Raw genomic sequence first — 54810 nt, 5'->3', positions numbered from 1 at the left:
AAACGGCGTCAACCGAAACCTGCAGCGCCACGGAGATCTCGCCCTGTCCGAGGACCTTGACGAGGTGGTTGTTGCGCACAGCGCCCTTGGCGACCAGATCGGCCACCGTGACCTCTCCACCCTCGGGGTAGAGCGTCGCGAGCTTGTCCAGGTTCACGACCTGGTACTCCGTGCGGAACGGGTTCTTGAAGCCCTTGAGCTTCGGGAGACGCATGTGGAGGGGCATCTGGCCACCCTCGAAGCGCTCCGGAACCTGGTAACGAGCCTTCGTACCCTTGGTACCACGGCCTGCGGTCTTACCCTTGGACGCCTCACCACGACCCACACGGGTCTTGGCGGTCTTGGCGCCCGGGGCAGGCCGGAGGTTGTGGGCCTTCAGCGGGCTGTTCTCCGCCATGTCAGTCAACCTCCTCAACCGTCACGAGGTGGCGGACGGTGTGAACCATTCCGCGGAACTCGGGGCGGTCCTCCTTGACAACCGAGTCGTTCAGGCGCTTGAGCCCGAGCGAACGCAGTGTGTCGCGGTGGTTCTGCTTGCTGCCGATGTACGACTTCGTCTGCGTGATCTTGAGGCGAGCCATTACGCACCCGCTCCCGCACGTGCACGAAGCAGAGCCGCGGGGGCGACGTCCTCGAGGGGCAGACCACGGCGAGCCGCGATCTCCTCGGGACGCTGCAGGCCCTGAAGGGCCGCCACGGTCGCATGCACGATGTTGATCGGGTTCGAAGAACCGAGCGACTTCGACAGGATGTCGTGAACGCCGGCGCACTCCAGAACGGCGCGCACCGGGCCACCCGCGATCACACCGGTACCGGGGGAAGCAGGCTTGAGCAGAACGACGCCCGCAGCCTTCTCGCCCTGGATCGGGTGAGGGATGGTGCCCTGGATACGCGGAACCTTGAAGAAGCTCTTCTTGGCCTCTTCAACGCCCTTGGCGATGGCCGCGGGAACTTCCTTGGCCTTGCCGTATCCGACACCGACGGTGCCGTCACCATCGCCCACCACGACCAGCGCGGTGAAGCTGAAGCGACGACCACCCTTCACAACCTTGGCGACGCGGTTGATCGCGACGACGCGCTCGACGTACGCGGTCTTCTCGGCGGCGCTTGCGCCACCGTCGCGGCCCTTCCGGTCCCGCCGCTCGCCGCCACCGGCACCGCTTCCGCGGCGCTGGGGTCCAGCCATTGGAATTACCTCTCTCTGTTACGTCCGCTGTGCGTAGGAACCGGGGCTTAGAACTTCAGCCCGGCTTCACGGGCGGCGTCAGCCAGAGCGGCAATCCGCCCGGCGTACTGGTTACCACCGCGGTCAAACACGACGGCCTCGACGCCTGCGGCCTTGGCGCGCTCGGCGACCAGGGCCCCGACCTGCTTGGCCAGGGCGCTCTTGTCACCCTCGCCACCACGGATGGAAGCGTCCAGGGTCGATGCCGAAGCGAGCGTGTGGCCCGCGACGTCGTCGATGACCTGAGCCACCATGTGGCGGTTGGAACGCGTCACAACCAGGCGCGGCCGCTCCGGCGAACCGGAGATGTGCTTGCGGACGCGGATGTGGCGGCGCTTGAGGGCGGCACGCTTGTAGGCGTCACCCTTGGCGATCTTTACACCGTATGCCATGGCTTACTTACCCGCCTTTCCGACCTTGCGGCGGATAACCTCGCCGGCGTACTTGACGCCCTTGGCCTTGTACGGGTCGGGCTTCCGCAGCTTGCGGATCTTCGCGGAGACCTCGCCGACCTTCTGCTTGTCGATGCCCTCGACACTGAACTTCGTGGGCGACTCGACCTTGAAGGTGATGCCTTCCGGAGCCTCGATGAGGATCGGGTGGCTGTAGCCCAGGGCGAACTCCAGGTTGGAGCCCTTCGCCTGAACTCGGTAACCGACACCGCTGATCTCGAGCGCCTTGCTGTATCCCGAGGTCACGCCGGTGATCATGTTCGCCACCAGCGTGCGGGACAGGCCGTGAAGGGCCTTGTTCTGACGCTCGTCGTTAGGGCGGACGACGTTGAGCACGCCGTCCTCACCCTTGGTGACCTCGATCGGCGCTGCAACGGTGTGCGAGAGGGTGCCCTTGGGGCCCTTCACTGCGACCGTGCGGCCATCGATGGTGACGTCCACACCGGCGGGAACCTGGATGGGGAGCTTGCCGATTCGCGACATGAGCTGTTCCTCCGTTCCCGACTACCAGACGTAGGCGAGGACTTCCCCACCTACGCCCTTCTTGCTGGCCTGCTGGCCGGTCAGGAGACCGTGGGACGTGGAGATGATCGCCACGCCCAGGCCGCCGAGAACCTTCGGCAGGTTGGTGGACTTTGCGTATACACGCAGACCCGGCTTCGAGATTCGCTTGATGCCGGCGATCGAGCGCTCGCGGTTCGGCCCGAACTTCAGCTCGAGGACAAGGTTCTTTCCAACCTCGGCGTCCTCGACCTTCCAGCCGGTGATGAAGCCCTCCTGCTGGAGGATCTCCGCGATGTGCGACTTGATCTTGCTGTGCGGCATCGCGACGTCGTCGTGATACGCCGAGTTCGCGTTGCGCAGACGCGTGAGCATGTCTGCGATGGGATCAGTCATGGTCATGAGTTGGCCTTCGGCCTCTCTCGCCGGGGTTTCCTGTATGCGCCATCCCTCTCCCCACTCAGTGGCGGGACGGGTGCGGTGCGGGGACCTACGGCGTAGTAAGTCGGTCTTGGGCGGCAGGCGCCCAACCCCACAAGCCTACGGCATGTGGAGCCGGGCTCCTGCCGACCAGATGCTTACCGAGAGTCTCCGGGTATTCCCAACGCCCAAGGGGCGAAGGAGAATTACCAGGAGCTCTTGGTCACGCCCGGCAGCTCGCCACGGTGAGCCATCTCACGAAGGCACACGCGGCACAGGCCGAACTTGCGGTAGACGGAGTGGGGCCGGCCGCAGCGCTGGCAGCGGGTGTACCCGCGCACGCCGAACTTCGGCTTGCGGGCGGCCTTAGCGATCAGAGCCTTCTTCGCCACGGTCAGTTCTCCTTGAACGGGAAGCCGAGGTGACGAAGGAGGGCACGACCCTCGTCGTCGTTGGTCGCCGTGGTGACCACGGTGATGTCCATGCCCCGGACCCGGTCGATCTTGTCCTGGTCGATCTCGTGGAACATGACCTGCTCCGTGAGACCGAAGGTGTAGTTGCCACGGCCGTCGAACTGCTTCGGCGACAGGCCGCGGAAGTCACGGATACGCGGAAGCGCGAGCGACAGCGTACGGTCCAGGAACTCCCACATGCGGTCACCACGGAGGGTGACGTGGCAGCCGATCGGCTGCCCCTCGCGCAGCTTGAACTGCGCGATCGACTTGCGGGCCTTGGTGACGGCCGGCTTCTGACCAGTGATCGTGGTGAGGTCCTTGACGGCCCCGTCGATCAGCTTGGAGTCGCGGGCGGCGTCGCCCACACCCATGTTGACCACGATCTTGACCAGACCGGGAACCTGCATGACGTTCTCGTAGGAGAACTCCTCACGCAGCTTGCCGGCGATTTCCTCGCGGTAGCGCGTCTTGAGACGCGGCGCTGTGGTGGTAGTCATCAGATGTCCTCACCGGTGCGCTTGGCAACGCGGATCTTGTTGCCCTCGTCGTCAAAGCGGTAGCCGACGCGAGTAACGACCTTGTTGCCGTCCTTCTCAACAACCAGCTGCACGTTGCTGACGTGGACGGGAGCCTCGGTCGTCACAATGCCACCGGTCTGCGAACCGCGAGCGGTCTGACCGGCCTTCGTGTGCTTCTTGACCCGGTTGACACCCTCGACGAGGACGCGGTCCTGAGCAGGGTAGGCAACGATGACCTTGCCCTGCTTGCCCTTGTCCTTACCGGTGATGACCTGAACCAGGTCGCCCTTCTTGATCTTCATGCTTACAGCACCTCCGGCGCGAGCGAGATGATCTTCATGAACTTCTTCTCGCGCAGCTCTCGGCCCACCGGGCCGAAGATACGGGTGCCGCGGGGGTCGCCGTCGTTCTTCAGAATGACGGCAGCGTTCTCGTCGAAGCGGATGTACGAGCCATCCTGACGACGACGCTCCTTGACGGTGCGAACGATGACGGCCTTGACGACGTCACCCTTCTTCACGTTGCCACCGGGGATTGCGTCCTTGACGGTGGCGACGATGACGTCACCGATGCCCGCGTAGCGGCGACCCGAGCCACCGAGAACACGGATGGTGAGAATTTCCTTCGCACCCGTGTTGTCGGCGACACGAAGTCGCGACTCCTGCTGGATCACGTCTATCTCCTGATCGTCTGCCGGTTCCCGGCGGGGGCCACTCCGTTACGGAGCGGACCCCCACCGAGCCTGGCGGAACTGTCCTGAGGGGAAACCCCCTCAGGGATTACTTGGCCTTCTCGAGGATCTCGACGATGCGCCAGCGCTTCGTCGCAGACAGCGGCCGCGTCTCCATGATGACAACACGGTCGCCGACGCCGGCAGAGTTCTGCTCGTCGTGGGCCTTGAGCTTGTTCGTACGGCGGATGACCTTGCCGTACAGCGCGTGCTTGACGCGGTCCTCGACAGCGACGACGACGGTCTTGTCCATCTTGTCGCTGACGACGAGACCCTCACGGGTCTTGCGGAAACCGCGCTGCTCAGTCGTCTCAGTCACATTCTTCTCGCTCATCAGACGCTCTCCACCGTCTCGATGCCGAGCTCGCGCTCGCGCATCAGGGTGTAGATCCGGGCGATGTCCTTACGGACGGACTTGAGCCGACCGTGGTTCTCAAGCTGGCCCGTCGCCGCCTGGAAGCGGAGGTTGAACAGCTCTTCCTTGGCCTCGCGGAGCTTGTTGAGGAGCTCCTCGTTGCCCAGTTCGCGCAGCTCGGACGCCTTGGTACCGGCCGACATCACGACTCACCTGCCTCGCGCCGAACGATCCGGCACTTCATCGGAAGCTTGTGAGCAGCGCGGGTAAGCGCCTCACGAGCAATCTTCTCGTTCGGGTAGGACAGCTCGAACATCACCCGACCCGGCTTGACGTTCGCGATCCACCACTCGGGAGAACCCTTACCGGAACCCATGCGGGTCTCGGCAGGCTTCTTCGTCAGGGGACGGTCCGGATAAATGTTGATCCAGACCTTTCCGCCACGCTTGATGTGGCGGGTCATCGCGATACGAGCGGCCTCGATCTGGCGGTTCGTCACGTACGCCGGGGACAGCGCCTGGATGCCGTACTCGCCGAACGCAACCTGCGTGCCACCCTTGGACATACCGCTGCGCTTCGGGTGGTGCTGCTTGCGGTGCTTGACCCTACGGGGGATCAGCATTTCGGTCAGGCCTCCGTTCCGGTGCTCTCAGCCGGAGCAGCGGCGACGGGAGCGTCGGCCTTGGGGGCCTCGGCTGCCGGCGCGGACTGCTGCGGCTTGCGGCCGCGGCCGCCACGCTCGCCACCACGGGCGCCACCACGGCCACCCGCCGGACGGTCGTTGCCGCCACCACGGGCCGGGCGGTTACCCGCACGGGCCGCGGCGTTCTCGGCGCGGACCTCGGCGATGTTCTTGACGTCGCCCTTGTAGATCCAGACCTTCACGCCGATACGGCCGAAGGTCGTCTTGGCCTCGAAGAAGCCGTAGTCGACGTTCGCGCGCAGCGTGTGCAGCGGCACACGACCCTCGCGGTAGAACTCCGACCGGGACATCTCGGCGCCGCCGAGGCGACCGCCGCACTGGATCTTGATGCCCTTGGCGCCGGCCTTCATCGTGCTCTGCATGCTCTTGCGCATCGCACGACGGAAGGAGACGCGGGAGGAGAGCTGCTCGGCGACGGCCTGGGCCACCAGCTGAGCGTCCACCTCGGGGTTCTTGACCTCGAGGATGTTCAGCTGGACCTGCTTGCCGGTCAGCTTCTCCAGCTCGCCACGGATGCGGTCGGCCTCGGCGCCACGGCGACCGATGACGATGCCCGGGCGGGCGGTGTGAATGTCTACACGGACGCGGTCGCGGGTGCGCTCGATCTCAACCTTCGAGATACCGGCGCGCTCCATGCCCTTCGTCATCATGCGACGAATGGCGACGTCTTCCTTGACGTAGTCCGCGTACAGCTTGTCGGCGTACCAACGGGACTTGAAGTCCGTGGTAATGCCGAGCCGGAACCCATGCGGGTTAACCTTCTGGCCCATTACCGGGTTCCTTCCTTGCTGCTGACGACCACGGTGATGTGGCTGGTCCGCTTACGGATCCGGTAGGCACGGCCCTGAGCACGCGGTCGGAACCGCTTCAGGGTCGGGCCCTCGTCCACGTACGCCTCGCTGATGACCAGCGAAGAGGCGTCGGTGTGGTCGTAGTTGTGTGCAGCGTTGGCAATGGCGCTGTCAAGCACCTTGCCAACCGGCACGCTCGCGGCCTGCGGGGCGAAACGCAGGACCGCCTGAGCCTCCGTGGCATCCATGCCACGGATGAGGTCCACCACTCGGCGGGCCTTCATGGGCGTGACGCGGATGTACCGCGCCTGGGCCCTGGCTTCCATGGTTGTCCCTTCGGTGTAAGTCATAGTCGTTTCCACCCCGCGCTTAGCGGCGCTTCGACTTCCGGTCGTCCTTGACGTGGCCGCGGAAGGTGCGAGTCGGCGAGAACTCGCCGAGCTTGTGGCCGACCATCGACTCGGTGACGAACACCGGGACATGGATCTTGCCGTTGTGCACCGCGATGGTGTGACCCAGCATGGCCGGGACGATCATCGAGCGACGGGACCAGGTCTTGATGACGTTCTTGGTGCCTGCCTCGTTCTGTACGTCCACCTTCTTGATGAGGTGGCCGTCGACGAAGGGCCCCTTCTTGAGACTGCGCGGCATCTAAACCCGCTCCTAGCGCTTCTTGTTCGTCTTGCGGCGGCGGACGATGTACTTGCTCGATGCCTTCTTCGGCGAGCGAGTACGACCCTCCTTCTGACCCCACGGCGAGACCGGGTGACGTCCACCGGAGGTCTTGCCTTCACCACCACCGTGCGGGTGGTCAACCGGGTTCATCGCGACACCGCGGACGGTCGGGCGAACGCCCTTCCAGCGCATACGGCCGGCCTTGCCCCAGTTGATGTTCGACTGCTCGGCGTTGCCGACCTCACCAATGGTGGCGCGGCAGCGGGCGTCGACCAGCCGGATCTCTCCGGACGGCATACGAAGGTGGGCCATGGTGCCCTCCTTCGCCAGCAGCTGCACGGAAGTACCCGCGGAACGGGCGAACTTCGCGCCGCCGCCGGGCCGGAGCTCGATGGCGTGGATGGTCGTACCGACCGGGATGTTGCGCAGCGCCAGGTTGTTACCGGGCTTGATGTCTGCGGTCGGACCGTTCTCGACACGGTCACCCTGCGACAGGCCACGGGGAGCGACGATGTAACGCTTCTCGCCGTCCGCGTAGTGCAGCAGCGCGATGCGCGCGGTGCGGTTCGGGTCGTACTCGATGTGCGCGACCTTGGCCGGCACGCCGTCCTTGTCGTGACGACGGAAGTCGATCACTCGGTAGGCGCGCTTGTGGCCACCGCCCTGGTGGCGAACGGTCACACGACCGGCGTTGTTACGGCCGCCCTTGCTGTGCAGGGGGCGGACCAGCGACTTCTCCGGCGTGGACCGCGTGATCTCGACAAAGTCGGCGACGCTGGAGCCACGACGGCCCGGGGTCGTCGGCTTGTACTTGCGGATACCCATTTCTCAGTCCTCGTCCGATTCCGGACGACTCGACCTCCGTCAGGAGGTCGGGCCGCCGAAGATGTCGATACGGTCGCCCTCGGCGAGGGTCACGATGGCGCGCTTGGTGTCAGCGCGCTTGCCGAAGCCGGTCTTGGTCCGCTTGCGCTTGCCCGTCCGGTTGATCGTGTTGACCCCGGTGACCTTGACCGAGAAGACCGCTTCCACGGCCTGCTTGATCTGGGTCTTGTTGGAGCCGGGCGCGACGATGAACGTGTACTTGTTCTCGTCGAGCAGCGCGTAGCTCTTCTCGGAGACAACCGGCTTGACGAGAACGTCACGCGGGTCCGAGTAGGTCTTGCTCGTGATGGTCGAGCTGGTAACGGTCGCCTCGCTCATCAGGCGTCGCTCCCTTCGGTCTCAGCGGTCTGGGGGCCAGACACGAAGGACTCGAAAGCGGCCTGGGTGAAGACCACGTCGTCAGAGACGATCACGTCGTACGTGTTCAGCTGGCCCGGCTCCAGGATGTGCACCTGGGGCAGGTTGCGTGCGGACAGCCACGCGGCCTCGTCGGCGCGGTCGACGACCAGGAGCAGGTTGGAACGCTCCGAGATCTTGCCGAACAGCGTCTTGGCGGCCTTCGTGGAAACTCCACCCTCGACCACGCCGGTGACGACGTGGATGCGGGAGTGACGCGCCCGGTCGGAGAGGGCACCGCGCAGGGCGGCGGCCTTCATCTTCTTCGGGGTGCGCTGCGAGTAGTCGCGCGGCTGCGGGCCGTGGACGACGCCACCGCCGGCGAACTGCGGCGCACGGGTCGAACCCTGGCGCGCGCGGCCGGTGCCCTTCTGGCGGTAAGGCTTGCGGCCACCACCACGGACTTCGCCGCGACGCTTGGTCTTGTGCGTGCCCTGACGGGCAGCTGCCAGCTGTGCGACAACGACCTGGTGGATCAGCGGAACGCTGGTCTTCGCGTCGAAGATCTCCGCAGGGAGCTCGACGGTACCGGCCTTGTCGCCTGCCGGCGAAAGGATGTCAATGGTGCTCATTACCTCAAGCCCCCTTGGCCGCGGTACGGACCAGGACGAGGCCGCCGTTCGGACCGGGGACTGCGCCCTTGATGAGCAGCAGACCCTTCTCCGCGTCAACCGCGTGGATGGTCAGGTTCTGGGTGGTGACGCGCTCGTTACCCATCCGGCCGGCCATGCGCATGCCCTTGAAGACACGCCCAGGGGTGGCGCAGCCACCGATCGAACCGGGGGAACGGTGCTTGCGCTGGACGCCGTGACCGGCGCCGAGGCCCTTGAAGTTGTGACGCTTCATGACACCGGCGAAGCCCTTGCCCTTGCTCTTGCCCGTGACGTCAACCTTGACGCCGGACTCGAACACCTCGGCAGTGATCTCCTGGCCCAGCGTGTACTCGCTGGAGTCAGGGGTGCGGAGCTCCACCAGGTGGCGGCGCGGGGTCACGTCGGCCTTGGCGAAGTGACCCTTGAGGGGCTTGTTCACCTTGCGCGGGTCAATCTCGCCGAAGGCGATCTGGACCGACTCGTAGCCGTCGCTGTCGTTGGTGCGGACCTGGGTCACGACACACGGCCCGGCCTTGACGACGGTCACCGGGACAACCCGGTTGTTCTCGTCCCAGACCTGGGTCATGCCGAGCTTCTCGCCCAGGACGCCCTTAATGTTCTTAGCCATCTCGCGCGTCACCTCAGAGCTTGATCTCGATGTCGACGCCCGCCGGCAGGTCGAGGCGCATGAGCGAGTCAACCGTCTTCGGCGTGGGGTCGAGAATGTCGATGAGGCGCTTGTGCGTGCGCATCTCGAAGTGCTCGCGCGAGTCCTTGTACTTGTGCGGCGACTTGATGACGCAGTACACGTTCTTCTCAGTGGGCAGCGGCACCGGGCCCGCGACCGACGCACCAGTGCGGGTCACCGTCTCGACGATCTTCTTCGCCGAGGAGTCGATGACCTCGTGGTCGTAGGCCTTGAGCCGGATGCGGATCTTCTGTCCCGCCATGGCTACTAGTAGTCCTGTCTCTCATAACGCTCTGGAACCCGGGGGTTCTCGTAACTCCGTCTCCGACCCACGCGGTCGGGCGTGTCGCATCCCCTCTACGAAAATCTCCCGAAGGAAATCCCAACCAAGGGGGTGCGGGCCTGAGACCTCGCGGCCGGGGGCGGAACACCCACCGGGTGCCTGGTCAGCGCCCTGCTGAACTTCCCGAAAGATTCCCGTACGTCCGACCCGCATGGGGTCGACGAGTACCGTGGGACTCGCTTCCGGTCCTCCCGGCGGGAGGCGCGCAGCATTGACACTCAACCGAGCAACCTGGTCAGTGTGCCATACGGGGCACGAGCCTGGCCAATCGGGCGGAGGATCTTACCCCCCGTGGTCGGATGTTCAAACGCGAGCGCGTTCCGGCCTCCGGAAAGGACGCCCGGCCCCCGTGCGCCCTTCGTTCCGACTCCACTCCACCATGCGCCGCATTTCCCCCTTCAAGCCGCCCGGTGGGGTTTGGGGACAAGAGCGGGAGTGCGATCAATGACGGACGGTGCCGTAGACACAGAGACCGGAACCGCTTCCGACGAGGACACCGTCGTTCCGGTTCCGGCCGGCTCGTCACCGTACGGAATCGCCCCCGGATGGTCACCGAGGTCACGCGCTCCGCGGTCGCCTCCGAAGACCCCGCACGGACCGCCGGGGGTACGCACTGCTCTCCCCCGCCGACAGCATCGACGACCCTGAGCGGCTGGACGCCTTTCAAGGAGGAACAGGCGGCCGGCCTGCACGCACCGGGAGCGATGAGGAAGACCGCTACGAAACGGAAGCCGAAGGCTGAACCGGCACCCGCACCGGACGAGGGATTCCAGGACGGACTGTTCGCGCCTTCCGGCGGGTTCTTCTGACAGCAGCCCGCCCCGAGCCCAGATCAACCGGGCTCGAGGCGCGAATGCCGGGAGTCAGTTCTCCGACGCGTACGCCACGAAGGCTGACCACGCGGTCGGACTGAAGCCGAGCTGCGGGCCGGGCACGCCCTTGGAGTCGCGAACATGCACCGCGCAGGGGACAGCCGCAACCTCAACGCAGTCGTTGCCATCGCTGCTGTCGCTGAAGCTGCTCTTGAACCACTCCAGCCCAGATGTGTCCTCGGCAGCGGTCTTGCGGGTCATGTCTCTCCCAGCACTTGCTCGATGAAGGCCAGCGACTCTCCGGGCGAAAGAGCCCGAGCCCGGATGATGCCATACCGCAGTTCGAGGATCCGGAGCTGCTTCGGGTCGGAGACAGGGCGGCCGGCAAACTCATTGTCGGTGCGCCCTACGGCCGAGCCATCGCCGAACTTCAGCACCTGGATCCGTCCGCCCGTCCCGGGGTGGTCCCCACGGCACGTCGGCATCACCTGGATCTCGACGTTCCGCAACTGCCCCACCTCCAGCAGGCGTTCGAGCTGTTGTCGCATCACCATTGTCCCTCCGATCGGACGGCGCAGCGTCACCTCTTCCTGGACAAAGCTGAACTCCGGAGCAGGTTTCCGCTCGAAGACAGATCGCCGGGCCATGCGTGCACCCACCATCCGCTGAAGCTCTTCCTGGGAGTACGCGGGCCGACGCGTAGCGAGTAGCGCCGCCATGTATGCCTCCGTCTGCAAGAGGCCATGGATGTTGTGGTTGCCGTATGCCGCAAGCTCGACAGCCTTGGCCTCCAGCTTCGCCAGATCCCGCACCTTCTTCGGGTACCGGACCTCCGCGGCATCCTTCTTCATCGCGGCGAGCTTCCCGCCCGCGCCCAGGACTTCGTCCGCCCTGTCCAGGAACTCCGGCCGAGGGATGCGCCGGCCGCCCTCCACCTTGTAGACCAGGTCCTCGCCGTACCCGATCAACGTCCCGAACTCCGCCGCCCGCAGGCCCGCCGCCTCCCGCCACGCCTTGACCTGGCGGCCCACCGCCGCGACCACCGCCACCCCCGACTCGTCATCGGGATCGACATCCCAACCGGGCTCGTCCGCCCCGCCGTCCCCGCGCTCCGTACCGTCGCCGTCCACGCTCATTCGTGCCCCACTTCCGCCCTGCGTGCCGTTCGTCCTCAACCGCCTCTGTTCCCCGCACGTCACGCCGGACAGCCGGGACAGCACAGGACAAACCCGGGACGATTACCGTACGCAACGACTTCGTCACTGCTCACGGTATGCAGGCGCGGCCAAGCCGAGTTGCGTGCCTCAGCAAGCACTCGCCCAGCATCGCGCCGGCAGCCGGGCGTGCACCGCGCCGCCCCACCCGCCAGGGCTTCCGCCTGACCCGTCCCCCGCAGGGTCAAACGGGCTGAATTCACCCTCGTACCCTGACCGCCGCCACCGGGTCGCGGTCGGCCACGACCCGGTGCCCCGCGACATCAAAGACTTAAAAGAACCAGGGAAATCACCCCACCCAACCCAACTCGCCTCCCCCGGAGGCGCCGTCACCCACACGGGTGAGGTTCATCAACTCAGCTGGATTTCGGACCGGTTGGCGGGCATATGCTCACGCTCACAACCCCAGACATACGTCGGCCCCCGGCCGGGACTGCAATCCCGATCGAGGGCCTGACCAACGAGGAAGAAAGCCCTTCCCGATGGATACCCAGCAGATTAGCGCGCTCACGCGCGCCATGGCGGAGGTTCCCGGACCTCCGCCACCCTCCGGCGTGATCCACATCGTGGTCCCGCACACCCGACGCTTCACCGTCGTCGGCAACCACCTCGCCCAGCACAAGGGCCTCTCCCTGGTCGCCATTGGCCTGGCCGTGCACATCCAGTCACTGCCCACCGGGGCCAAAGTCGGCATCAAGGTCCTCGTCGAGCGCTTCCCGGAGAGCGAGGCCCGCATCGCCTCCGGTCTGCGCGAGCTGGAATCTCACGACTATCTACGACGCACCCGCTGCCGCCTGGCCAACGGCCGCCTCGTCACCCGCACGTTCTTCCACAACCAGCCCGGCGCAGTCCCGCAACAACCAGCGGCCACACCACCACCCCCGGCACCCAAGCCCTGCCCCGGGTTACCCCCCTCCCCACCGGAACCACCCACACCCACGGCCGCCCCGGACGCCCCCGCACCGGCGGCACCGGTACATCCGCCGGCCCCGCTCCAGGCGCCTCCCCCGCCGGCCCCCACCCCCGTACCGCTGCCCGCTCCGCCCCTCGTGCCACCCCCCACCGCCCCCAAGCCCCCGCCGCCGCCGCTCCCCCGCCCCCACACACCCACCCCGGAACTGCACCGCGCGGCCGCCACCCTCCTCGCCGACCTGCGCCGCCACGAACCCCAGCTCCTCCTCACCGAAAACGACATCCACAGCCTGGCCCCCGGCGTCGCCACCTGGCTCGAACGCGACACCCACCCCGTCACCATCCGCCACAGCCTCACCAACGACCTCCCCCACCCCCTGAAGCACCCGGCGAAACTCATCAAGCACCGCCTCACCGCGCTCCTGCCACCACCCCTCCCCGGCACCCCCGACCTCGCCCCCGTACGCCACACCATCCCCCTCCAGAACTGCGACAGCTGCGACCGCGCCTTCCGCTCCGCCGAACCCGGACACTGCCGCGACTGCCGGACAGCAAGCGAGGCACGGTCCACCCACTACCTGGAGCACACGGCATGAGGACCGCCGGTATGCTGGCATACATGAAGCGGACGACGATCAAGATCGACGACTCGCTGGACGCCCGGATGCGCCACGAGGCCTCCCGGCGCGGCATGACACTCTCCGAATGGACACGCGAGGCCATCGCCGCGCATCTGCCCGGCGGGGATCAGGAGAGCACCACTGTCCGGCGCACGTTCCACTCCACCGGAGCCGGCGACAGCGGTCGCAGCGACATCTCCGAGCGCATCGAGGAACTGCTGGCCGGGCTGGACGAAGGCACCGCACAACGGCGGCTGAGCACGTGAGCGCTCTGATCATCGACGCCGGACCCCTCTACGCCCTGCTGGACCGAAGCGATGCCTGGCACTCCGCATCCCTACGCCTGCTAGAAACGCATCTGGGACCACTCCTCGTCCCGGCTCTCGTCATCGCGGAGGTCGCTCACCTCGTGGGGCGCCGGCTCGGCACGCGCGCGGAGCTCCTCCTGGCCCAGGACTTCGCGGAGGGCCTGTTCACGGTGGAGCCGGTGCACCCGGGCGACTGGCTGAGGATCGCCGAGCTGACCGCCCAGTACGCCGACTTCCCACTCGGCCTCGTTGACGCCTCCGTCATCGCCTGCGCCGAGCGCCTGGACATCGCAGAGGTGGCCACCGTCGACCGGAAACACTTCGGGGCCGTGCGCCCCCGGCACACACCCGCCCTCACCCTTCTCCCCTGAACCGGAGACCAGGCGCAGACCACCGGGCGCAGACCACGGGGCGCAGCCCCAGTACCGTACGCACGAAGGCGACCGCCTCGTCTCGCTGCTCCTGGTCAACGCCCCGTGGTCCGCGCACCCGGGGCCCGAGCAGGGCAACCCTCACGCCCCCGCGCCCGTCTACTTCCTCGCGGGAATGGCCCGACCGGCTGTGACCTGCGTCGAAGCAGTGGTACGCAGCCCAGGGCAGCCCGGACGCCCGCTGCGGGGGAAGCGGAATGCGAAGGGTGCGCGGCGTGACGGATCGACCTGCTCTGCCCACAGTCGGAGTAAGACGGCGGACGGCGGTGACGGCGGCCACCGGTCTGGTGGCGCTCGCCGCCTGTTCCGTGCCGGCCCCCCGGCGCCGGAACCCGATGCCGAATCCGGCTCCGGGCTTCCCGATCAGCACTTCCGGGCGGGCGCGGCTGATGCAGATCCTCGCCCACCCGGACGACGACCTGTACTTCATGAACCCGGACGCCCGGCAGACCCTCGACTCCGGCACACCCCTGGTCTGCGTCTACCTCACCGCGGGCGAGGCCGACGGAGTCAACAAGGTCCCCGGTGCAGCGCACCCGGCCCCGGACAGGTCCGCGTACTCCTCCTCGCGCCACCAGGGCCTCCGGCAGGCGTACGCCACCCTGCTCGGTCTCGACCGCTTCGCCCCCTGGCAGCGTTCCGTGGTGACCCTGCACGGCGGGCACCCGGCCGAGGCCGACGTCCTGGTCAACGGCGCCCGCCGGGTCGAGCTGATCTTCCTCAACACCGCCATGCACACCTCGCACGGCCGCCTCGGCCTGCCGAGCCTCTGGCACGACCGGCACCGCGTCCTGCGAACCGTGGTCGCGGACAACTCCCCTCTGGGCAGGGCGGGTTCGTACACGTACGAGGGTCTCATCGACGTACTCGCAGGGCTGCTGGAGCAGTACCGGCCGACCGTCGTCCACACCCTGGACCCCGACCCGGACATCCAGCACAGCACCGAGGCGGTCCGCCGGCGGGACAGCGAGCAGCAGGGCTACTCCGACCATGCCGACCACACCGCGGCCGCCTGCTTCGCCTGGGCGGCGATGATCCGCTGGGCGGCCCGGTCGACCACGGCCGGCGGGACCGTACCCGCGTTCGTCGCGACCTCGTTCCGCGGCTACTACAACCGCCACTGGCCCAAGAACCTGCCGCCCGCAGTGCTCACCCGGAAGGCGGGCCACCTCGTCCCCTACGGGGGCTCCCCCGACTGGGAGTGCGGCAACCCGGCAGGCTGCGGGGACTACAACGTGGGCGGCGACCGGCCGCTGACCAACAAGAAGGGCTGGGTCCGCTCCACCCACCACCGCTACCCCGGAGCCAGGCCCGCCCTCGCCGCCGAGCCGGACGGCCGGCTGGTCGCGTACGGGGTGCTGGGCCTGCGGGCCGTCCGGTGGCGCGAGAGCGCACCCGGCAGCGGGACCTGGGACGAACCCGACGACCTCGGCGGCGGCCCGCTCGCCCCCGTACTCGGCTCGGCGACCCTCACCGACGGCAGACACCTGCTGTTCGGGCTGCGCTTCTCCGCGCTCGGCGGGCACGGCAGCGACAACGAGCGCGAGATCGTGCTGCTGGAGCAGCACTCCCCCGGCGGCGCGTTCAGTGCCTGGCGGGGCCTCGGCAATCCGGCCCCCGGACCCGGCCACGGGCGCCGGATCGGCGTCCCGGTCGCCGTCGCCGCCCCGGACGGACGGGTCCACCTCTTCGTGCGGAACGCCGAGGGCGGGCTCAGTACGCGGGTGCGGGCCGCGTCCGGGCCGTGGAGCGGGTGGCGGGACACCGGCGGCGGGCAGGTGCAGGACGGATTCGGGACCGCCGTCGACGGGGCCGGCCGGGTGCACGTCCTCGCGGCGGGCCATCACGCGGTGCACCACTGGACGCAGGACGCGCCCGGCGACCAGCTGACCGCCCGCACACAGCTCGACCGGGCACCAGTGCCCGGCGTGGCGCCGGCCGCGCTCGCCGCCGCCGACGGGTCCGTGGAGGTGTTCTACCGGACGGAGGCGGATTCCGGGCTCACCGTCGTGGGCACGGGCGGCTCGGGCGCCGTCGTGGAGCGGAACGACTTCCCGGGGTACGGGCCCGTCACCGCCGCGGCCGCCCCGCACGGCGTCGTACTGCTCGGCCGCACCGCGGAGGGCCTGATCCAGCTGCGTACGGACACCAGGCTCCACGTACGGTCCCAGGGGCCCGCGGCCCTCGACGGCACCGCGCTCCACCTCGACGCCGAAGGACGGCCGAGCGTGGTGGGCCTGGGGCCGGACGCCGCGCCCTGGATCTGGCGGCCCGCGTAAGCGGTTTCGGCCCCGGACACGCAGAAGGGCCCCGGTCCACCGCTTGCGCGGCGGGCCGGGGCCCTTCTTGGTGCTCTGTGCGGAGCAACCAGGTCAGACAGTCAGGTGATTACTTGACGATCTTGGTGACCTGGCCGGCGCCCACGGTCCGGCCACCCTCACGGATGGCGAACTTCAGGCCCTCTTCCATGGCGACGGGCTGGATCAGCGAGACGTTCATGAGGGTGTTGTCGCCCGGCATGACCATCTCGGTGCCCTCGGGAAGGGTCACAACGCCCGTTACGTCCGTGGTACGGAAGTAGAACTGCGGGCGGTAGTTGTTGAAGAACGGGGTGTGACGGCCACCCTCGTCCTTCGACAGGATGTAGGACTGCGCCTCGAACTCGGTGTGCGGCGTGACCGAACCCGGCTTGATGATGACCTGGCCGCGCTCGACGTCCTCGCGCTTGATGCCACGGAGGAGCAGACCGACGTTCTCACCGGCCTGGCCCTCGTCGAGCAGCTTGCGGAACATCTCGATACCGGTGACCGTGGTGGTGACCTTCTCGGTCTTGATACCGACGATGTCGACGGTCTCGTTGACCTTCAGGACACCACGCTCGATACGACCGGTGACGACGGTGCCACGACCGGTGATCGTGAAGACGTCCTCGATCGGCATGAGGAACGGCTTCTCGACGTCACGCTCGGGCTGCGGGATCGACTCGTCGACGGCCTTCATCAGGTCGAGGACGGTCTGGCCCCACTCCTTGTCACCCTCAAGAGCCTTGAGCGCCGAGACCTTGACGACCGGAAGGTCGTCGCCCGGGAACTCGTACTCGGAGAGCAGCTCGCGAACCTCGAGCTCGACGAGCTCCAGGATCTCCTCGTCGTCCACCATGTCGGCCTTGTTCAGCGCGACGACGATGTAGGGGACGCCGACCTGGCGGGCCAGGAGCACGTGCTCCTTGGTCTGCGGCATCGGGCCGTCGGTGGCGGCGACCACGAGGATGGCGCCGTCCATCTGCGCCGCACCCGTGATCATGTTCTTGATGTAGTCGGCGTGCCCGGGGCAGTCGACGTGCGCGTAGTGACGCGACTCCGTCTGGTACTCGACGTGCGCGATCGAGATCGTGATACCGCGCTGACGCTCTTCGGGAGCCTTGTCGATCTGGTCGAAGGCCGAGGCCTCGTTCAGGTCGGGGAACGCGTCGTGCAGCACCTTGGTAATGGCGGCCGTGAGGGTCGTCTTACCGTGGTCAATGTGACCGATGGTGCCGATGTTGACGTGCGGCTTAGTCCGCTCGAACTTTGCCTTCGCCACTGGGGTCCTCCTGAGTGGTTCTGTACGCCTTGCTTCATCGGCGCCAGGTGATCTTTGCTGGGATGCCGGGGCCCGGGGACATTCACCGCATCGCTCGCGCGTCGCGTCAAATGCCCCACCGGGCTCCGGTGATAAGCCTAAAGCGTCAACTCGGGGGAGTTACTCGCCCTTGGCCTTCGCGATGATCTCCTCGGCGACGTTCCGCGGAACCTCGGCGTAGGAGTCGAACTGCATCGAGTAGCTTGCGCGACCCGAGGTCTTGCTGCGGAGGTCTCCGACATAGCCGAACATCTCCGAGAGGGGCACGAGGCCCTTCACGACGCGAGCGCCGCTGCGCTCCTCCATGGCCTGAATCTGGCCACGGCGGGAGTTGAGGTCGCCGATCACGTCACCCATGTAGTCCTCGGGCGTGGTGACCTCGACGGCCATCATCGGCTCGAGAAGAACCGGGGACGCCTTGCGAGCACCCTCCTTGAACGCCTGCGAACCGGCGATCTTGAAGGCGAGCTCGGAGGAGTCGACCTCGTGGTAACCACCGTCGAGAAGGGTGACGCGGACGCCGACCATCTCGTAACCGGCCAGGATGCCGAACTGCATGGCTTCCTGAGCACCCGCGTCCACCGAGGGAATGTACTCACGGGGGATGCGGCCACCGGTGACCTTGTTGACGAACTCGTAGGACGAGTCGCCACCCTCGATGGGCTCGAGGGCGATCTGCACCTTCGCGAACTGGCCGGTACCACCAGTCTGCTTCTTGTGCGTGTAGTCAATGCGCTCGACGGTCTTGCGAATCGTCTCGCGGTAAGCGACCTGCGGCTTGCCGACATTCGCCTCGACGCGGAATTCACGCCTCATGCGGTCGACGAGCACCTCGAGGTGAAGCTCGCCCATACCACCGATGATGGTCTGGCCGGTCTCCTCGTCGGAGTGCACCTGGAAGGAGGGGTCCTCCTCCGAGAGGCGCTGGATGGCGACACCCAGCTTCTCCTGGTCGCCCTTGGACTTGGGCTCGATGGCGACCTGAATGACCGGTGCCGGGAAGTCCATGGACTCCAGGATGACCGGGCTCTTGTCGTCACACAGCGTCTCACCGGTGGTGGTCTGCTTCAGGCCCATGACGGCGACGATGTCACCGGCGCCCACCGAGGGGATCTCCTCACGCTTGTTCGCGTGCATACGGTAGATCTTCCCGATGCGCTCCTTCTTGCCCTTGACCGAGTTCAGCACCGCGGTGCCGGCCTCGAGGCGACCGGAGTAGATCCGGACGAAGGTGAGCTTGCCCAGGTGCGGGTCGCTCGCGATCTTGAACGCCAGGCCGGAGAACGGCTCGTCGTCCGACGGCAGACGCTTGACGACCTTCTCCGGGTCCTTGACGTCGTGGCCCTCAATGGCCTCGACGTCCAGGGGGGAAGGCAGGTAGCGGACGACCGCGTCGAGCAGGGGCTGGACGCCCTTGTTCTTGAACGCCGTGCCACAGAACACCGGAGTGACGGTGACGGAGTCGGCCGAACCCTTCGACGCGAGGGTGATACGGCGGATCGCCGCGTAGAGCTGGTCCACGGAGGGCTCGACGCCCTCGAGGTACAGCTCCATCATCTCGTCGTCGTTCTCGGAGACGGCCTCGAGCAGCTTGCCGCGCCACTCCTCGGCCGCCTCGACGTGGGTGTCCGGGATGTCGACGGTGTCGTACATCTCGCCCTTGGCGGCCTCTTCCGACCAGACAAAGGCCTTCATCGTCACGAGGTCGACGACGCCCTTGAAGTCGGCTTCGGCGCCGATGGGAAGCTGCATGACCAGCGGAACCGCACCGAGGCGGTCGATGATCATGTCGACGCAGCGGTGGAACTCCGCGCCGGTGCGGTCGAGCTTGTTGACGAAGCAGATACGCGGCACGCCGTAGCGGTCCGCCTGACGCCAGACAGTCTCGGACTGGGGCTCGACGCCCGCCACACCGTCGAACACGGTGACGGCACCGTCGAGGACGCGGAGCGAACGCTCCACCTCGACGGTGAAGTCGACGTGACCGGGGGTGTCAATGATGTTGATCGTGTGATCAACCTCATTGAGCGGCCAGTGACAGGTCGTCGCGGCAGACGTGATCGTGATGCCGCGCTCCTGCTCCTGCTCCATCCAGTCCATCGTGGCAGCGCCATCGTGGACTTCACCGATCTTGTAGCTCACACCGGTGTAGAAGAGGATCCGCTCGGTGGTGGTCGTCTTGCCCGCGTCGATGTGGGCCATGATCCCAATGTTGCGGACCTTGGCCAGGTCAAGCGAAGTGGTGGCCATAAGGCTCAATCTTCTCTCGGTCTCGATGGGGTAAGCGACTACCAGCGGTAGTGCGCGAAGGCCTTGTTCGACTCGGCCATCTTGTGCGTGTCCTCGCGCTTCTTGACGGCAGCGCCAAGACCGTTGGAGGCGTCGAGCAGCTCGTTCATGAGCCGCTCGGTCATCGTCTTCTCGCGACGGGCGCGGGAGTAACCCACGATCCAGCGCAGCGAGAGGGTAGCGGCGCGACCGGGCTTGACCTCGATCGGCACCTGGTAGGTGGCGCCACCGACACGGCGGGACTTGACCTCGAGCGAGGGCTTGACGTTCTCAAGCGCGCGCTTCAGCGTGATGACCGGGTCAGCGCCGGTCTTCTCGCGGAGGCCTTCCATGGCGCCGTACACGATCCGCTCGGCGGTGGAACGCTTACCGTCGAGGAGGATCTTGTTGATCAGCGAGGTGACAAGAGGAGAGCTGTAGACCGGGTCGATGATGACCGGGCGCTTCGGGGCGGGGCCCTTACGAGGCATTCTTACTTCTCCTTCTTGGCGCCGTAGCGGCTTCGGGCCTGCTTGCGGTTCTTGACACCCTGGGTGTCGAGCGAGCCGCGGATGATCTTGTAGCGAACACCCGGCAGGTCCTTCACACGGCCACCACGCACGAGCACGATGGAGTGCTCCTGCAGGTTGTGTCCCTCACCCGGGATGTAGGCCGTGACCTCGATACCGGAGGTCAGACGCACGCGCGCGACCTTACGGAGCGCCGAGTTCGGCTTCTTCGGGGTAGTCGTGAACACACGCGTGCAGACGCCACGACGCTGGGGCGAACCCTCGAGCGCGGGCGTCTTGTTCTTCTCGACCTTGTCCTGCCGGCCCTTCCGGACCAGCTGCTGGATCGTAGGCACTACTTCTCCGGTTTCTGTGTGCCGTTCGTTGAAACTAACCTGGAACACACCGACCCACGCGGTCGGGTGTGTCGAATACTGCAAGCTCCTGCCCGAGGGCAGGAGAGGCGCAGATTGCGGTGGCCACTTACGGACTCGCGATGCGGTTGAGGACACGCACCCGAGCCCAGGCACACCCCAGGCACAAGGCTTGAGCGTACCTACCTCACGGACTCCGGTCAAAACAAATGCTGTCCATCACAACGGGCCTCTTCCCGGCCGATCCCGTACGAGCGGCACAGCACCACTCCCCCACCCCCGGCGACCCCGTGCGGCCGAGCTCGCGCCGCGATCGCGCAGAGGACCGGCAGAGGGCCGTCACGACGGTACTCCGCCACGCGCCGGCCCCCGGGATACGCCGGAGGGCGGCCACCCCGCAACGGGGTGACCGCCCTCCGGTCGTCGAGCGACCCGCTTACTGGTTGTACGGACCGTAGTCGTAGTCCTCCAGCGGAACGGCCTGGCCGGAGCCCGTGCCGAACGGCGAGTAGTCGATGTCGTCGTAGCCGACGGCCGAGTACATCGCGGCCTTGGCTTCCTCGGTCGGCTCGACCCGGATGTTGCGGTAGCGGGACAGACCCGTACCGGCCGGGATGAGCTTACCGATGATGACGTTCTCCTTGAGGCCGATCAGGGAGTCCGACTTGGCGTTGATCGCCGCGTCGGTCAGGACCCTGGTGGTCTCCTGGAAGGACGCCGCCGACAGCCACGACTCGGTGGCGAGCGATGCCTTGGTGATACCCATCAGCTGCGGACGGCCGGAGGCGGGGTGACCGCCCTCGGTGACCACACGACGGTTCTCGACCTCGAACTTCGACCGCTCGACCAGCTCGCCCGGCAGCAGCTCCGCGTCGCCGGACTCGATGATCGTCACGCGGCGCAGCATCTGCCGGATGATGATCTCGATGTGCTTGTCGTGGATCGACACGCCCTGCGAGTTGTAGACCTTCTGGACTTCGCCGACCAGGTGGACCTGGACCGCGCGCTGACCGAGGATCCGCAGCACGTCGTGCGGGTTGGTCGCACCGACGGTGAGCTTCTGGCCCACCTCGACCGCGTCGCCCTCGCCGACCAGCAGACGGGCGCGCTTGGAGATCGGGAACGGCGTCTCCTCGCTTCCGTCGTCCGGGGTGACGACGAGCTTCTTCGTCTTCTCGGTCTCCTCGATCCGGACGCGGCCCTTGGCCTCCGAGATCGGGGCGACACCCTTGGGCGTACGCGCCTCGAAGAGCTCGACGACACGCGGCAGACCCTGCGTGATGTCGTCACCCGCCACACCACCGGTGTGGAAGGTACGCATCGTCAGCTGGGTACCGGGCTCACCGATGGACTGGGCGGCGATGATGCCGACCGCCTCACCGATGTCGACCAGCTTGCCGGTGGCGAGCGAGCGTCCGTAGCAGAAGGCACAGGTGCCGACCGCGGACTCACAGGTCAGGACCGAACGGGTCTTGACCTCCTCGACGCCGGCGCCCACCAGGGCGTCGATCAGGACGTCACCGAGGTCGACGTTGGCAGGCGCGATGACCTTGCCGTCGATGACGACGTCCTCGGCGAGCATGCGGGCGTAGACCGAGGTCTCGACGTCGTCCGTCTTGCGGAGCACGCCGTCGGCACCCTTGACCGCGATCTTCAGCTTGAGGCCGCGGTCGGTGCCGCAGTCCTCCTCGCGAATGATCACGTCCTGCGAGACGTCCACCAGACGACGGGTCAGGTAACCCGAGTCGGCGGTACGCAGGGCGGTGTCCGCCAGACCCTTACGGGCACCGTGCGTGGAGATGAAGTACTCCAGAACGGTGAGGCCCTCACGGAAGGACGCCTTGATGGGACGAGGAATCGTCTCGTTCTTGGCGTTGGACACCAGACCACGCATACCGGCGATCTGACGCATCTGCATCATGTTTCCTCGGGCACCCGAGTCAACCATCATGAAGATGGGGTTCGTCTTGGGGAAGTTCGCGTTCATCGCCTCGGCAACCTCGTTGGTCGCCTTGGTCCAGATCGCGATGAGCTCCTGCGTGCGCTCGTCCTTGGTGATCAGACCGCGCTCGTACTGCTTCTGGACCTTCTCGTCCTGGTCCTCGTAGCCCTTGACGATGGCCTTCTTGGCCTCGGGGACGACGATGTCCGAAACGGCGACGGTGACGCCGGAACGGGTGGCCCAGTGGAAGCCCGCCGCCTTCAGGTTGTCGAGCGTCGCCGCCACGATGACCTTGGGGTAGCGCTCGGCGAGGTCGTTGACGATCTCGGAGAGCTGCTTCTTGCCGACCGAGTAGTCGACGAACGGGTAGTCCTCGGGCAGCAGCTCGTTGAAGAGCGCGCGGCCCAGGCTCGTACGCAGCCGGAAGGTGTCACCCGGCTGGTACTCGGGCTCGCCCTCCTCGGCGACCGGCGGCACCCAGCCACGCGGCGGGATGGTGCCCACCGGGAAGCGGATGTCGACGGACGACTGGAGCGCCAGCTCGCCGGCGTCGAACGCCATGATCGCCTCGGCCGTGGAGCCGAACGCGCGGCCCTCGCCCTTGGTGTCACGGAGCTCACCGTCGGTGGTGAGGAAGAACAGACCCAGCACCATGTCCTGGGTAGGCATGGTGACGGGACGGCCGTCGGCCGGCTTCAGGATGTTGTTCGAGGACAGCATCAGGATGCGGGCCTCGGCCTGCGCCTCCGCGGAGAGCGGAAGGTGCACGGCCATCTGGTCACCGTCGAAGTCCGCGTTGAACGCGGTGCAGACGAGCGGGTGGATCTGGATGGCCTTGCCCTCGACCAGCTGGGGCTCGAAGGCCTGGATGCCGAGGCGGTGCAGCGTCGGCGCACGGTTCAGGAGAACCGGGTGCTCGGCGATGACCTCTTCCAGGACGTCGTACACGACCGTGCGGCCGCGCTCGACCATGCGCTTGGCGCTCTTGATGTTCTGCGCGTGGTTCAGGTCCACCAGGCGCTTCATCACGAACGGCTTGAAGAGCTCCAGCGCCATGGCCTTGGGAAGACCGCACTGGTGCAGCTTCAGCTGCGGACCGACGACGATCACGGAACGCGCGGAGTAGTCCACACGCTTACCGAGAAGGTTCTGACGGAAACGACCCTGCTTGCCCTTGAGCATGTCGCTCAGGGACTTCAGCGGGCGGTTACCGGGACCGGTGACCGGGCGACCGCGGCGGCCGTTGTCGAACAGCGCGTCGACGGCCTCCTGCAGCATCCGCTTCTCGTTGTTCACGATGATCTCGGGGGCACCGAGGTCAAGGAGACGCTTGAGGCGGTTGTTGCGGTTGATCACACGGCGGTACAGGTCGTTCAGGTCGGAGGTCGCGAAGCGGCCACCGTCCAGCTGCACCATCGGACGCAGGTCCGGCGGGATGACCGGCACGCAGTCGAGCACCATGCCCTTGGGCTTGTTGCTGGTCTGCAGGAACGCGGAGACGACCTTGAGGCGCTTGAGCGCACGGGTCTTCTTCTGGCCCTTGCCGGTACGGATGATCTCGCGGAGGCGCTCGGCCTCCTCGTCGAGGTCGAACGACTCGAGGCGCTTCTGCAGAGCAGCGGCACCCATGCAGCCGTCGAAGTACGTGCCGAAGCGGTCACGCAGCTCGCGGTAGAGCAGCTCGTCGCCCTCGAGGTCCTGGACCTTGAGGTTCTTGAAGCGGCTCCACACCTCGTCGAGGCGGTCGATCTCGCGCTGCGCACGGTCACGCAGCTGCTTCATCTCACGCTCGGCACCTTCGCGCACCTTGCGGCGTACGTCGGCCTTGGCGCCCTCGGCCTCGAGCTCGGCCAGGTCGGTTTCGAGCTTCTTGGCGCGGTTCTCCAGGTCGGAGTCGCGACGGTTCTCGACCTGCTGACGCTCGACGGAGACGTGCGCCTCCAGCGAGGGCAGGTCACGCGTACGGCGCTCCTCGTCCACGAACGTGATCATGTACGCGGCGAAGTAGATGACCTTCTCGAGGTCCTTCGGAGCGAGATCAAGCAGGTAGCCGAGGCGCGACGGGACGCCCTTGAAGTACCAGATGTGGGTGACGGGAGCGGCAAGCTCGATATGGCCCATCCGCTCACGACGCACCTTGGCGCGAGTGACCTCGACGCCGCAGCGCTCACAGATGATGCCCTTGAAGCGGACACGCTTGTACTTGCCGCAGTAGCACTCCCAGTCCCGGGTCGGACCGAAGATCTTCTCGCAGAAGAGTCCGTCCTTTTCGGGCTTGAGCGTGCGGTAGTTGATGGTCTCCGGCTTCTTCACTTCGCCGTGCGACCAAGTCCGGATGTCGTCCGCGGTGGCAAGGCCGATCCGCAGCTCGTCGAAGAAGTTGACGTCGAGCACTTGTCGTCAATCCCTCTTTCAGGGTCGAGTGTCAAACATGGTCTGAACGGTCCGGGGCGGCCGGGGCCTCACGAGGAGGCCCCGGCCAGGCCCGTCAGACCTCTTCGACGCTGCTCGGCTCACGCCGGGACAGGTCGATACCGAGCTCTTCCGCAGCGCGGAAGACGTCCTCGTCCGTGTCGCGCATCTCGATGGACATGCCGTCCGAGGACAGCACCTCCACGTTGAGGCAGAGCGACTGCATTTCCTTGATGAGCACCTTGAAGGACTCGGGAATGCCGGGCTCGGGGATGTTCTCGCCCTTGACGATGGCCTCGTAGACCTTCACGCGGCCGGTCACGTCGTCGGACTTGATGGTCAGCAGTTCCTGGAGGGCGTAAGCGGCGCCATAAGCCTCGAGCGCCCACACCTCCATCTCACCGAAGCGCTGACCACCGAACTGAGCCTTACCACCCAGCGGCTGCTGGGTGATCATGGAGTACGGACCCGTCGAACGAGCGTGGAGCTTGTCGTCGACGAGGTGGTGGAGCTTGAGGATGTACATGTACCCGACCGAGACCGGCTCGGGGAACGGCTCGCCGGAGCGGCCGTCGAACAGGTTGGCCTTGCCCGAGGGCTGGACCAGCCGGTCGCCGTCGCGGTTCGGGATCGTGGCCTTGAAGAGGCCGGTGATCTCGTCCTCACGGGCACCGTCGAAGACCGGGGTCGCGACGTTGGTGCCGGGGGCGACCTGGTCGGCACCGATGGACTGCAGGCGCTGGGCCCACTCGTCACCGAGGCCGGAGACGTCCCAGCCGCGGCTGGCGAGCCAGCCGAGGTGGATCTCCAGGACCTGTCCCGGGTTCATTCGGGACGGGACACCCAGCGGGTTGAGGATGATGTCGACCGGGGTGCCGTCCTCCAGGAACGGCATGTCCTCGATCGGCAGGATCTTCGAGATGACGCCCTTGTTGCCGTGACGGCCGGCGAGCTTGTCACCATCGGTGATCTTGCGCTTCTGCGCGACGTAGACGCGAACCAGCTGGTTCACACCCGGCGGCAGCTCGTCGCCCTCTTCGCGGTCGAAGACGCGGACGCCGATGATCTTGCCGATCTCGCCGTGCGGGACCTTCAGCGAGGTGTCGCGCACCTCGCGCGCCTTCTCACCGAAGATCGCGCGGAGCAGACGCTCCTCCGGCGTCAGCTCGGTCTCGCCCTTGGGCGTGACCTTGCCGACGAGGATGTCTCCGGCCGTGACCTCGGCACCGATACGGATGATGCCGCGCTCGTCCAGGTCCGCGAGGACCTCTTCGGAGACGTTCGGGATGTCCCGGGTGATCTCCTCCGGGCCGAGCTTGGTGTCACGGGCGTCGACCTCGTGCTCCTCGATGTGAATCGAGGAGAGGACGTCATCCTGCACGAGGCGCTGCGACAGGATGATCGCGTCCTCGTAGTTGTGACCCTCCCACGGCATGAACGCCACGAGCAGGTTCTTACCGAGGGCCATCTCACCGTTCTCGGTGGCCGGTCCATCGGCGAGCACCTGCTCGGCGATGACCCGGTCTCCCTCGGAGACGACAACCTTCTGGTTGACCGAGGTGCCCTGGTTGGAGCGCATGAACTTGGCGATGCGGTACGTGGTGTACGTGCCGTCGTCGTTCGTGACGGTGATGTAGTCCGCGGAGACCTCCTGGACCACACCGTCCTTCTCCGCCTTGAGCACGTCACCGGCGTCGGTGGCGCAGCGGTACTCCATGCCGGTGCCGACGAGCGGCGCCTCGGACTTGATCAGCGGCACCGCCTGCCGCATCATGTTCGCGCCCATGAGGGCGCGGTTGGCGTCGTCGTGCTCCAGGAAGGGGATCATCGCGGTGGCGACGGACACCATCTGGCGCGGCGAGACGTCCATGTAGTCGACGTCCGTGCCGGGCACGTAGTCGACCTCTCCGCCACGACGGCGGACCAGGACACGGGGCTCGGTGAAGCGCAGCTCGTCGGAGAGGAGCGCGTTCGCCTGGGCGATGACGTAACGGTCTTCCTCGTCGGCCGTGATGTAGTCGACCTCGTCGGTGACCTGACCGTCGACGACCTTGCGGTACGGCGTCTCGATGAAACCGAACGCGTTGACGCGTCCGTACGAGGCGAGCGAACCGATCAGACCGATGTTCGGGCCTTCAGGGGTCTCGATCGGGCACATGCGTCCGTAGTGGGACGGGTGCACGTCACGGACCTCGAAGCCGGCCCGCTCACGGGACAGACCACCCGGGCCAAGAGCCGACAGGCGGCGCTTGTGGGTGAGACCCGACAGCGGGTTGTTCTGGTCCATGAACTGCGACAGCTGGCTGGTGCCGAAGAACTCCTTGATGGAGGCGACGACCGGCCGGATGTTGATCAGGGTCTGCGGCGTGATGGCCTCGACGTCCTGGGTCGTCATCCGCTCACGCACGACGCGCTCCATACGAGCCAGACCCGTACGGACCTGGTTCTGGATGAGCTCGCCGACGTTACGCAGACGACGGTTGCCGAAGTGGTCGATGTCGTCGGTCTCGACGACGATCGAACGTCCGGACTCCCCGACCGTCTCGGTCTCGCCCGCGTGCAGCTTGACCAGGTACTTGATCGTCGCGATGACGTCGTCGCTGGTGAGCACACCGGCGTCCAGCGGCTCGTCGGCGCCGAGCTTCTTGTTCACCTTGTAGCGGCCGACCTTCGCGAGGTCGTAGCGCTTCGGGTTGAAGTAGAGGTTCTCGAGCAGCGTCTGAGCAGCCTCGCGCGTGGGCGGCTCGCCAGGGCGCAGCTTGCGGTAGATGTCGAGAAGCGCGTCGTCCTGGCCCTGGGTGTGGTCCTTCTCCAGGGTGGCGCGCATGGACTCGTACTCGCCGAACTCCTCGAGGATCTGCTCGGTGGTCCAACCGAGAGCCTTCAGGAGAACGGTCACGGACTGCTTGCGCTTGCGGTCGATGCGGACACCGACCATGTCGCGCTTGTCGATCTCCATCTCCAGCCAGGCACCCCGGGACGGGATGATCTTGGCGGAGAAGATGTCCTTGTCGGACGTCTTGTCGATGGAGGAGTCGAAGTAGACACCCGGCGAGCGGACCAGCTGCGACACGACGACACGCTCGGTGCCGTTGATGACGAAGGTGCCCTTGTTGGTCATGAGCGGGAAGTCGCCCATGAAGACCGTCTGGGACTTGATCTCGCCGGTCTCGTTGTTGGTGAACTCGGCGGTGACGAAGAGCGGCGCGGCGAACGTGAAGTCGCGCTCCTTGCACTCCTCGATCGAGTTCTTCGAGGGCTCGAAGCGGTGGTCGCGGAACGTAAGCGACATCGACCCGGAGAAGTCCTCGATCGGTGAAATCTCCTCGAAGATTTCCTCCAGGCCGGACTTGGTGGGGACGTCTTGTCCACTGTCCAGAGCAGCCTCGACGCGAGCCTTCCATGCGGCATTACCGAGGAGCCAGTCAAAGCTCTCGGTCTGCAGCGCGAGGAGGTTCGGAACCTCGAGGGGCTCCTTGATCTTTGCAAAAGAGATGCGCAGCGGGGCGGTGCTGGCACCGTTGTTCGTATTCGCGGTCGAGGCGTTGCGCGAGGCGGCCAAGAGGGGGTCCTTCCGAGGGCTCGGACTCACTACGCGCGTACCGGTCCCAAGTAGACACGAAGACAGAAATCCCAGGTCAGGGAGGATCGGTCCTCGTTGCTCAATTTGGGTATGCCCCTGGTGACGGGCAGGAGGCAGCTAACAGGCAGCGCAAAGGGTCAGTGTAGCCAAGTGCCACACTGATGTCCAGTCGGGGTTCTCAGAGACCCACGTTGCTCTCAACAGCTGTTCTCAACACCTATGCCTAGCCCTCGCGCGGGGTGCGCACTTCTTTACTGCCCTCTTCACTCTCGATCCATGCCTCGGATACGGATCGATGTGACGACGCGTCCTGAGAATTGCGCGCCGCGTGCGGTTCGTCAAGGCCCCTCAGCCGGGACGAGGTCCCGGAGATCCCCTCCGACCGCCCCAGAACGCCTGCTGACGGCCCCTGAGAGGCGCACGGCGAAGATCACGATACTCGTCACCGGCGGAAGATCAAGGCAGCCGCCACGGGTACGCCAAAGGGCGACCACCCGATTGGGTGATCGCCCTTTGCGATGTGACATCCCCGCCTTGCGGCAGGGACGGTCCTGAGGAGTCAGAGGACTCGCAGGGTCACTTGACCTCGACGGAAGCGCCGGCGGCCTTGAGGGACTCGGCAGCCTTGTCAGCGGCCTCCTTGGCGACCTTCTCGAGGACGGGCTTCGGGGCGCCGTCGACGAGGTCCTTGGCCTCCTTGAGACCCAGCGAGGTCAGCTCACGCACGACCTTGATGACCTGGATCTTCTTGTCACCGGCGGCGGTGAGGACGACGTCGAACTCGTCCTGCTCCTCAACGGCCTCGGCGGCCGGGCCGGCGCCCGCGGGACCGGCAACGGCGACCGCGGCGGCGGCGGTGACGTCGAACTTCTCCTCGAACGCCTTAACGAACTCGGAGAGCTCGATGAGGGTGAGCTCCTCGAACTGGGCGAGCAGGTCTTCCTGGCTGAGCTTCGCCATGATGGCGTCCTTCCACTAATTCGGCAGGTGCCGGATGTATATGTCGGCGGGCGTACGTGGTGCCCGCTGGACCACCGAGTGGTTACTCGGCAGCCTCGGCGGGAGCCGGCGTACCGGCACCGCCCTGCTCGGCCATCTTGGCGCGAAGCGCTTCCGCGGTGCGGACGAACTTCGACGGCAGAGCCTGGAAGAGCTGCGCAGTCTGAGTCTGCTTGCCCTTCATGGCGCCGGCCAGCTTGGCGAGCAGAACCTCGCGGGACTCGAGGTCCGCGAGCTTCTTGATCTCATCGGCGGACAGCGCCTTACCGTCAAGGACACCGCCCTTGATGATGAGGTTGGGGTTCTCCTTGGCGAAGTCACGAAGACCCTTCGCCGACTCCACCGGGTCACCGGTGATGAAGGCAACCGCCGTCGGACCCGAGAACAGGTCGTCCAGCGTGTCGATCCCGGCCTCGTTGGCCGCAATCTTGGTCAGCGTGTTCTTCACCACGGCGTACTGGGCGTTCTCACCGAGCGAACGACGCAGCGTCTTGAGCTGCGCCACGGTGAGACCCCGGTACTCGGTCAGCACGGCGGCGTTCGAGCTGCGGAACTGGTCCGTCAGCTCGGCTACCGCGGCAGCCTTGTCGGGCCTTGCCATGAGCGTCGGCCTCCTTCCGGGTGATGAGGACCGCTCAGAAGGAACCGGAAAAAACAAAACGCCCCGGCACAAGTGCCAGGGCGTAGCTCAACCGCACGAAGTCCGGGAGCTTTCCACAGTCACCTGCGCAGGTCGTCCGTCTCCGACGGATCCTTCGGTCACCGGTCCCTCTTTCGAGAGCACAGCAACGACCAGCGGTCTTTGGCTTCTTCAGGAGAGTACGCGACCCGGGGCACGCGGAGCAAATCCGTCCCGGTTCGGGTGGTGCGGGAGGTTTGGAACGCGGACGGCCGGGGCCGGTCCGGCCCCGGAACCGCGCCTGCGGGAACGGGGACGGGCCCCGCACCTGGGAAGGTGCGGGGCCCGTCGGAATGCCGTGACGCGGCTACCGGGTGAGCACGGGGGCTCAGACGGAGGCCGGGTCCTCCTCGACGAGGAGGTTGCGCACGCGGTTGGAGTCCAGCGGGATGCCGGGGCCCATCGTCGTGCTCATGACCGCCTTCTTGATGAAGCGGCCCTTCGCTGCGGACGGCTTCAGACGGAGGATCTCCTCCAGCGCCGCGGCGTAGTTCTCGACCAGCTTCGTGTCATCGAAGGAAACCTTGCCGATGATGAAGTGCAGGTTCGAGTGCTTGTCGACGCGGAACTCGATCTTGCCGCCCTTGATGTCGTTGACAGCCTTGACGACATCGGGGGTGACGGTGCCGGTCTTCGGGTTCGGCATCAGACCACGCGGACCGAGCACGCGGCCCAGGCGGCCGACCTTGCCCATGAGGTCCGGAGTGGCGACGACGGCGTCGAAGTCCAGACGGCCCTTCGCCACCTCGTCGATGAGCTCGTCGGCGCCGACGATGTCGGCGCCCGCGGCTTCCGCGGCCGCAGCACGGTCACCGGTCGCGAAGACCAGGACCCGGGCGGTCTTGCCGGTGCCGTGCGGGAGGTTCACGGTGCCACGGACCATCTGGTCGGCCTTGCGAGGGTCAACACCCAGGCAGAACGCGACCTCGACGGTGCCGTCGAACTTGGTGGCGGCGGTGTCCTTGGCGATACGGACGGCCTCGAGCGGGGCGTAGGTGCGCTCCCGGTCGATCTTGGCGTCCGCAGCGCGGAGGTTCTTGCTGCGCTTCACTTCTACTCCTGTGGTTTCAGAGTGTGGAGTCGTGGTGCGGACCAGCGCTTGGTCCTACCACTGAGGGCTTGAAGGGCTGGATCAGCCTTCGACCGTGATGCCCATGGAGCGGGCGGTGCCAGCGATGATCTTCGACGCGGCGTCGAGGTCGTTGGCGTTCAGGTCGGGGAGCTTCGTCGTGGCGATCTCGCGGACCTGGGCAGCCGTCAGCTTGGCAACCTTGGTCTTGTGCGGCTCGCCGGAGCCCTTGTCCACACCCGCGGCCTTGAGGATCAGCTTGGCGGCCGGCGGAGTCTTCGTGATGAAGGTGAAGGAGCGGTCGTCGTAGACCGTGATCTCCACCGGCACGACCATGCCACGCTGCGACTCGGTCGCGGCGTTGTAGGCCTTGCAGAACTCCATGATGTTGACGCCGTGCTGGCCCAGTGCGGGGCCGACCGGCGGAGCCGGGTTGGCCGCACCGGCGTTGATCTGGAGCTTGATAAGCCCCGTGACCTTCTTCTTCTTGGGAGGCATTGCTCTCTCCGGGTCCTAGTGAGAGTTTTTCGCCATCATCCGGTCATCCGGATGCAGGCATACCGCACAACGATAACGGGTATAGCTGCGCGACCAAAAACCGAGCAGGTCAGACGGCTGCGAGAGCCTGTCTGACCTGCTCGGTAGGCATGTGTCCAGAAACCTGCGGAAGCTGCTAGTTCTTCTGGATCTGGTCGAAGCTGAGCTCGACCGGGGTCTCGCGACCGAAGATCTCGACGAGGCCCTTGACCTTCTTCGAGTCGGCGTTGATCTCGTTGATCGTCGCCTGGAGCGTCGCGAACGGGCCGTCGGTGACGGTGACCGAGTCACCCACCTCGAAGTCCAGCACCTGGACCTCGACCTTGCGGGACGGAGCCGGCTTGCCCTCGGCCTCGGCGGCCTCGCGGGCTGCCTTCTCCTCGGCCTCGGGGGCGAGCATCTTGACGATCTCGTCGAGGGTCAGCGGGTACGGGTCGTAGGCGTTGCCCACGAAGCCGGTGACGCCGGGAGTGTTGCGGACAACGCCCCAGGACTCGTTCGTCAGGTCCATGCGCACCAGGACGTAACCCGGGAGCTTGTTCTGACGGACGTTCTTCCGCTCACCGTTCTTGATCTGAACGATCTCTTCCTCGGGGACTTCCGCCTGGTAGACGAACTCCTCGACGTTGAGCGAGACGGCGCGCTGCTCAAGGTTGGCCTTCACGCGCTTCTCGTAACCGGCGTACGTGTGGATGACGTACCACTCGCCGGGGAGAGTGCGGAGCTCCTCGCGAAGGGCGGCGACGGGGTCGACGGGGGCGGCCGGCTCGGCCTCTTCCTCGTCGGCGCTCTCGTCGTCGGCGGCCTCGGCCACCTCTTCGTCAGCGAGCTCTTCGTCGGACTCCTCGTCCGCGGACTCTTCAGCGTCGGACTCGACGTGCATGGCGGCCTCCTCGGAGGGCTCACCTGCGGCTTCGTCGGCAGCTTCGGCCTGGTCGGGCTCCACGGAGTCCGCCGCCTCAACGATGTCGAGCTCGTCCTCGGCGGACTCGACGGCGTCCACCGTAGGTTCGGCGGCGTCGTTCAGGTTCGGGTCAGACACGATGGCTGCTTCTTCCTGGATACAAATGGGTGGAACATGCGAAAGGGGCGCCGGTGAGGCGCCCTCCGCGGGATCAGCCGAAGACGTACTTGATGGCCCGCGCGAATCCGAAGTCAATCACGGTAACGAGGCCGATCATGACGACTACGAACACAATCACCACGGATGTGTACGTCGTCAGCTGATTGCGAGTCGGCCAGACGACCTTGCGCAACTCGGCGACGATCTGGCGGTAGAACAGCGCGAGACGGCCCAGGGGGCCCTTCTTGCCGCGCTTACCGCCCTTCCGAGTCTTCTTCTTCGACTCGGGGACTTCATCCTCGGCATCAGGCATGTCGATGGAGCCCACGGCGTCCGTCACGCTACTCACCTGATTCCGGGTCGTGGCCGTGCCGCGCCCGGGGGAGCCGCACGACTGTGCAATGAAGTACGTACATGCGCACACATCCTGGCGAAGATGTGTGTAGCAGGGCCGGAGGGACTTGAACCCCCAACCGCTGGTTTTGGAGACCAGTGCTCTACCAATTGAGCTACGACCCTTTGTGGTTTCCCCCAACCTACCGCATCCTCCCGGATGGACCGGGTGCGGAAACGGTGTGGCTGGTGAAGGCCAACGACAGGTGAGTGTACGTGCTCACGGCCTCCGCGTCGAACAGATAGGAACCGACCGGTCCTGTCCGCATGCTGTCCGAGTGCTGTCCGGTCCCTGAAACCCGTGTGCCGACGCCTTTTCCGGTCTGGGAGCATGGGCGCCATGAGCGCTGCAACTTCTCCCTCCGAGCGTCGGGTCTCCGCCCGCATCGGTGCGATTTCCGAGTCCGCGACCCTCGCCGTCGACGCCAAGGCCAAGGCCCTGAAGGCCGCCGGCCGTCCGGTGATCGGCTTCGGCGCCGGTGAGCCCGACTTCCCGACGCCCGACTACATCGTCGAAGCCGCGGTCGAGGCATGCCGCAACCCGAAGTACCACCGCTACACCCCGGCCGGCGGGCTCCCCGAGCTCAAGGCCGCCATCGCAGAGAAGACGCTGCGCGACTCCGGCTACGAGGTCGACGCCTCCCAGGTCCTGGTGACCAACGGCGGCAAGCAGGCCATCTACCAGGCATTCGCCGCGATCCTCGACCCGGGCGACGAGGTCATCGTCCCGGCTCCCTACTGGACCACCTACCCGGAGTCCATCCGTCTCGCCGGCGGTGTCCCCGTCGAGGTGGTGGCCGACGAGACCACCGGCTACCGGGTCTCCGTCGAGCAGCTCGAAGCGGCGCGCACCGAGCGCACGAAGGTCGTCCTCTTCGTCTCGCCGTCCAACCCGACCGGCGCCGTCTACAGCGAGGCCGACGCCGAGGCGATCGGCCGCTGGGCCGTCGAGCACGGCCTTTGGGTGCTGACCGACGAGATCTACGAGCACCTCGTCTACGGCGACGCCACCTTCACCTCGCTCCCGGCGATCCTGCCCGAGCTGCGTGACAAGTGCATCGTGGTCAACGGTGTCGCCAAGACGTACGCGATGACCGGCTGGCGTGTCGGGTGGATCATCGGCCCCAAGGACGTGGTGAAGGCCGCGACCAACCTGCAGTCGCACGCCACCTCCAACGTCTCCAACGTGGCCCAGATCGCCGCGCTGGCCGCCGTGTCCGGGAACCTGGACGCGGTCGCCGAGATGCGCACCGCCTTCGACCGCCGCCGGCAGACCATCGTGCGGATGCTCAACGAGATCGAGGGCGTCGTGTGCCCGGTTCCGGAGGGTGCGTTCTACGTCTACCCCTCGGTGAAGGGGCTGCTCGGCAAGGAACTCCGCGGCAAGCGTCCGGCCACCTCGGTCGAGCTCGCGGCGCTCATCCTGGACGAGGCCGAGGTCGCCGTCGTACCGGGTGAGGCATTCGGTACGCCGGGCTACCTGCGGCTGTCGTACGCGCTCGGTGACGCGGACCTCGCCGAGGGCGTCTCGCGGCTCCAGAAGCTGCTGGGCGAGGCCAAGGACTGACCGCTCGCCCGTCTCACCCGTCGAACAGGCAGACCCCCGGCTTCCGCCCGGGGGTCTGCTTTTTTGTCCGGGGGTCAGTTTTTTTGTTCGATGACCGGCCCAAGAGGGAAAGCGGCTACCGCGACGCCCCGCCCGTACGGCAGGATCTTGGGATGGAGCGTGACGTACGGCTGTTGCCCAAGGCCCACCTGCACCTGCACTTCACCGGGTCGATGCGGCCCACGACGCTGCTCGAACTCGCCGACAAGTACGGCGTGCGCCTGCCCGAGGCGCTGACCGGGGGCGAGCCGCCGAGTCTGCGGGCGACGGACGAGCGGGGCTGGTTCCGTTTCCAGCGCCTCTACGACATCGCCCGGTCCTGTCTGCGGTCGCCGGAGGACATTCAGCGGCTCGTGCGCGAGGCCGCCCAGGAGGATGTGGCGGACGGCTCGGGGTGGCTGGAGATCCAGGTCGACCCCACCTCGTACGCCCCGCTGCTCGGCGGGCTGATTCCGGCGATCGAGATCATCCTCGACGCCGTGGACTCCGCGGCCCGGGACACCGGGCTCGGCATCCGGGTCGTGATCGCGGCCAACCGCATGAAGCATCCGCTGGAGGCGCGGACGCTGGCGCGGCTGGCCGTGCGGTACGCGGACCGCGGCGTCGTCGGCTTCGGGCTCTCCAACGACGAACGCCGCGGGATGGCCCGTGACTTCGACCGGGCCTTCGCCATCGCCCGCGAGGGCGGGCTGCTCGCGGCCCCGCACGGCGGCGAGCTCTCCGGCCCTTCGAGCGTGCGGGACTGCCTGGACGACCTCGACGCCTCCCGCATCGGGCACGGCGTACGGGCCGCCGAGGACCCGCGGCTGCTGCGCAAGCTGGCGGAGAGCGGGGTGACCTGCGAGGTCTGCCCGGCCTCCAACGTGGCGCTCGGGGTCTACGAGAAGCCGACGGACGTACCGATTCGCACGCTCTTCGAAGCGGGCGTGCCGATGGCGCTCGGTGCGGACGATCCGCTGCTCTTCGGCTCCCGGCTGGCCGCCCAGTACGACTTCGTGCGCCGGCACCACGCCTTCACGGACGAGGAACTGGCCGAGCTGGCGCGGCAGTCCGTACGGGGGTCGGCGGCGCCGGCGGACGTACGGGAGAAGCTGCTCGGCGGGATCGACGACTGGCTCGGCTGATTCCGGGCAGCAGGGGCGCGGTCACGCCGGCGCGCGGCGCGACGGACTGGACCTCCGTACGTCCGCCGAAGCTGACCGACGGGCCGCGTCCTACAGGCTGACGCCGACCGTCACGGGTTCGTTGACGAGCGTGACGCCGAACGCCTCGTGGACACCGGCCACGACGTCGCGGGCGAGCGCGAGGAGGTCCTCGGTGGTCGCGTCGCCCCGGTTGGTGAGGGCGAGCGTGTGCTTGGTGGAGATGCGGGCCGGGCCCGTCCCGTACCCCTTGGTGAAGCCGGCCTTGTCGATCAGCCAGGCCGCGGAGGTCTTGGTGCTGCCGTCGGCCGCGGGGAACGCGGGAGGCGTCACGTCGTCGCCCAGGCGGTCCTTGGCCCGGGCGAGGAACGCCTCGTACTGCGCCGGTTCCAGGACGGGGTTGGTGAAGAAGGACCCGGCCGACCAGGTGTCGTGGTCCTGGGGGTCCAGGACCATGCCCTTGCCCGCACGGAGCCGCAGGACCGTTTCCCGGGCATCCTTCGCGGGAACGCGCTCGCCCTGCTCCACGCCCATGGCGCGTGCCGTCTCGGCGTAGCGGAGGGGGGCGGACAGGCCGTTGGCGTCCTCCAGCTCGAAGCGGACGCGGAGCACCACGTAGCGGTCGGGTTCGGCCTTGAAGCGGCTGTGACGGTACGAGAAGGCGCACGCGGCGTTCGGGAGGGTGACCGTTTCGCGGGTGCGGCGGTCGTAGGCGACGACCTCCGAGATGGTGGAGGACACCTCCTGGCCGTACGCACCGACGTTCTGGATCGGTGTCGCGCCGGCGGAGCCCGGGATTCCGGCGAGGCACTCGATGCCCGCGAGGCCCGCCTCGACCGTGCGGGCGACGGCGTCGGTCCAGACCTCTCCCGCGGCCAGCTCCAGCGTCGTACCGGACAGGGCGTAGCCCTTCGTCGCGATACGCAGCGCGGTGCCCTCGAAGCCCTTGTCGCCGATGACCAGGTTGGAGCCGCCGCCGATCACCAGGAGCGGCGTGGACGTCTCGTCGGCCTCGCGCACGGCGGCGACCACCTCGGCGTCGGTGGTGGCCGTGAGGAGGCGGGTCGCGGGTCCGCCGAGCCGGAAGGTGGTCAGGGGGGCGAGGGGGGCATCGTGGAGTTCCTGCACGGGGACAAGAGTACGGTCCGTGGCCCCAACGCTCGGGCGGGGCCACGGACCGTACGGCCGGAGGAGCCGGTCAGGCGGCGACAGGGGTGCGGTCCCCGGCCGGCTCGGGGTGCGGGGCCGCGGCCGCGCGGCGGCCGGGGATCAGCAGGGCGACGAGCGCGGCCAGCGCCACCGCCGCGGCGCCGATCCAGAGAGCCGGAACGGTCCCGTCCGAGAACGCCTGGGGGGATGCGTACCCGCCACGGGCGGCGAAGACGGACGCGAGCACGGCGACCCCGAGCGCGCCGCCGACCTCCCGCAGCGCGTTGATGGCCCCGGAGGCGATGCCCTGCTCGCCGCTCCGGACGCTGGACATCACGAGGCTGGCGGCGGGGGCGAAGTACATCGCCATGCCGATGCCGCCGATGATCAGGCCCGGCAGCTGGGCGGCGTAACTCACATCCGGGGCGAGGACCGTCGCGAAGAGCGCGAGGCCGAGGGCCTGGAGGGCGAGCCCGGTCACGACGACCGGACGGCCGCCGAAGCGGTCGGAGAGATATCCGGCCATGGGGGCAACCAGCAGTGGCATCCCGGTCCACGGAAGCATCCGGAGACCGGCCTCGGTGGGCGAGTAACCGAGGGCGCTCTGAAGGAACTGGCTGAGCAGGAAGATCGAACCGAACATCCCCAGGAACATCAGCAGGCCGGCGACATTGATCCCGAAGAAGGCGCGGTCGCGGAAGAGCCTCATGGGGAGCATCGGGTTCTTCGCCGTGAAGCCGTGGTGCACGAACCCGGCCAGGAGCGCGGCCCCCACGGACAGGCCGGCCAGGACGGTGGGGCTGGTCCAGCCGTCGCCTGTGGCGCTGACCAGCGCGTAGACGATGCCGAAGAGGCCGCCGCTGACCAGAAGGGTGCCGGGGACGTCGAGCCGTGCGTCCGGGGCGTACGACTCGCGCAGGCGCATCCGGGCCACCGGGAGCAGGATCAGCCCGACCGGGACGTTCAGCCAGAAGATCCACTGCCAGGAGAGGTGCTCGGTGAGACTGCCGCCGACGAGCGGCCCGCCGGCGACGGCGAGGCCGGTGACGGCGCCGAAGACGCCGAGAGCCATGCCGCGCCGGGCCTCCGGGACGGCGGCGGTGAGCAGGGTGAGGGTCAGCGGCATCATGATCGCCGCGCCGACGCCCTGGACCGCGCGGAAGGCGATGAGTTCGTTGATACCGGGCGAGAGGGCGGCCGCGGCGGAGGCTCCGGTGAAGACGGCGAGGCCCACCACGAAGAGCCTGCGGCGGCCGAACCGGTCGCCGAGGGCGGCGCCGGACATCAGCAGGACGGCGAAGGTGAGTGTGTAGGCGTTCACCGTCCATTCGAGCTCTTCGAGTCCGCCGCCGAGGCTCTCCTTGATGGACGGCAGGGCGGTGGTCACGACGAGGTTGTCCAGGGCGGCCATGAAGCCCGCGACGCTGGTGATGACGAGGGCCCAGACCGCTCCCCCTCGACTGGCTGTGTGCTGGTCCACTGCTCCCCCAAGGGGTTAGTTATTGATGACTAACTTTCATGGGCAGAAAACCGGGCCGAACCCGGCCCGCGCTGTTCACCCGGCGGGCGGGCCGACCGGCTTGGACGAGTCGTAGAACCCGGACCAGATGCGATGGTCCGCCGGGAAGCCCAGCGAAGCCAGGGTGTTGATGAGCATGCCGTACGCCAGGAACGTGGTGGTCTCGTTCTGGTCCGCCCCCAGAACGAGGTGGACCTCGTCCCACATCCGGACCCAGCCCCTGCGCACCGACTCGCCGAACTCGCGGTCCCCCGACGCCTCGGCCGCGGCGATGGCCGCGTACATCTGCATCTGCATCAGCAGCTTGTCGGCGTCGTCGACGATGAGCCGCTGGTACGCCGCCGCCATGGCGTGGAGCGCTTCCTCCCCCTCCAGCCCCTCGGCGGCCTCCATGAACACCTTCCGGGTCTCCACGAGGCAGCGCTCGGAAGCGGCGAGGAACATGGCCTGCTTGTTCGGGAAGAGACGGAAGAGGTACGGCTGCGAGACGCCCACCCGCTTGGCGATCGCCTCGGTGGAGGTCCCGTGGTACCCCCCGCGGGCGAACTCGGTGATCGCCGCCCGCACGACACTCTCGCGCCGGTCCTCCGCACTCATCCTTGGCATGCGGCTAAGTTATTGCTCAATCACTAACTTTGCAAGGGGATACCAGGAGCGCGGTAAGGGGCGCCCCTCCTGGAGGGGCGCCCCTTACTCACAGCTACCGGACTCAGGCGAGCCGGACCACGGCGCGGGACATACCCAGCACCTTCTGGCCGTCGCTCACGGCCGTCAGGTCCACCCGCACCCGGTTGTCACCCAGCAGGGCGGCCACCTTGCCGCTGACCTCGACCAGCGCACCCTTGTCGTCGTTCGGTACGACGACCGGCCTGGTGAAGCGCACCCCGTACTCGACGACCGCTCCCGGGTCCCCGGCCCAGTCCGTGACCACGCGGATCGCCTCGGCCATGGTGAACATGCCGTGTGCGATCACGTCGGGCAGCCCGACCTCGCGTGCGAACTTCTCGTTCCAGTGGATCGGGTTGAAGTCACCGGAGGCACCGGCGTACTGCACCAGCGTCGCGCGGGTGACCGGGAAGGACCGCGCCGGCAGCTCCGTACCGACCTCGACCGACTCGTAAGAGACCTTCGCCGTCATCACGCCTCCTCGGCGGCGCGGGCCACCAGCTTCGTCCAGGCGGTCACCACGTGCTCGCCGGCCTCGTCGTGGACCTCACCGCGGATGTCCACGATGTCGTTGCCCGCGAGGGACTTGATGCCCTCGATCGTCGAGGTGACCGTCAGCCGGTCCCCCGCCCGCACGGGGCGCAGGTACGCGAACGTCTGGTCCCGGTGCACCACGCGGCTGTAGTCCAGACCCAGCTGCGGGTCCTTGACGACATCCCCCGCGGCCTTGAACGTGATGGAAAAGACGAAAGTCGGCGGGGCGATCACATCGGCGTGACCGAGCGCGGCCGCCGCCTCCCGATCGGTGTACGCGGGATTGGCGTCGCCCACCGCCTCGGCGAACTCACGGATCTTCTCCCGGCCGACCTCGTACGGCGGGGTGGGCGGATAGGTCCGTCCCACGAAGGACTGGTCGAGCGCCACGGGCTCGCTCCCTCCTGATGTCAAAGACGAATGGGCCGGAAAAAAAGCCCTCGCAAACGACACGAGGCCGCCCCCAATGGGGACGGCCTCGTGTGCGAGCCTGTTTAGCGGGTTTCGCGGTGCGCGGTGTGCGAGTTGCAGCGCGGGCAGTGCTTCTTCATCTCAAGACGGTCCGGGTTGTTACGCCGGTTCTTCTTGGTGATGTAGTTCCGCTCCTTGCACTCCACGCAGGCCAGCGTGATCTTCGGGCGGACGTCGGTGGCAGCCACGTGAGTGCTCCTTGGACGGACGGATGGACGGATGAACGCAAAAAAGAGTAGCCGATCGAAGGACCGACCCCACAATCGGCTACCGTAAGTAGCGGTGACCGGACTTGAACCGGTGACACAGCGATTATGAGCCGCTTGCTCTACCGACTGAGCTACACCGCTTTGATGACGAGTCCCCCCGCCGAAGCGGGGTTTCCCGATCACCAGAGCCCCAATGCGGAATCGAACCGCAGACCTTCTCCTTACCATGGAGACGCTCTACCGACTGAGCTATTGGGGCGAGCGATGAAGACATTACACGGTCTGTCGCCGATCGCCCAAATCCGTTTCCATGACCCTCTTCCCGGCGCCGGTCGGACCCGCGTCCGACCCCTTGATCAGGCCCCTGACCAGGCCCTTGAACGCGCTCTTGATCGGGCAGTTGCACAAAGCGCCGACCACGGGGACGGGGAGTGTCCCGACCGACTCACGGGCCACTCCGCCCCTTGCCGCTCACATCCATCCCGCACGCCCCAGCAGGCCACGCCGGTACGACTATTTCGCTCCTCATCGAAGCCGACCGGGCACCGTCCTAGGCTCGACTCACTCTGTGTGATCTTGACCCGTCTTCCAGGAGCACGATGCCCGACAGCCAGCCGCGGCGGCCCGACGACAGTGCGGCCGACGGCGCCGGAGCGGCCGGCCCCGCGAGCAGCCCCGACGCCGCCGTTCCCGACGCAGCACTCGTGCTGTGCGGCGCCAGGCTCACCGACGGCCGCAGCGTGGACGTACGGCTCGCCGGCGGCCGTATCGAAGCCGTCGGCACCGCGGGCAGCCTGACCGTCCGGGGCGCGCGTGTGGACCTGCGTGGCCATCTCCTGCTCCCGGCCCCCGCCGAACCCCACGCGCACGGCGACACGGCGCTCACCGCCGACAGCGCCGGGCCGGACAGCCCGGGCCCGGCGTCGCAACTCGCCGAGGACATCCAGCGCCGCGCCACCGAAGCGGCCCTGCTCCAGCTCGGCCACGGCGCGACCGCGCTGCGCTCCCACGTACGCATCGGGGACGTCCAGGGGCTCGCCCCGCTCGAAGCCGTCCTCCAGGCCCGGCGCGCGCTGCGCGGGCTCGCCGATCTCACCCCCGTCGCCGTACCCCGCCTGCTCACCGGCATCGCGGGCGCCGACAACCTCGCCATGCTGCGCGATGCCGTGAAGATGGGCGCGGGCGTCGTCGGCGGCTGCCCCGACCTCGACCCCGACCCGGCCGGCTACGCCGAAGCCGTCCTGGAGATCGCCGCCGAGCACGGCTGCCCCGTGGATCTGCACACGGACAGTGACGATCCGGCGCGGCTTGCCCGGCTCGCCGCCATGGCCGGCGGGCTGCGTCCCGGCGTCTCCATCGGCCCCTGCGGGGGCCTGTCCCACCTGCCCCTGGAAGCGGCCATCCGCGCCGCCGACCAGCTGGCGGCCGCCGGAGTGACCGTCATGTGCCTCCCGCAGGGCGGCTGTTCCGGTGCCGAACGCCGCGGCTCCGCGCCCGTACGGCTGCTGCGGGCCGCCGGCGTCCGGGTCGCGGCGGGCAGCGGGGCGCTGCGGGACGTCGCCAATCCCGTGGGCCGCGGCGACCCCCTCGAAGCCGCCTACCTTCTGGCCTCCCAGCACGGCATGCGCCCCGAGCACGCCTACGAGGCGGTCTCCGCGACGGCCAGGGCGGCCATGGGACTGCCCGAGGTGCGAGTCGAGGCGGGCTTCCCCGCCGAGCTGCTCGCGGTGCGCGGGGAACAGATCTCCGGCGTGCTCTCGCTCGCGTACAGCAGGATCGTGGTCCACCGGGGCCGGGTGGTCGCGCGGACCAGCGCCGTGCGCGAGTACTGCGACTCGGAGGCGGCGGTCGCGCTCGACCTGCCCCGCCAGGGCCGCGCCGAGAAGGGCCCTCCTTCGGGTGGTGCCTGCGCCCCGGACGCCGGGCCCGGCAGGGGTCCCGACTGCGGGTCGTGAGCACGGCCGCCCGGCGCGGCGTACGGTCGGAGGCATGCGCATTGTCATCGCAGGTGGACATGGTCAGATCGCGCTGCGGCTGGAGCGGCTGCTCGCTGCGCGCGGAGACGAGGCGGTAGGAGTCATCCGCAATCCCAAACAGGCCGACGACCTCCTCGAAGCGGGTGCCGAACCGGTCGTCCTCGATCTGGAATCGGCTTCCGTCGACGAGGCCGCGGAGGTGCTGCGCGGCGCCGACGCCGTGGTCTTCGCGGCCGGCGCGGGCCCGGACAGCGGCACCGCCCGCAAGGAGACCGTCGACCGGGGAGCGGCGGTGCTCTTCGCCGACGCCGCGGAACGGGCGGGTGTGCGGCGCTACGTGGTCGTTTCGTCCATGGGCGCCGATGCCGGCCACCCCGGCGACGAGGTGTTCGACATCTATCTGCGCGCCAAGGGCGCGGCCGACGACTACGTGCGTTCCCGGCCCTCACTGGACTGGACGATCCTGCGCCCCGGCATGCTCACGAACGACGCCGGCACCGGACAGATCCTGCTGGCGGCCTCGACCGGCCGCGGCCCCGTCCCGCGCGACGACGTGGCGGCCTCGATCCTGGAAATCCTGGACACCCCGGCCAGCGCGGGCCTCACGCTGGAGCTCATCTCGGGGAGCGTGCCGGTGATGGTCGCGGTGAAGGACATCGCGGGCAACTGACGGGCCCCGCGGGGAACATGAAGAAATCCCCTGCCTCGCATGACTGCGAGTCAGGGGATTTCAGTACCTCCCAGCAGGAACGGGACCGTGCCGTGTGATCCGACCTGCACCCCGGTTCCGTCACGTGATGGAGCCGAGGGGAATCCCTTGGACGGCGAAGAACCCAGGCACGATGCGGTCGGCCCTGTTCCGTGGCGCTCACCGGTGACCGCCACCCGGGGGTCACAGCGCTGCCGCGCCGGGCCACGCAGCGGTGCCGATGACTGAGACGCAAGACCGGAATAGAGTTGTAAAAGGTAGCAAATTCGACATCTGGGAGGCGTCGTGAAGGCTCTCCGCTTTGTAGTCGAACCGGACGAGGGCAAGTCGATCTGGCTCGGGGGCATCGGGGTCGATTTCAAGATTCGGGCTGAGGAGACCGGTGACCAGTTCTCGATCGTCGAGCACCCGATCGAGCCGGGCCGTCTCGTACCGCCGCATCTGCACAACCGTGAAGACGAGTTCTCATACGTCCTGCAGGGCCGAGTCGGAGCACGGGTGGGCGACGAGGAGGCCACGGCAGGTCCGGGCTCGTACATCCTCAAGCCGAGAGGGATCCTGCACACCTTCTGGAACGCCGGACCCGAGCCGGCGAGGATCCTGGAAATCCTCTCCCCCGCAGGCTTTGAGCGATTCTTCGATGAGATGGGCACGATCGCCGAGACGGCGGCCGATCCTGCGGAGTTCATCCAACGGCGCGCCGAACTGGGCAAACAGTTCGGTCTCGAGTTCTCGGATGAGTGGATCGCTGAACTGACCGACAGGTATCAACTCAAGCTCATCGGTGAGTAACTGCTCCGACCCGGCAATGCGGAAGGGCCCGTGAGCAGCATTTCTGCTGTTCACGGACCCTCTCGTTCGTGTGGCGGCGCCAGGGTTCGAACCTGGGTAGGCTGAGCCGGCAGATTTACAGTCTGCTCCCTTTGGCCACTCGGGCACACCGCCTCGAACAGCGCCTCGGCAGTCCGTGGGGACCCCCTTGGCGACGACGTAAACGATACCTGATGACTGGGGGTGCTCCGCTACCCAGTTGATCAGCACGTTGGACGGGCCGGGATGGCTAGGCTTTGGGCGTACCCCAAACGCATTCGACGCAAGGAGCCACACGTCATGGCCGACTCCAGTTTCGACATCGTCTCGAAGGTCGAGCGGCAGGAGGTCGACAACGCCCTCAACCAGGCCGCCAAGGAGATCTCCCAGCGCTACGACTTCAAGGGCACCGGGGCCACGATCTCGTGGTCCGGCGAGAAGATCCTCATGGAGGCGAACGGCGAGGAGCGGGTCAAGGCCATCCTCGACATCTTCCAGTCCAAGCTGGTCAAGCGCGGCATCTCGCTGAAGGCGCTGGACGCGGGCGAGCCGCAGCTCTCCGGCAAGGAGTACAAGATCTTCGCCACGATCGAGGAAGGCATCTCCCAGGAGAACGCCAAGAAGGTGGCGAAGATCATTCGCGACGAGGGCCCCAAGGGCGTCAAGGCGCTCGTCCAGGGCGACGAGTTGCGGGTCAGCTCGAAGAGCCGGGACGACCTGCAGGCCGTCCAGTCGCTGCTGAAGGAGAAGGACCTCGACTTCGCGGTGCAGTTCGCGAACTACCGGTAGTGCGGTGACTGCCGTGCGGCAGTCACGGGCGGGGCGGGCGGGCCGGTCGGCGCGGTCGCCCCGTATGCGTTTCGGGTCGCCGCAGGGATTGGTGGGGCGCTCCGGGCCTCGGATGTGATGTCCGAATACCGCCGGTCGCGAGGCGGCGCCGGCCGCAGACTCGGCAGGGCAGGAAGCGGTACGGGCGAGGGAGTGTGACGGTCATGACGATGTACGCGAGGGTCGACAGCCCGCTGGGCGAGCTGCTGCTCGTCGGCGAGCGGCCGGCCGGGGCAGTCGGTGACGCCTCCGGTGTCGCGCTGGTGTCGCTGTCCCTGCCGGGCCAGAAGGGCGGTTCGGCGGTCCGGGACGGCTGGCTCCACGCCCCGGAGGCGTTCGCCGGGGTGGTCGCGCAGCTGGCGGCGTATTTCGACGGGCGGCTGACGCGCTTCGACATCGCGTACGCCGACGGTGTGGGCACGGAGTTCCAGCGGCGTGTCTGGAAAGCGCTGGACTCGATTCCGTACGGGCAGACGGTGTCGTACGGCCACGTCGCCGAGCAGGTCGGGTCCCCGGGGCCCGGAGTACGAGCCGTGGGGACGGCGATCGGGCGCAACCCGCTGCTGATCGTGCGGCCCTGTCACCGGGTCATCGGTGCGGACGGTGCTCTGCGGGGCTATGCGGGCGGTCTGGAGCGCAAGAAGCGGTTGCTGGGGCTGGAGGGTGCCCCGGTGGCCGGACGGTGAGCACGGTGCGCAGGACGGCTCTCCTGCGCGGGTGAAGGGTGGTGTCCCGGTGTCAGGTCTCTTTCCACGGCCCAGGACCGTCGTCGCTCCGGGCGCCGTGCACGTGCCCGAGTGGCTCTCGGTGGAGCGGCAGCGGGAGCTGGTCGAGGCGTGCCGGGAGTGGGCCCGGGGGCCCGTACCGCTGCGGCACACGGTGCTGCCGGGTGGCGGGGTGATGTCGGTCAGGTCGTTGTGCCTGGGGTGGCACTGGCAGCCGTACCGCTATGCGCGTACCGCCGGGGACGTGAACGGTGCGCGGGTCGCCCCGTTCCCCGGCTGGCTCGGCGAGTTGGGGCGGGCGGCGGTGGCCGAGGCGTACGGGGACGAGGGTGCGGCCGAGGCGTACGCACCGGACACCGCGCTGATCAACTTCTATGACGGTGCCGCGCGGATGGGCATGCATCAGGACAAGGAGGAGCGTTCAGGGGCTCCTGTGGTGTCGCTGAGCATCGGCGACACATGCGTGTTCCGCTTCGGGAACACCGAGGGCCGTGGCAGGCCGTACACGGACGTGGAGTTGGCCTCGGGTGATCTGTTCGTGTTCGGCGGCCCGTCGCGTTACGCGTTTCACGGGGTGCCCACGGTGTATGCCGGGACGGCCGAGCCGGCGAGCGGGATGCGCGGCGGCCGGCTCAATCTGACCCTGCGCGAGACCGGGCTGACCGGGCGGTAGGTGCACGGCGGGGCGGGGGTTCAGCGTCGTTCGCGGGAGTTGCCGAAGAGCAGCCGGTAGGCGATGAGCAGCACGAGCGAACCGCCGACGGCCGCGACCCATGTGGCCGTGTCGTAGAAGTCGTTGCTGATGGGGCGGTCCAGATAGCGGGACGACAGCCAGCCGCCGATGAAGGCGCCGACGATCCCGATGAGTGTGGTGCCGACGACACCGCCCGGGTCGCGGCCGGGCAGCAGTATCTTCGCTATCGCCCCGGCCAGCAGTCCGAGAATGATCCAACTGATGACGCTCATGCCTGGAACCTACCCCTCACCTGATCTTGGAATCCAGGACGCCCGTTCGGTGGGGGCAGGTTCCCGGGGCGTGGTGTGTTCTTCTCCGCTCCCGGAGCTACCGGGTGGCGAACGGCTGGTCCGACCGGACGATTTCCTTGCCGAACGGCATCAGGGAGACGGGGATGAGCTTGAAGTTCGCGATGCCCAGCGGGATGCCGATGATCGTGATGCAGAGGGCGATGCCGGTGACGATGTGTCCGAGGGCGAGCCACCATCCGGCGAGGATCAGCCAGAGCACGTTCCCGATGCACGAGGGACCTCCCGCGTCCCGGCGGTCCACGACCGTGTAGCCGAACGGCCAGAGGGCGTAGATGCCGATGCGGAACGCCGCCACCCCGAACGGGATGCCGATGATCGTGATGCAGAGCAGGAGCCCCGCGGCCAGGTAGCCGAGGAACATCCAGAATCCGCAGAGAACCAGCCATATGACGTTCAGAATTGTCTTCACGGTCGATGACCTGCCATCTGCTCTAGTCGGGCGATGCGCTCCGCCATCGGCGGGTGCGTCGAGAACATTTTGGACATGCCCCGGCCGGGACGGAATGGATTCGCGATCATCATGTGGCTCGCGGTCTCGATCTTCGGCTCGGGTGGCAGTGGAAGCTGCTTCGTACCGGCGTCGAGCTTGCGCAGGGCACTGGCCAGGGCCAGCGGGTCGCCGGTGAGCTGGGCTCCCGAGGCGTCCGCCTCGTACTCCCGGGAGCGGCTGACGGCGAGTTGGATCACCGAGGCCGCCAGCGGGCCGAGGATCATGATCAACAGCATGCCGAAGAGGCCGGGGCCCTCGTCGTCGTTGGACCGCCCGACCGGAATCAGCCAGGCGAAGTTCACCAGGAACATGATGACGGAGGCGAGCGCTCCGGCGACGGACGAGATCAGGATGTCGCGGTTGTAGACATGGCTGAGCTCATGTCCCAGTACCCCTCGCAGCTCGCGTTCGTCGAGGATCTGGAGGATGCCCTCGGTGCAGCACACGGCGGCGTTGCGCGGGTTGCGGCCCGTCGCGAACGCGTTGGGTGCCTGGGTCGGGGAGATGTAGAGCCTCGGCATGGGCTGCCGGGCGTCCGTCGAGAGCTCACGGACGATGCGGTATAGCTGTGGCGCCTCGAACTCGCTGACGGGCCTGGCCCGCATGGCGCGGAGCGCGAGCTTGTCACTGTTCCAGTACGCGTAGGCGTTGGTGCCGATCGCGACGGCGAGGGCCACGACCAGACCCGTACGCCCGAAGAAGCTGCCGATGACGATGATGAGTGCTGACAGGCCCCCGAGGAGTACGGCGGTTCTCAGCCCGTTGTGCCGGCGGTGCACGGTACGCCCTCCAGATGGTGCGGCAGGGGACCCTTTGCTTGGTGCTGCTCCACTCCCCAGTGGAGCCTCCCGTACTGGTCAACGCCAGGCGAGGAGAGCTAGTTCCCTTGTGCGCGCGGGCACGGGCGTAGGCCGTCCGGGTGGCGGGCCGTTACCTGTGCTGCATTCGGAGGACGTCGTCGCGACTGTCTCAGCGCTGGGCGGGAAGACCCGCGAGCGCCAGGGCCTCGTGGTCGGGCTCGACCTCGCTGGTGCAGTGGCCGCAGCGGGAGGCGACGGCCGGGATCTCCGAGAAGCAGCGGGGGCAGTCGCGCAGGGCCGCCTTGATGTCGGCCTTCGTCTCTTCCTCCTTGGCCGTGAATCGGTTCTGCACCTTGGCCATGGGGACGACGACGCAGAAGTACAGGACGGCGGCCGTGATGAGGAAGGCGATGGCGGCGGCGAGGAACTTTCCGTACGGGAAGATCGCGCCGTCGACGGAGAACGCGGCCTTGCTGAAGTCGCCCACGGAACCGGTGGCGAGGCCGATCAGCGGGGTGATGAACGCCGTGCTGAAGCCGGTGACTACGGCCGTGAACGCCGCTCCGACGGCCAGGCCGATGGCCATCGAGATGACGTTCCCGCGCAGGATGAAGTCCTTGAACCCGTTCAGCACCGCTGTTGCTCCTCTTTGCCCAATACGTGACGTATGCAGCCAAGACCATGCCGTGCGCCTGCTGCTCCGGGCAAACCGATCTTGGGCGGGCCGGGAGGGGAACGGTCAGAAGAGGTTGACGGCGGCGAACCTGAGAACGAGTTGCGGGGCCCCCGAGAGGACGATGCCGACGACGGTCGTGAGGACGATCGCCGTGGTGAGGGGAGCCGGGACACGCGGCCGGGTCGTGGCGCGGGCCTCGGCGGCACCGTCGGCGGACTCGGTGGCCGCCGGGGCGCGGAAGAGGATCGCGGTCCACTGGAGGTAGTAGTAAAGGGCGATCACCACATTGACGGCCATCACGACCGCGAGCCAGCCGAGGCCCGCGTCCACCGCCGCCGAGAACACGGTGACCTTCGCGAAGAGACCGATGATGCCGGGCGGCAGACCGGCCAGGCAGAGCAGGAAGAAGCCCATGGCGAGCGCGGCGAGGGGGCGGGTGGCGTACAGGCCGCGGTAGTCGGAGATCCGGTTGCCCGGGTGCGTACGGGCCACGAGGGCGGCCACCGCGAAGGCGCCGAGGTTCACGACGGCGTACATCAGGGCGTACGCGACGGTCGAGCCGATCTGTTCGTCGCTGGAGTACGCGGCGGCGGCGATCGGGACCAGGAGGTAGCCGGCCTGGGCGACGGACGACCAGGCGAGCAGGCGTACGGCGCTGCGGGCGCGCGCGGCCGTCTGACGGAGGGCGGCGACGTTGCCGATGGTCATGGTGAGCGCGGCGAGGACGGCGACGGCCGGTCCCCAGACGTCGGCGTACGACGGGAACGCGATCACCGTGACGAGGACGAGGCCGGAGAAGCCGACCGCCTTGCCGACGACGGAGAGGTACGCCGCGATGGGCAGCGGCGCGCCGACATAGGTGTCGGGGACCCAGAAGTGGAACGGGGCGGCGGCCGTCTTGAACGCGAATCCGACGAGGGTGAGGACGACACCGGTCTTGGCGAGGGTGTCGAACTGGCCCGGCACGTCGTCGAGGCGGGCCGCGATCTCGGTGAGGTGCATGGTGCCGGTCGTCGCGTACACGAAGCTGACGCCGAGGAGCATGACGGCGGTGGCGACGACGGAGGAGAGGAAGAACTTCAGCGCCGCTTCGGAGGAACGCCGGTCGCCGCGTTTGATGCCGACGAGGGCGAACGCGGGGAGCGAGGCTACTTCGAGGGCGACGACGAGCGTGGCGAGGTCGCGGGAGGCGGGCAGGAGTGCGGCGCCGGCCGCGGAGGAGAGCAGGAGGAACCAGTACTCGCCCGCGGGGAGTTTGCGGGTGTCGTCGAGGGAGAGCAGCGCGGTGAGCAGCGCCCCGCCGAGTACGAGGGCCTGGATGACCAGGGCGAAGTGATCGGCGGTGTAGCTGCACGCGGAGTCGGTGCCGGCGACGCAGAACGTGGAACGGTCGCCGGCGCGCAGCGGTACGAGGAAGGCGAGAGCGGCGACGAGTCCGGCGATGGACGCGTATCCGAGGAGCGGCTTGTGCCGTTCGCCGATGAAGAGGTCGGCGACGAGTACCCCGAGGGCCACCGCGGCGACGATGACGGGGGGCGCGATCGCGAGCCAGTCGACGGACTGGACGAGGCTCGTGGTGCTCTCGGCCGCGGTGGTGACGACGGCTGCGGTCACGACTTGCCTCCTGCGAGGAGCTTCTGCACGGCCGGGTCGGTGAGGCCGAGGAGGACGGCGGGCCAGAGTCCGGCGAGGACGGTGAGGGCGACGAGCGGGGTCCAGGCGGCGAACTCGTACGTCTGGATGTCCGCGACATGCGGCTGCCGCTCGTGCGCGGCGGGCTCGCCCATGCACACGCGGCGTACGACGAGCAGCATGTACGCGGCGGTGAGCAGGGTGCCGAAGGCGCCGATCGACATGAAGGTGAGGAAGGCGGGGCGGCTGAGTCCTTCGGCGGGGTCGAACGCGCCGAACAGGGTGAGCATCTCGCCCCAGAATCCGGCGAGGCCGGGGAGGCCGAGCGAGGCGACCGCGGCGAAGGCGAGCAGGGCGCCGAGGCGGGGGGCCCTGCCGTACAGCGCGGCTCCGGTCGCACCGGCGAGGGTGTCGAGGTCGGCGGTGCCGTACCGGTCCTTGACCGCACCGACCAGGAAGAACAGCAGGCCGGTGATGAGACCGTGGGCGATGTTGGCGAACAGCGCGCCGTTGACGCCGGTGGGGGTCATGGTCGCGATGCCGAGCAGCACGAAGCCCATGTGGCCGACGGAGGAGTAGGCGATCAGGCGCTTGAGGTCGCCCTTGGCGCCGGTGCGGACGAGGGCGAGGCAGGCGAGCGATCCGTAGATGATGCCGACCACCGCGAACGCGGCGAGGTAGGGCGCGAAGGTGTGCATCCCGTCGGGGGTGATGGGGAGCAGGATGCGGACGAACCCGTAGGTGCCCATCTTCAGCAGGACACCGGCGAGCAGGACCGAGCCGACGGTCGGTGCGGCGGTGTGGGCGTCGGGGAGCCAGCTGTGCAGCGGCCACATCGGGGTCTTCACGGCGAGGCCGATACCGATGGCCAGTACGGCGATGACCTGCACGGACGAGGTGAGCCCGCGGCCGTTGTCAGAGGCGAGTGCCACCATGTCGAAGGTGCCGCTCTTCAGACCGATGAGGAGCAGGCCAAGCAGCATGATCACTGAGCCGAGCAGGGTGTAGAGGATGAACTTCCAGGCGGCGGCCTGCTTCCTCTCGCCGCCCCAGCGGGCGATGAGGAAGTACATCGGGATGAGCACCATCTCGAACGCCAGGAAGAACAGCAGCAGGTCGAGGACGGCGAAGGTCGCGAGGGTGCCGGACTCGAGGACGAGGACCAGTGCGACGAATGCCTTCGGGGAGGGGCCCGTCGGCATCTTGAAGTAGCTGTACAGCGCGCAGAGGAAGGTCAGCAGCGCGGTCAGGACGAGAAGGGGGAGCGAAATGCCGTCCACGCCGAGGTGGATCCGGACGTCGAGCGCCGGAATCCAGCTGATGTCCGTGCTGGCCTGCATCCTCGACGGCTGGTCGTGGTCGAAGCCGACGGCCAGGACGATCGCCGCGAGGAGGATCACGCCGGTGACGGTCACTCCGTGGCGGAGCACGGCCTGGCCGGGGTTCTTCCCCTTCAGCCCGGGGGGCGCGGGGAGCAGGGCCGCGGCGGCGCCGAGGAGCGGGGCGACGACGATGAACGCGAGAAGGAACTGCATCACTGATTCGCTGATATCGATCACGGCTCACGACCCGGCGTTGACGTTGGCAAAAACGACGGCGGCGATCGCCAGGACAAGGGAACCGGCCAGCAGCGCGCTGAGGTAGGTCTGCACGTTGCCGGTCTGGGCGCGGCGGACGGCGGTGCCGAGCCAGCGTGCGCCGGTGCCGGAGCCGCGTACGTAGGTGTCGACCACCTCGCGGTCCAGGAAGCGGACCAGGCGGGCGGCGGCCTCGACGGGCCGGACGAACAGCGTCGTGTACAGCGCGTCGAGGTGGAAGCCGGCGGCTGCGTGGTGGTGGAGCGGTCCGAGCAGCAGTCGGCCGGGGTCCGCGGGGTCGGGGGCGTCACCGGTGGCTCCGAAGGCGGCCCTGTGCGCGGTCAGTGCCTCGATCTCGACGAGCGCCGGTTCGGCGTCGGGGTGGGCGACGACCATGCCGACCGGGGTGCGGGCGGCGAGGGCCGTGGTGTGACGCCAGGCGCCGTAGGTGACCAGACCGCCGACGAGACCGACACCCGTGGAGAGGACGGCGGTGGTGACGGACGGGGTGAGGCTGTGACCGTCGAACCAGTCGGTGATCACGCCGACGGTGAGTCCGAAGCCGATGGTGGGGACGGCGAGGAGCCAGAGGACGGAGGTCATCGCGACGGGCTGCTTGCCGTGGTCGGGGGTCTCGGCGCCGCGCCCCTTGAAGGCGAGGAGCCAGAGGCGGGTGGCGTACGCGGCGGTGAGGACCGCGGCGAGCAGTCCGCCGACGAGGATCGTCCAGCCCGCCGCGGCCGGGGCGACCGCACGGTCTCCGAGTGCGGCGTGCTCGGCGGCGACGAGGACGGCTTCCTTGGAGAAGAAGCCGGCGAACGGCGGAATGGCGGCCAGGGCGAGGAGGGCGACGGTCATCGTCCAGTAGGCGTCCGGGATGCGCTTCGTCAGGCCGCCCATGCGGGACATGGCGGCCAGTGAATTGGTCCCGGCGGCGTGGATGACGACGCCCGCGGCGAGAAAGAGGACGGCCTTGAACGCCCCGTGCGAGATGAGGTGGAAGACGGCGGCACCGCGGTCGGCGACGGCCAGGGCGCCCGCCATGTAGCCGAGCTGGCCGATGGTCGAGTAGGCGAGGACGCGCTTGATGTCGTCCTGCGCGAGGGCGGCGAGTCCGGAGCCCGCCATCGTGATGGCGGCCATCACTGCGAGGACGACCAGGGCCGCGCCGGATGCGGCGAAGACGGGGAGGAGCCGGGCCACGAAGTAGATGCCGGCGGCGACCATCGTCGCCGCGTGGATGAGCGCGGAAACGGGGGTGGGGCCGGCCATCGCGTCGGGCAGCCAGGTGTGCAGGGGGAACTGCGCGGACTTGCCCGCGACGCCCGCGAGGAGCAGCAGCGCGATGGCGGTGGGGTGGTCAAGGCCACCGTTCGCGACGGCGCCGAGGATGCCGGTGATGCGGAAGGTGCCGGTGTCGGCGGCGAGCGCGAACAGACCGATGAGGAAGGGGACGTCGCCGAGCTTGGTGACCAGGAACGCCTTGAGGGAGGCGGCGCGGGCTTCCGGGGTCTCCCAGTAGTGGCCGACGAGGAAGTACGAGCAGATGCCCATGATCTCCCAGCCGACCAGGAGCACCATCAGGTCGCCCGAGTAGACGACGAGCAGCATCGCGGAGGTGAAGAGGGAGACCAGGGCCGCGTACGAGGGGTAGCGGGGATCGTCGCGCAGGTACGCGGTCGAGTAGATCTGCACACAGGTGGCGACGAGTCCGACGAGCACGGCCACGAGGACCGCGAAGCCGTCGAGGTGCAGGGCGAGATCGATGGGTACGGAGCCGGTGGGCGTCAGCTGGGTGGCGGCGTCGATGGCCCGGCCACCGCCCTGGCGCACGGCGACGACGACGGCGAGCACGGCGGCGGCGAACGTGGGCAGCACGGCGAGCGGGCGTACGAACCCGGGTGCCGTGCGGCCGGACAGCAGGCCCACCGCGGCACCGAGGAACGGCAGGAGGGGGACGAGGACGGCGAGGGTCGTGGTGGTCACGCGGTGGCCTCAGCCTTCTTTGCCTTCCCTGCCGGAGCAGTGGCCTGGTCTTGGGCGCCGTGGATGTCCTCGTCGCCGTGGAGCGTCTCGGCCGCCTCGGTCTCGGCGGTGTCGCGGAGGCGGTCGACGTCGGAGGTGCCGCGGTTGCGGTAGACGGCGAGGACGATCGCCATGCCGATGCCGATCTCGGCCGCCGCGATGGCGATGGTGAAGAGCGTGAGGGCCTGGCCGGAGTGGAGCGCGTCGCGCAGCCACACGTCGAAGGCGACCAGGTTGAGGTTGACGGCGTTGAGCATCAGCTCGACGGACATCAGGACCAGGATCGCGTTGCGGCGGGCGAGGACTCCGTACAGCCCGGTGCAGAAGAGGAGGGCGGCGAGCACGGCGGGATAGGCGAGGTGCATCAGCTCTTGTCCTCTCGGTGACTCGTGCCCTCTCGGTGGCTCGTGCCCTCTCGGTGGGCCGTGCCCTCTCGGTCCTTGCGGGACAGGACGATCGCGCCGATGAGGGCGGCGAGCAGCAGGACGGAGAGCGCTTCGAAGGGCAGCACCCAGTGCCGGAAGAGGAACTCTCCGGTGGCGTCGGTGGAGCCCTGGGCCGGTCCGTCGAGGTCGATCCAGGTGGTGCGGAAGGCGTCGACGACCACCCAGACGAGGGCGGCGGCAGCGGCTGCGGCCACGGCCAGCGCCACCCACCGGTTGCCCGAGTCGGCCTCCGGGGAACGGCCGATGGGGGCCTTGGTGAGCATCAGCCCGAAGAGGAGGAGAACGACGACGGAACCG

General features: G+C 67.7%; 62 protein-coding genes and 4 tRNA genes (2 of these 66 only partly in view). 12 read left to right on the top strand and 54 right to left on the bottom strand.

The features are described 5' to 3' along the window. From rplO to ACFWSK_RS04325, 23 genes are all read right to left on the bottom strand, one after another. Positions 1–397, bottom strand: the 5' portion of a protein-coding gene (gene rplO / locus ACFWSK_RS04435) for a 50S ribosomal protein L15 (protein WP_014047794.1). 59 nt of this gene lie to the left of the window's left edge; the window shows 397 of its 456 coding nt (coding positions 1–397); it begins with the start codon at positions 395–397; its stop codon lies beyond the left edge, outside the window. A 1-nt stretch (position 398) separates the two neighbouring features. After that, positions 399–581, bottom strand: a complete 183-nt coding sequence (gene rpmD, locus ACFWSK_RS04430) for a 50S ribosomal protein L30 (RefSeq protein ID WP_003966943.1) — start codon at positions 579–581, stop codon at positions 399–401. After that, a complete protein-coding gene (rpsE, locus tag ACFWSK_RS04425) occupies positions 581–1186 on the bottom strand; it encodes a 30S ribosomal protein S5 (protein WP_056796577.1) in 606 nt (201 codons plus the stop codon). Before rpsE ends, rpmD begins: the two co-directional genes overlap by 1 nt. 47 nt (positions 1187–1233) lie before the next feature. After that, positions 1234–1617 (bottom strand): 50S ribosomal protein L18, encoded by a 384-nt coding sequence (rplR, locus tag ACFWSK_RS04420; RefSeq protein ID WP_073718380.1) that lies wholly within the window; start codon positions 1615–1617, stop codon positions 1234–1236. Between the two features lie 3 nt (positions 1618–1620). Next, positions 1621–2160 (bottom strand): 50S ribosomal protein L6, encoded by a 540-nt coding sequence (gene rplF / locus ACFWSK_RS04415; protein WP_383781754.1) that lies wholly within the window; start codon positions 2158–2160, stop codon positions 1621–1623. 21 nt (positions 2161–2181) lie between these two features. Then, on the bottom strand, positions 2182–2580 hold the full coding sequence (gene rpsH / locus ACFWSK_RS04410) for a 30S ribosomal protein S8 (RefSeq protein WP_028439249.1): 399 nt from the start codon (positions 2578–2580) through the stop codon (positions 2182–2184). Between the two features lie 224 nt (positions 2581–2804). Next, positions 2805–2990 carry a type Z 30S ribosomal protein S14 gene (locus tag ACFWSK_RS04405; protein WP_003948630.1) on the bottom strand — a complete coding sequence of 62 codons (186 nt, stop codon included), beginning with the start codon at positions 2988–2990 and terminating at the stop codon, positions 2805–2807. Between the two features lie 2 nt (positions 2991–2992). After that, on the bottom strand, positions 2993–3550 hold the full coding sequence (gene rplE / locus ACFWSK_RS04400) for a 50S ribosomal protein L5 (protein WP_073718383.1): 558 nt from the start codon (positions 3548–3550) through the stop codon (positions 2993–2995). Continuing rightward, a complete protein-coding gene (gene rplX, locus ACFWSK_RS04395) occupies positions 3550–3873 on the bottom strand; it encodes a 50S ribosomal protein L24 (RefSeq protein ID WP_018550616.1) in 324 nt (107 codons plus the stop codon). Before rplX ends, rplE begins: the two co-directional genes overlap by 1 nt. 2 nt (positions 3874–3875) lie before the next feature. Further along, a complete protein-coding gene (gene rplN, locus ACFWSK_RS04390; RefSeq protein WP_003966950.1) occupies positions 3876–4244 on the bottom strand; it encodes a 50S ribosomal protein L14 in 369 nt (122 codons plus the stop codon). A gap of 106 nt (positions 4245–4350) precedes the next feature. Beyond that, on the bottom strand, positions 4351–4635 hold the full coding sequence (rpsQ, locus tag ACFWSK_RS04385; RefSeq protein WP_328905325.1) for a 30S ribosomal protein S17: 285 nt from the start codon (positions 4633–4635) through the stop codon (positions 4351–4353). Beyond that, positions 4635–4859: a 50S ribosomal protein L29 gene (gene rpmC / locus ACFWSK_RS04380; RefSeq protein ID WP_014047786.1), complete on the bottom strand. Its 225-nt coding sequence runs from the start codon at positions 4857–4859 to the stop codon at positions 4635–4637. The genes rpsQ and rpmC overlap by 1 nt, the downstream gene beginning before the upstream one ends. Beyond that, entirely contained in the window at positions 4859–5278 is a 420-nt protein-coding gene (rplP, locus tag ACFWSK_RS04375) for a 50S ribosomal protein L16 (RefSeq protein ID WP_014154587.1), read from the bottom strand. Before rplP ends, rpmC begins: the two co-directional genes overlap by 1 nt. Positions 5279–5283: 5 nt before the next feature. Beyond that, complete coding sequence (gene rpsC / locus ACFWSK_RS04370) at positions 5284–6129, bottom strand: 30S ribosomal protein S3 (RefSeq protein ID WP_383781751.1); 846 nt, start codon at positions 6127–6129, stop codon at positions 5284–5286. Continuing rightward, positions 6129–6476 carry a 50S ribosomal protein L22 gene (gene rplV / locus ACFWSK_RS04365; RefSeq protein WP_004571827.1) on the bottom strand — a complete coding sequence of 116 codons (348 nt, stop codon included), beginning with the start codon at positions 6474–6476 and terminating at the stop codon, positions 6129–6131. The genes rpsC and rplV overlap by 1 nt, the downstream gene beginning before the upstream one ends. 43 nt (positions 6477–6519) lie before the next feature. Beyond that, the gene (gene rpsS / locus ACFWSK_RS04360) at positions 6520–6801 is read right to left on the bottom strand and encodes a 30S ribosomal protein S19 (RefSeq protein ID WP_003966956.1); all 282 of its coding nucleotides are present in this window, start codon (positions 6799–6801) and stop codon (positions 6520–6522) included. Between the two features lie 12 nt (positions 6802–6813). Beyond that, complete coding sequence (gene rplB / locus ACFWSK_RS04355) at positions 6814–7650, bottom strand: 50S ribosomal protein L2 (RefSeq protein ID WP_380195248.1); 837 nt, start codon at positions 7648–7650, stop codon at positions 6814–6816. A gap of 39 nt (positions 7651–7689) precedes the next feature. Then, positions 7690–8028, bottom strand: a complete 339-nt coding sequence (rplW, locus tag ACFWSK_RS04350; RefSeq protein WP_383781746.1) for a 50S ribosomal protein L23 — start codon at positions 8026–8028, stop codon at positions 7690–7692. After that, a complete protein-coding gene (rplD, locus tag ACFWSK_RS04345; protein ID WP_328905322.1) occupies positions 8028–8678 on the bottom strand; it encodes a 50S ribosomal protein L4 in 651 nt (216 codons plus the stop codon). Before rplD ends, rplW begins: the two co-directional genes overlap by 1 nt. 4 nt (positions 8679–8682) lie before the next feature. Then, on the bottom strand, positions 8683–9327 hold the full coding sequence (gene rplC, locus ACFWSK_RS04340; RefSeq protein WP_383781744.1) for a 50S ribosomal protein L3: 645 nt from the start codon (positions 9325–9327) through the stop codon (positions 8683–8685). A gap of 13 nt (positions 9328–9340) precedes the next feature. After that, positions 9341–9649, bottom strand: a complete 309-nt coding sequence (rpsJ, locus tag ACFWSK_RS04335) for a 30S ribosomal protein S10 (RefSeq protein WP_003948644.1) — start codon at positions 9647–9649, stop codon at positions 9341–9343. Between the two features lie 944 nt (positions 9650–10593). Continuing rightward, positions 10594–10803 (bottom strand): DUF397 domain-containing protein, encoded by a 210-nt coding sequence (locus tag ACFWSK_RS04330; RefSeq protein WP_383781741.1) that lies wholly within the window; start codon positions 10801–10803, stop codon positions 10594–10596. Next, on the bottom strand, positions 10800–11678 hold the full coding sequence (locus ACFWSK_RS04325) for a helix-turn-helix domain-containing protein (RefSeq protein WP_383781738.1): 879 nt from the start codon (positions 11676–11678) through the stop codon (positions 10800–10802). Before ACFWSK_RS04325 ends, ACFWSK_RS04330 begins: the two co-directional genes overlap by 4 nt. Before the next feature lie 560 nt (positions 11679–12238). Between ACFWSK_RS04325 and ACFWSK_RS04320 the strand changes: the two genes are divergently transcribed. The 4 genes from ACFWSK_RS04320 (at position 12239) to ACFWSK_RS04305 (ending at position 16306) form a co-directional block, all read left to right on the top strand. Further along, positions 12239–13264 (top strand): hypothetical protein, encoded by a 1026-nt coding sequence (locus tag ACFWSK_RS04320; protein ID WP_383781736.1) that lies wholly within the window; start codon positions 12239–12241, stop codon positions 13262–13264. A 23-nt stretch (positions 13265–13287) separates the two neighbouring features. After that, positions 13288–13554, top strand: coding sequence for a CopG family transcriptional regulator (locus tag ACFWSK_RS04315; protein ID WP_383781734.1), 267 nt, complete (start codon positions 13288–13290; stop codon positions 13552–13554). After that, positions 13551–13967 (top strand): type II toxin-antitoxin system VapC family toxin, encoded by a 417-nt coding sequence (locus tag ACFWSK_RS04310; protein WP_383781730.1) that lies wholly within the window; start codon positions 13551–13553, stop codon positions 13965–13967. The genes ACFWSK_RS04315 and ACFWSK_RS04310 overlap by 4 nt, the downstream gene beginning before the upstream one ends. 257 nt (positions 13968–14224) lie before the next feature. Further along, positions 14225–16306 carry a PIG-L family deacetylase gene (locus tag ACFWSK_RS04305; RefSeq protein WP_383781727.1) on the top strand — a complete coding sequence of 694 codons (2082 nt, stop codon included), beginning with the start codon at positions 14225–14227 and terminating at the stop codon, positions 16304–16306. Between the two features lie 109 nt (positions 16307–16415). Here ACFWSK_RS04305 and tuf read toward each other — a convergent pair whose 3' ends face one another. From tuf to ACFWSK_RS04240, 13 genes are all read right to left on the bottom strand, one after another. Next, a complete protein-coding gene (tuf, locus tag ACFWSK_RS04300) occupies positions 16416–17609 on the bottom strand; it encodes an elongation factor Tu (protein ID WP_173315013.1) in 1194 nt (397 codons plus the stop codon). A gap of 159 nt (positions 17610–17768) precedes the next feature. After that, positions 17769–19898: an elongation factor G gene (gene fusA, locus ACFWSK_RS04295; RefSeq protein WP_362836222.1), complete on the bottom strand. Its 2130-nt coding sequence runs from the start codon at positions 19896–19898 to the stop codon at positions 17769–17771. 38 nt (positions 19899–19936) lie between these two features. Next, positions 19937–20407 carry a 30S ribosomal protein S7 gene (gene rpsG / locus ACFWSK_RS04290; protein WP_014154599.1) on the bottom strand — a complete coding sequence of 157 codons (471 nt, stop codon included), beginning with the start codon at positions 20405–20407 and terminating at the stop codon, positions 19937–19939. A gap of 2 nt (positions 20408–20409) precedes the next feature. Next, entirely contained in the window at positions 20410–20781 is a 372-nt protein-coding gene (gene rpsL / locus ACFWSK_RS04285) for a 30S ribosomal protein S12 (protein ID WP_003948652.1), read from the bottom strand. A gap of 454 nt (positions 20782–21235) precedes the next feature. After that, complete coding sequence (locus ACFWSK_RS04280) at positions 21236–25135, bottom strand: DNA-directed RNA polymerase subunit beta' (protein ID WP_173315007.1); 3900 nt, start codon at positions 25133–25135, stop codon at positions 21236–21238. Between the two features lie 94 nt (positions 25136–25229). After that, entirely contained in the window at positions 25230–28715 is a 3486-nt protein-coding gene (rpoB, locus tag ACFWSK_RS04275) for a DNA-directed RNA polymerase subunit beta (RefSeq protein WP_383781724.1), read from the bottom strand. 597 nt (positions 28716–29312) lie between these two features. Continuing rightward, a complete protein-coding gene (rplL, locus tag ACFWSK_RS04270; RefSeq protein WP_383781721.1) occupies positions 29313–29696 on the bottom strand; it encodes a 50S ribosomal protein L7/L12 in 384 nt (127 codons plus the stop codon). 82 nt (positions 29697–29778) lie between these two features. Further along, positions 29779–30336, bottom strand: a complete 558-nt coding sequence (rplJ, locus tag ACFWSK_RS04265; protein WP_383781718.1) for a 50S ribosomal protein L10 — start codon at positions 30334–30336, stop codon at positions 29779–29781. A 406-nt stretch (positions 30337–30742) separates the two neighbouring features. Next, positions 30743–31465: a 50S ribosomal protein L1 gene (gene rplA / locus ACFWSK_RS04260; protein ID WP_383781716.1), complete on the bottom strand. Its 723-nt coding sequence runs from the start codon at positions 31463–31465 to the stop codon at positions 30743–30745. A gap of 81 nt (positions 31466–31546) precedes the next feature. Then, entirely contained in the window at positions 31547–31981 is a 435-nt protein-coding gene (gene rplK, locus ACFWSK_RS04255; RefSeq protein WP_024494105.1) for a 50S ribosomal protein L11, read from the bottom strand. Positions 31982–32156: 175 nt separating this feature from the next. After that, entirely contained in the window at positions 32157–33062 is a 906-nt protein-coding gene (gene nusG / locus ACFWSK_RS04250) for a transcription termination/antitermination protein NusG (protein WP_383781713.1), read from the bottom strand. Positions 33063–33135: 73 nt separating this feature from the next. Next, positions 33136–33423: a preprotein translocase subunit SecE gene (secE, locus tag ACFWSK_RS04245; RefSeq protein ID WP_383781710.1), complete on the bottom strand. Its 288-nt coding sequence runs from the start codon at positions 33421–33423 to the stop codon at positions 33136–33138. A 106-nt stretch (positions 33424–33529) separates the two neighbouring features. After that, a tRNA-Trp gene (locus tag ACFWSK_RS04240) sits at positions 33530–33602 on the bottom strand. A 214-nt stretch (positions 33603–33816) separates the two neighbouring features. Between ACFWSK_RS04240 and ACFWSK_RS04235 the strand changes: the two genes are divergently transcribed. Together ACFWSK_RS04235 and ACFWSK_RS04230 are read left to right on the top strand one after the other, a co-directional pair. Then, complete coding sequence (locus ACFWSK_RS04235; RefSeq protein WP_383781707.1) at positions 33817–35043, top strand: pyridoxal phosphate-dependent aminotransferase; 1227 nt, start codon at positions 33817–33819, stop codon at positions 35041–35043. Positions 35044–35195: 152 nt separating this feature from the next. Continuing rightward, positions 35196–36206: an adenosine deaminase gene (locus ACFWSK_RS04230; protein ID WP_383781704.1), complete on the top strand. Its 1011-nt coding sequence runs from the start codon at positions 35196–35198 to the stop codon at positions 36204–36206. Positions 36207–36296: 90 nt separating this feature from the next. On the opposite strand, the gene ACFWSK_RS04225 is transcribed toward ACFWSK_RS04230, so the two are convergent. The 8 genes from ACFWSK_RS04225 to ACFWSK_RS04190 all read right to left on the bottom strand — a co-directional run bounded on the left by ACFWSK_RS04225 (position 36297) and on the right by ACFWSK_RS04190 (position 41031). Next, entirely contained in the window at positions 36297–37352 is a 1056-nt protein-coding gene (locus ACFWSK_RS04225) for a UDP-N-acetylmuramate dehydrogenase (RefSeq protein WP_383781701.1), read from the bottom strand. A 70-nt stretch (positions 37353–37422) separates the two neighbouring features. Next, on the bottom strand, positions 37423–38853 hold the full coding sequence (locus tag ACFWSK_RS04220) for a DHA2 family efflux MFS transporter permease subunit (RefSeq protein WP_383781699.1): 1431 nt from the start codon (positions 38851–38853) through the stop codon (positions 37423–37425). A 75-nt stretch (positions 38854–38928) separates the two neighbouring features. Continuing rightward, on the bottom strand, positions 38929–39489 hold the full coding sequence (locus ACFWSK_RS04215) for a TetR/AcrR family transcriptional regulator (RefSeq protein ID WP_383781928.1): 561 nt from the start codon (positions 39487–39489) through the stop codon (positions 38929–38931). A 112-nt stretch (positions 39490–39601) separates the two neighbouring features. Further along, positions 39602–40030, bottom strand: a complete 429-nt coding sequence (locus ACFWSK_RS04210) for a MaoC family dehydratase (protein ID WP_383781695.1) — start codon at positions 40028–40030, stop codon at positions 39602–39604. Then, positions 40030–40482 carry a MaoC family dehydratase N-terminal domain-containing protein gene (locus tag ACFWSK_RS04205; protein WP_383781692.1) on the bottom strand — a complete coding sequence of 151 codons (453 nt, stop codon included), beginning with the start codon at positions 40480–40482 and terminating at the stop codon, positions 40030–40032. Before ACFWSK_RS04205 ends, ACFWSK_RS04210 begins: the two co-directional genes overlap by 1 nt. A gap of 104 nt (positions 40483–40586) precedes the next feature. Next, positions 40587–40751, bottom strand: a complete 165-nt coding sequence (gene rpmG, locus ACFWSK_RS04200; protein ID WP_003956487.1) for a 50S ribosomal protein L33 — start codon at positions 40749–40751, stop codon at positions 40587–40589. An 89-nt stretch (positions 40752–40840) separates the two neighbouring features. Continuing rightward, positions 40841–40913: transfer RNA gene (locus tag ACFWSK_RS04195), tRNA-Met, on the bottom strand. A gap of 45 nt (positions 40914–40958) precedes the next feature. Further along, positions 40959–41031 (bottom strand) — tRNA-Thr (locus tag ACFWSK_RS04190). A 340-nt stretch (positions 41032–41371) separates the two neighbouring features. Between ACFWSK_RS04190 and ACFWSK_RS04185 the strand changes: the two genes are divergently transcribed. The 3 genes from ACFWSK_RS04185 (at position 41372) to ACFWSK_RS04175 (ending at position 44249) form a co-directional block, all read left to right on the top strand. After that, positions 41372–42727: an amidohydrolase family protein gene (locus ACFWSK_RS04185; protein ID WP_383781689.1), complete on the top strand. Its 1356-nt coding sequence runs from the start codon at positions 41372–41374 to the stop codon at positions 42725–42727. Between the two features lie 34 nt (positions 42728–42761). Next, positions 42762–43418: an SDR family oxidoreductase gene (locus tag ACFWSK_RS04180; protein WP_383781687.1), complete on the top strand. Its 657-nt coding sequence runs from the start codon at positions 42762–42764 to the stop codon at positions 43416–43418. Between the two features lie 324 nt (positions 43419–43742). Beyond that, entirely contained in the window at positions 43743–44249 is a 507-nt protein-coding gene (locus tag ACFWSK_RS04175) for a cupin domain-containing protein (protein ID WP_383781684.1), read from the top strand. 71 nt (positions 44250–44320) lie between these two features. On the opposite strand, the gene ACFWSK_RS04170 is transcribed toward ACFWSK_RS04175, so the two are convergent. Beyond that, a tRNA-Tyr gene (locus ACFWSK_RS04170) sits at positions 44321–44402 on the bottom strand. A 165-nt stretch (positions 44403–44567) separates the two neighbouring features. Between ACFWSK_RS04170 and ACFWSK_RS04165 the strand changes: the two genes are divergently transcribed. The 3 genes from ACFWSK_RS04165 to ACFWSK_RS04155 all read left to right on the top strand — a co-directional run bounded on the left by ACFWSK_RS04165 (position 44568) and on the right by ACFWSK_RS04155 (position 46493). Next, positions 44568–45056, top strand: a complete 489-nt coding sequence (locus ACFWSK_RS04165) for a YajQ family cyclic di-GMP-binding protein (RefSeq protein ID WP_185299115.1) — start codon at positions 44568–44570, stop codon at positions 45054–45056. A 203-nt stretch (positions 45057–45259) separates the two neighbouring features. Further along, complete coding sequence (locus ACFWSK_RS04160) at positions 45260–45781, top strand: methylated-DNA--[protein]-cysteine S-methyltransferase (protein ID WP_383781681.1); 522 nt, start codon at positions 45260–45262, stop codon at positions 45779–45781. A gap of 49 nt (positions 45782–45830) precedes the next feature. Then, positions 45831–46493 (top strand): alpha-ketoglutarate-dependent dioxygenase AlkB family protein, encoded by a 663-nt coding sequence (locus tag ACFWSK_RS04155; RefSeq protein ID WP_383781678.1) that lies wholly within the window; start codon positions 45831–45833, stop codon positions 46491–46493. Between the two features lie 20 nt (positions 46494–46513). On the opposite strand, the gene ACFWSK_RS04150 is transcribed toward ACFWSK_RS04155, so the two are convergent. From ACFWSK_RS04150 to ACFWSK_RS04110, 9 genes are all read right to left on the bottom strand, one after another. Continuing rightward, entirely contained in the window at positions 46514–46786 is a 273-nt protein-coding gene (locus ACFWSK_RS04150) for a GlsB/YeaQ/YmgE family stress response membrane protein (RefSeq protein WP_383781675.1), read from the bottom strand. Positions 46787–46883: 97 nt separating this feature from the next. Then, entirely contained in the window at positions 46884–47276 is a 393-nt protein-coding gene (locus tag ACFWSK_RS04145) for a YccF domain-containing protein (protein ID WP_383781672.1), read from the bottom strand. Beyond that, positions 47273–48136 carry a zinc metalloprotease HtpX gene (htpX, locus tag ACFWSK_RS04140; protein WP_383781669.1) on the bottom strand — a complete coding sequence of 288 codons (864 nt, stop codon included), beginning with the start codon at positions 48134–48136 and terminating at the stop codon, positions 47273–47275. Before htpX ends, ACFWSK_RS04145 begins: the two co-directional genes overlap by 4 nt. A 190-nt stretch (positions 48137–48326) precedes the next feature. Next, entirely contained in the window at positions 48327–48791 is a 465-nt protein-coding gene (gene mscL / locus ACFWSK_RS04135) for a large conductance mechanosensitive channel protein MscL (RefSeq protein WP_383781666.1), read from the bottom strand. Positions 48792–48896: 105 nt separating this feature from the next. Beyond that, on the bottom strand, positions 48897–50447 hold the full coding sequence (locus ACFWSK_RS04130) for an NADH-quinone oxidoreductase subunit N (protein WP_383781664.1): 1551 nt from the start codon (positions 50445–50447) through the stop codon (positions 48897–48899). Then, complete coding sequence (locus tag ACFWSK_RS04125) at positions 50444–52000, bottom strand: NuoM family protein (protein WP_383781660.1); 1557 nt, start codon at positions 51998–52000, stop codon at positions 50444–50446. The genes ACFWSK_RS04130 and ACFWSK_RS04125 overlap by 4 nt, the downstream gene beginning before the upstream one ends. A 27-nt stretch (positions 52001–52027) precedes the next feature. Further along, the gene (locus tag ACFWSK_RS04120) at positions 52028–54028 is read right to left on the bottom strand and encodes an NADH-quinone oxidoreductase subunit L (protein ID WP_383781658.1); all 2001 of its coding nucleotides are present in this window, start codon (positions 54026–54028) and stop codon (positions 52028–52030) included. Next, positions 54025–54432, bottom strand: a complete 408-nt coding sequence (gene nuoK, locus ACFWSK_RS04115) for an NADH-quinone oxidoreductase subunit NuoK (RefSeq protein ID WP_383781655.1) — start codon at positions 54430–54432, stop codon at positions 54025–54027. Before nuoK ends, ACFWSK_RS04120 begins: the two co-directional genes overlap by 4 nt. After that, on the bottom strand, positions 54432–54810 hold the 3' portion of the coding sequence (locus ACFWSK_RS04110) for an NADH-quinone oxidoreductase subunit J (protein WP_383781653.1). The gene runs 230 nt beyond the window's last position; only the last 379 of its 609 coding nucleotides appear in the window; the start codon falls outside the window, past its right edge — the gene reads right to left on this strand; the stop codon is at positions 54432–54434. The genes nuoK and ACFWSK_RS04110 overlap by 1 nt, the downstream gene beginning before the upstream one ends.

This window comes from Streptomyces sp. NPDC058620 (assembly GCF_042717135.1).
Lineage (GTDB): Bacteria > Actinomycetota > Actinomycetes > Streptomycetales > Streptomycetaceae > Streptomyces.
This window is presented reverse-complemented; position numbering and strand designations above follow the sequence as displayed.

Excerpts from the sequence above, each read along its gene's own strand:
- rpsG (WP_014154599.1), bottom strand. The coding sequence starts at position 20,407 with ATGCCTCGTAAGGGCCCCGCCCCGAAGCGCCCGGTCATCATCGACCCG.
- rplP (WP_014154587.1), bottom strand. The coding sequence starts at position 5,278 with ATGCTGATCCCCCGTAGGGTCAAGCACCGCAAGCAGCACCACCCGAAG.
- ACFWSK_RS04125 (WP_383781660.1), bottom strand. The coding sequence starts at position 52,000 with ATGCAGTTCCTTCTCGCGTTCATCGTCGTCGCCCCGCTCCTCGGCGCC.
- fusA (WP_362836222.1), bottom strand. The coding sequence starts at position 19,898 with ATGGCCACCACTTCGCTTGACCTGGCCAAGGTCCGCAACATTGGGATC.
- rpsS (WP_003966956.1), bottom strand. The coding sequence starts at position 6,801 with ATGCCGCGCAGTCTCAAGAAGGGGCCCTTCGTCGACGGCCACCTCATC.
- ACFWSK_RS04185 (WP_383781689.1), top strand. The coding sequence starts at position 41,372 with ATGCCCGACAGCCAGCCGCGGCGGCCCGACGACAGTGCGGCCGACGGC.
- rpmD (WP_003966943.1), bottom strand. The coding sequence starts at position 581 with ATGGCTCGCCTCAAGATCACGCAGACGAAGTCGTACATCGGCAGCAAG.
- rplE (WP_073718383.1), bottom strand. The coding sequence starts at position 3,550 with ATGACTACCACCACAGCGCCGCGTCTCAAGACGCGCTACCGCGAGGAA.
- ACFWSK_RS04235 (WP_383781707.1), top strand. The coding sequence starts at position 33,817 with ATGAGCGCTGCAACTTCTCCCTCCGAGCGTCGGGTCTCCGCCCGCATC.
- ACFWSK_RS04210 (WP_383781695.1), bottom strand. The coding sequence starts at position 40,030 with ATGACGGCGAAGGTCTCTTACGAGTCGGTCGAGGTCGGTACGGAGCTG.
- rpsQ (WP_328905325.1), bottom strand. The coding sequence starts at position 4,635 with ATGAGCGAGAAGAATGTGACTGAGACGACTGAGCAGCGCGGTTTCCGC.
- rpsC (WP_383781751.1), bottom strand. The coding sequence starts at position 6,129 with ATGGGCCAGAAGGTTAACCCGCATGGGTTCCGGCTCGGCATTACCACG.
- rpsE (WP_056796577.1), bottom strand. The coding sequence starts at position 1,186 with ATGGCTGGACCCCAGCGCCGCGGAAGCGGTGCCGGTGGCGGCGAGCGG.
- rplR (WP_073718380.1), bottom strand. The coding sequence starts at position 1,617 with ATGGCATACGGTGTAAAGATCGCCAAGGGTGACGCCTACAAGCGTGCC.
- ACFWSK_RS04150 (WP_383781675.1), bottom strand. The coding sequence starts at position 46,786 with ATGAGCGTCATCAGTTGGATCATTCTCGGACTGCTGGCCGGGGCGATA.
- ACFWSK_RS04165 (WP_185299115.1), top strand. The coding sequence starts at position 44,568 with ATGGCCGACTCCAGTTTCGACATCGTCTCGAAGGTCGAGCGGCAGGAG.
- rplF (WP_383781754.1), bottom strand. The coding sequence starts at position 2,160 with ATGTCGCGAATCGGCAAGCTCCCCATCCAGGTTCCCGCCGGTGTGGAC.
- rplL (WP_383781721.1), bottom strand. The coding sequence starts at position 29,696 with ATGGCGAAGCTCAGCCAGGAAGACCTGCTCGCCCAGTTCGAGGAGCTC.
- ACFWSK_RS04325 (WP_383781738.1), bottom strand. The coding sequence starts at position 11,678 with ATGAGCGTGGACGGCGACGGTACGGAGCGCGGGGACGGCGGGGCGGAC.
- rplJ (WP_383781718.1), bottom strand. The coding sequence starts at position 30,336 with ATGGCAAGGCCCGACAAGGCTGCCGCGGTAGCCGAGCTGACGGACCAG.
- rplD (WP_328905322.1), bottom strand. The coding sequence starts at position 8,678 with ATGAGCACCATTGACATCCTTTCGCCGGCAGGCGACAAGGCCGGTACC.
- ACFWSK_RS04305 (WP_383781727.1), top strand. The coding sequence starts at position 14,225 with ATGCGAAGGGTGCGCGGCGTGACGGATCGACCTGCTCTGCCCACAGTC.
- rplV (WP_004571827.1), bottom strand. The coding sequence starts at position 6,476 with ATGGAAGCCAGGGCCCAGGCGCGGTACATCCGCGTCACGCCCATGAAG.
- nuoK (WP_383781655.1), bottom strand. The coding sequence starts at position 54,432 with ATGCACCTCGCCTATCCCGCCGTGCTCGCCGCCCTCCTCTTCTGCACC.
- ACFWSK_RS04160 (WP_383781681.1), top strand. The coding sequence starts at position 45,260 with ATGACGATGTACGCGAGGGTCGACAGCCCGCTGGGCGAGCTGCTGCTC.
- rplC (WP_383781744.1), bottom strand. The coding sequence starts at position 9,327 with ATGGCTAAGAACATTAAGGGCGTCCTGGGCGAGAAGCTCGGCATGACC.
- rpsH (WP_028439249.1), bottom strand. The coding sequence starts at position 2,580 with ATGACCATGACTGATCCCATCGCAGACATGCTCACGCGTCTGCGCAAC.
- rplB (WP_380195248.1), bottom strand. The coding sequence starts at position 7,650 with ATGGGTATCCGCAAGTACAAGCCGACGACCCCGGGCCGTCGTGGCTCC.
- rpsJ (WP_003948644.1), bottom strand. The coding sequence starts at position 9,649 with ATGGCGGGACAGAAGATCCGCATCCGGCTCAAGGCCTACGACCACGAG.
- rplW (WP_383781746.1), bottom strand. The coding sequence starts at position 8,028 with ATGAGCGAGGCGACCGTTACCAGCTCGACCATCACGAGCAAGACCTAC.
- ACFWSK_RS04215 (WP_383781928.1), bottom strand. The coding sequence starts at position 39,489 with ATGAGTGCGGAGGACCGGCGCGAGAGTGTCGTGCGGGCGGCGATCACC.
- rplX (WP_018550616.1), bottom strand. The coding sequence starts at position 3,873 with ATGAAGATCAAGAAGGGCGACCTGGTTCAGGTCATCACCGGTAAGGAC.
- ACFWSK_RS04315 (WP_383781734.1), top strand. The coding sequence starts at position 13,288 with ATGAAGCGGACGACGATCAAGATCGACGACTCGCTGGACGCCCGGATG.
- rpmC (WP_014047786.1), bottom strand. The coding sequence starts at position 4,859 with ATGTCGGCCGGTACCAAGGCGTCCGAGCTGCGCGAACTGGGCAACGAG.
- ACFWSK_RS04330 (WP_383781741.1), bottom strand. The coding sequence starts at position 10,803 with ATGACCCGCAAGACCGCTGCCGAGGACACATCTGGGCTGGAGTGGTTC.
- ACFWSK_RS04320 (WP_383781736.1), top strand. The coding sequence starts at position 12,239 with ATGGATACCCAGCAGATTAGCGCGCTCACGCGCGCCATGGCGGAGGTT.
- ACFWSK_RS04180 (WP_383781687.1), top strand. The coding sequence starts at position 42,762 with ATGCGCATTGTCATCGCAGGTGGACATGGTCAGATCGCGCTGCGGCTG.
- rplK (WP_024494105.1), bottom strand. The coding sequence starts at position 31,981 with ATGCCTCCCAAGAAGAAGAAGGTCACGGGGCTTATCAAGCTCCAGATC.
- ACFWSK_RS04230 (WP_383781704.1), top strand. The coding sequence starts at position 35,196 with ATGGAGCGTGACGTACGGCTGTTGCCCAAGGCCCACCTGCACCTGCAC.